The sequence below is a fragment of the Psychrobacter vallis genome, from assembly GCF_904846715.1.
GTDB lineage: Bacteria > Pseudomonadota > Gammaproteobacteria > Pseudomonadales > Moraxellaceae > Psychrobacter > Psychrobacter vallis.
Window position 1 is genome coordinate 173,015 of the sequence record NZ_CAJHBU010000002.1, and the last position, 57,671, is coordinate 230,685.

A 57,671-nucleotide genomic window follows, 5' to 3' on the forward strand; every position below is an offset into this window, starting at 1 on the left:
GATGTAACAATTCTACTTTTTCATCCAATCTGCGCTGCCCTTCTGCAATCACGCTCGCATTGGATAACGCATTAAAATAGAGTTCATTGACAATCGCCAGCACAAAGACCTCAAAAAACATGGCCTGAATCATCGGGCCTTCAATATCGACGAACAGACGGCCTTGACCATCGGTACTGACGGTAATAAAACGGCGCTTCAGTTTAAACAACTCAAGATAATCCACAAAATCTGAGCGCATAAAACGCAGCCCGCGCAAATACTCCAGCTCATCTTCTAAAAAACGCAATTCACATAAACTGTCCAGTTGTTGCTCTAGTTGTTCTTTGATGTCAGACAGTGGATAGATAGCATCTTTGTTATTGCGACAACGGAAACGGTAAACGCCGTGCGTCTGCGGAAACTGATGCAGCATCGCTTGTAGCATCGTAAATTTGTACAAATCATTGTCAAGTAATGAGGTAATGATAGGTGCATCGGTAACGGTCATACTATGGCCTTAAAAAAGCTAAAATAAGAAATAAGCGTCACCCAATACTCAAAGCGACATCATAATGTGGACAATGGACTAAAGAACGCATAAATGCCCAATGAACCGCTAAGTATAACGAAGTTTTCGGTTGATTTCAGAGTTCACGATTGCTTGCAGCAAAACTACTACGATTGTGCGCAGTCTTTACAAAAATATGGCCAGAATCTACGCCAAAAAAAGACGCTAAGAAAATGCTTAACGTCTTTTTTATAGATAACATCACTTTATAAATGACATCACAACTTTAGCATAATTACGCTTTAACCAATTTGACCAATGGCGCATAGCCTGACTGCGGCATCACATCGACTGGGATAAACTGCAAAGCGCCACCGTTGATACAATAACGCAAGCCGCCACGATCTTTTGGACCATCAGGGAATACGTGACCGAGATGCGAATCAGCGACCCGTGAGCGAATCTCGGTACGCACCATGTTAAAGGCTTTATCTTCATGCTGAGTAATCACTTGCATATCGATAGGCTTGGTGAAGCTTGGCCAGCCGCAACCTGACTGGTATTTATCGGTTGATAAAAACAATGGCTCACCGCTGACGACATCGACATAAATACCGGGAGCAAACAAATTATCATATTCGTGACTGAATGCCCGCTCAGTGCCTGCATCTTGAGTGATATTGTACTGCGCTTTGGTCAGAGTATTCTTCAAAGCTCCTTTATCAAACCCAGCATAACGCTTAGGATCTAATGTCTCAGCGACCGTGTTGACAGGCGCAAGTTTGATCCGTGCCATGCCTTCAGGCTTGTCATCGGCAAGGCTCAAATCCACATGACAATAACCATTTGGATTTTTTGTCAAATAATCTTGGTGATACATTTCAGCCAAATAAAAATTGTCTAAAGCCTCGTTTTCGACGACGACTTTTTGCTCATATTGACTTTGCACCCGTTTAAGCGCGGCATCAATCACCGCTTTGTCTTCCTTATCAGTGTAGTAGACACCTGAGCGATACTGCACCCCGCGATCATTGCCTTGCTTGTTTAGGCTGGTTGGATCAATCACGCGGAAATAATATTTTAAGAGGGTATCCAGATCAGTTTTATCAGCATCGTAAGTGACTTTGACAGCTTCAGCATGTCCTGAACCACGAATCACTTGCTCATAGCTTGGATTGGCCATATCACCATTGGCGTAGCCTGATAACGCATCTACGACGCCATCGACCCGCTCCATATAAGCTTCTACGCCCCAAAAACAGCCGCCAGCAAGATAAATTGAGCGCGTATTAATCGCTTTGCCTTTGTCATTATAATAAACCCCATCTTTTTGCTTGATGGTCTCAATCTTGCTGTTGCTGTCTAAGGTTTGTGCGTTTGCAGGTTTGGCATTGCCCGCTTTTAGCTCAGCAAAATCGTTGTTGGCATTTTCGGCAAGCGCATAGGCTTGCTCTGCCGATATATTGCCTTTGACTAAATGTACTAAATTGCCGTTTTTATCAAGTATCGCCCAGCTTGGATACACCTGCACACCAAGCTTGTTGATTAACTCGCCTGACGCATCAGACAGGACAGGCAGTTGTGGATAATCTGCTTGAACACCAGCATACCAAGTGCCAAACTCGCCATCCGCTTTTTCATTCAAATGACCAGGACTGACCACGGTCACGACATTCAAATCAGCAAATTTTGGATCGGTGCGCCATTTCTCCGTTTCCTCAAGCGTTCCCAAACAAAGCGGACACCAGCTTGCCCAAAATTTGACCAAAGTTGGTTTGTTAGGATCTATCACTGCCGCGCCTGTATCGCCCAAGCCTTTGGTCAATTGTGGCAATGCTTGCATTTGTCCGATCATATCAGATGGCAACATATCACGTGAACTGTTGACGCCGCTGTTTTGCTTGCCTACTTTGGTGCTACTGCTCGCATCATTTTCCGCGCTGCTCATTTGTCCGCAGGCCACCAATATACCCGCACTCAATACTGTCGTTACACCAAATGCACTGACGTTTTTGAACCAACGAGAAGTAGTACATGAATCTGTGACCAATTTGCTGGCATTGCTGCGGTCTTTGTTGTCTATTTTTTTGTGTGACATGATATGTCCTTTTTACGAAGTCTTGCGATCATATACTTGATGATGGTTGGCTAAACGAGTTTGACGCAGCTAATCGTACTTTTTGGGTTTGATATTAGATATACTTAACAGTATACCTCTATGGTCGAGCCTACATTAATAGTAAGTTGCGTGTTGCTACACTTTCTGAACAACACAGCAAAAATAGCGATATAGAGAAATAGCTGACATGATGATTCCTGCTTGAGTATGTGTTTATAGAGATAATGTGAAAAAACTGTGAGGGAAACAATGCAATTAAGCCATCCTATCAACCCCTAAGTTTTGGCACTCATAAATTGCGCCACATAGTCATCAGCAGGATTGTAGCGTAAGTCACTTGGCGTACCAGTCTGTACCAAACGTCCACCATTTAAGATACTAATGCGTTGACCTACTTTGACGGCCTCATCGATATCATGGGTAATAAAAACAATGGTTTTATGCAAGCGCTCTTGTAGCTCTAGCAGTTGGTCTTGCAATTGAGCACGAATAAGGGGATCAAGCGCAGAAAACGCTTCATCCATTAGCAGAATTGGATTGTCTGTGGCCAAAGCCCGCGCCAACCCGACACGCTGCTGCATACCACCTGATAACTCGTCAGGATAGCTGTGTTCTAAATTTGATAGCCCAACTTCATTGAGCCAATACCGAGCAGTGTCATGACGTTCCTTAACACTCATCTTACGTACACGTAAACCATAAGCGACGTTTTGTATGACGGTCATATGCGGTACTAGACCAAAATGCTGAAACACCATACTGACCGTTTGTTGCCGATAATGCTGCAACTCTTTGTCATTAAAATCCAATACATTGATAGCGTCAGGCGATTTTTCTGTTTCGGCTACGTTTATCGTTTCTGCTGACGTTTTATTCATACTTGTAGCATGAACATCATCTTTAGAGTTTTCTACTTTCATATTTGCATTGATAGAAGTATCAACCCATATCTGGCCGCTGGTTGGGTCAATCAATCGATTGATATGACGTATCAATGTCGATTTGCCAGAGCCTGAGAGTCCCATAATACAATGCAGCTCGCCCGCCTTGACCGCCAAATTAATATCATAAAGGCCGACCGAATAGCCTGTTTTTTGCTTTACTTGATTACTGTCCATGCCCTCTGCCAATAACGCCAATGCAGCCTGTGCTTGCGAGCTACTGGCATTATAGATTTTACTGATATTCTCTAAGCGGATATGATTCATCGTGGTTCTCGCTAGTGACGCGTTCTTATAGACACGTTTTTATTGGCATCGCTTTCGTTATCGTTATATTGGTCATTAACTCTACCATTTGCTCATGATAAGCAAATGATTAACCAATCCGGCGTCTGCCAGCATCGATAGTTTTTTGACGAGCGCGTTTGCCTTGACCAAAGGCTTGAGTAATACGGTCAATGATAATTGCCACAATGACAATTGCGGTACCTGCTTGTAAACCCTGCCCAATATTGAGCGTCTGTATAGATTGCAATACATCTTCGCCCAAACCTGGCGCTCCAATCATAGACGCCAACACCACCATAGAGAGCGACATCATCACTGCTTGGTTGACACCTGCCATGATACTGGGTAGCGCTTGCGGCAATTTAATCCAAATGAGCAACTGCAAATGGGTACTACCGAATGAACGTCCTGCTTCTACCATTTCATGATTTACTTGCGTGATGCCCAACGTTGTCAGCCGAATAAGGGGCGGCAGTGCATATATGATAGTCGCAAATAGCGCAGGCACTTTACCAATACCAAATAGCATCAACACTGGTATCAGATAAACAAAGCTGGGCATGGTCTGCATCACATCCAGTATGGGAGTCACAATCTTGCGAAGCAGTTTGCTACCTGACATGGCAATACCGATAGGAATACCAATGACTACCGTGACCAATACTGAGACGATGAGCAGCGCCAAAGTATCAACCAATGCGCCCCATAATCCAAATGCGCCAATGAGAAATAACCCTGCCCCGCATGCCAGCGCAAACCAAACCTTGCGTACACCGAACCAAGCCAATACAGTAACCAGCGCAATAATCAACCATGGAGGGATAACGGTTAATAGACGCTCAATCGGTAGCAATAAATATGTTAGTGCCACCGTGCTGATAGTACGAAACACGTCACCATAATTTTGGACGACGTTTGCTAAGGTATTATTCAGTAGTGTCTCAAGTGACCATGAAGGAAATATAGAGGTTAGCGCTGTTTGATTGATACTAGATGCTGCTGTATCAGCAGTGATGTCGGCGCCAGTTAAGCCAATACCTAATTTGGTAGTAAGGTTGGTCGCCGCTTCTTCAGACACCCATTTTTGCCAAACACTTGGGTTTTCACGTAGAAACACTAAGGCTTGCGCATCTCCGCTACGTTTATTTTCACTCATCTCCAAGATAGCGCCATTCAGCTCATCAGAGGTAAATTGTACTTTTTTGAAGACCTCTACCAGCTCAGGATTGGTGTCGATAAATGGCGTTGATACTGCGATACCTAACGGGGATACCGGAAATCCGGAGACGCAATCAGCTGTGCCGTCCGCTCGTAACAAATCCTGCCAACAAGCATCGTCATGGGCAGGAAACACTAATGGCGCAAAGTCATATTTTGCCATCAAGCCTGTGGGCTGCCAATAATAAAACAAGAGGGGTTTGTGCTGCTCAAAAGCCGAAGCAATCTCGGCATCGAGTGCCGCCCCAGTTCCCGGCTGAGCATTATTAAAAACGCTGTCCAAACCGGTATTTTTGAGTAAACGTGTATTAAAAATCTCACACGTCCAGCCAGAAGGACAGTTCATAAAACGGGATTTGCTCGGATCTTCTGGATCGTTAAACAGATTTGCGTATTTCGGTAGATCTTGATAACTGCGAAGACCGGGGTTTTCTTCTAGTACATAGCTCGGTACATACCAACCTTGAGTCGCACCGCCTTTGAGTGTATCGCCAATGACTGCTACCTTATTCTGCTCGATGGCTTGCTCCATGATGGGAGAGCGTCCAACCCATTGCTCCCCAATAATTTGGATATCATTTTGTGACAGTGCTGTCTCAAGTGCTGGACCCGCTCCAGGTACCTCTTCAATGATACAGCCATAGCCATCTTCTGCGATATATTTAAGCACACCCGAGATGAACTGACCGCTCTCCCATGTCAGCGCACCAAATTTTATTGGTGAGGCGCAAGCGGCGGACGCCGATATCGGCAGCAATAGTGCACTCATACACAGTAAACTTAACGCAATCCATTGGCGCATGGTCTGTCCTATTCAACACGGTTACTTTAAAATAATTACTTTAAAACAATTACTTAAAGTGGTTATTGCAAAATGGCTATTGCAAAACATTTATTCTCGAAACGTTTATTTTAAAACCACTACTTTAAAACCACTACTTTAAAAACAGTGCCATGGCCTTTTTGAACAGCCCACCGTAAGGGGGCAGCAGTAGGTTCATGCCATTGAGCTTGGTTTGCACAAAGACAGGCTTCATATGGCTTAGACGCTCAAACCCTGCTTTACCATGATACGCACCCGTACCAGAGTCCCCAACCCCGCCAAACGGTAAATCATGCTGTGCGACATGCATAATCACTTCATTAATACATAGACCACCAGAGACTGTATTATTACGTACCTTTTCTATGCCTCTGTGGCTATCACCAAAGACATATAGCGCCAATGGCCGTGGACGTGAATTCACAAACTGAATCGCATCATCAAGCGTCTCATAATGCATCAGTGGCAAAATCGGGGCAAAAATCTCGTCCTGCATCACCTCACTGTCAGGAGCGGGTTCACGCACAATGACTGGCGGCATGAGGCGCGTTTCTATATTGGATTTGACATCGGTAAGCTCATGTATCTCATCACCTGATAGCGCATCCAAATAGCCTTGCACGCGCTTAAATTGCGCACCATTGATGATGCGTGAATAGTCTGGATTTTTCTCAATATTAGGATAGTGCTTTACCATCCACTCTCTAGCAAGATCGATAAATTGCTCATGATAGTAACGCTGAATCAACACGTAGTCAGGAGCGATACAGGTTTGACCCGCATTCAAGGTTTTGCCCATCATCACGCGATTGACCACAGACTCTAAATTGGCATCATCTAAGACGATCACTGGTGACTTACCACCAAGCTCGAGGGTCACTGGCGTTAAATTCGATGCCGCAGCGGCCATCACTTTTTTGCCCACGGCAGTGGAGCCAGTATAAAGCAGATGATCAAAAGGCAGCTCGCTAAAGCCCGCAGCGATATCAACTTCGCCCAGCACCACACAGATCATATCGGCTGAAAAATAGCGAGCAATCGCATCAGCGAATGTCTGAGCAAATTGCGGTGCGGCCTCACTCATTTTAATCATGATTCGATTGCCTGCTGTAATCGCGTCAATCATAGGCCCTATCGCCAAAAACAACGGATAATTCCAAGGCACCATGATACCGACCACGCCCAGCGGCTGTGGCTGGATTTCATTATGAGCAGGCCTATACAGCGCTGAAATAGAAACACGCTGAGATTTCATCCATTTTTTGCCATGTTTTTTGGCATGACTGATACCAGTGAAACTAGGAAACAGCTCAGCAAACTGAGTCTCTGATTCGCTACGATAGCCAAAATCTGCGCTGATTGCTTTCGCAAAACTGTCTTGATTGTCGCTCAGCATGATCTCTAGATTGTCTAATTGGGTTTCGCGAGTGACCCAATCATTGATCGGTTGCGTACGGCTCAGTATCTGTAAACGCAAAAACTGCGCTTGCATATCATCAATCGTATTGACTGTACTCAAGACTTTGGGCGCTTGTCGCTGCACAAGATCAGTCACGTTTGAAGTTGGCTCATTGGGGGTTTGATTATTGTCTGTCATTGATCTTCCTTGTCATATGCGTTGGTGTTCACAGGCTACATTGGGGAAAAGACTGCGTACTTCTAGTCAGATGCTCACTTTGCTAGCCTGCCCTGACCATAAAGTTCATCAGATTCCGTTCATTATACTTTAATGTAGCGCATCGATTGTTCAATGAAAAGCAGATTACGTTAACTACTGCGTCTGTATGAAACAAGGAAGTGTGAGCAGATGTTTTTGACCTTTTCTTCATTATGCGTATTTCTGGAGGTGAGGTAATGATAAGATATAGTTTTGTGCGACTGTCTTTCAAACAACCACGCATTCCATCAATAATCGGTTTTTAAACGCAACAATAATAAGATTACTACTCTCATGCAAAATACCACGCAACCGCTTAACGATACACTTATCCGTAAATCTCTGTCAGCGGCTGACTATGTGCCGACTCTCGATGCGATGTTAGCGCGTACGCTCGCACGTATTGACTTAAAAAAACAACAAGGGCTACGAACGCCTGACGAGCTATGGATTGTCGATCATAATGACGTCTATACGCTTGGGCAGGCAGGCAAAGAAGAGCACATATTACAACGTACTGATACCCCGATTATCAAGACCGATCGCGGCGGTCAGGTGACATGGCACGGTCATGGGCAGTTGGTTATCTACTGGTTGTTTGATTTAGACAGCCTTAAATGGAGTGTGCGTAATCTAGTTTCTCACGCTGAACAAGCGATTGAAGACGTCATTAATGACTGTCTGCACAGCCCATCTTCACTCAATAGTGACAATATCAGTGCTCATGCCCGCCGTGATGCACCGGGAGTTTACTTATATTCTGATGTTTCTACAGCAGATAATCATGCCGATATGGGTACTAATCATACCTCCTCTAATAATACGATTATGCTCGGCAAGATGGCTTCCCTAGGCTTTAAGATTAAGCATGGCTTTAGTTACCATGGTATCGCGATTAACCTAAACTGTGATTTGTCAGCATTTAATGCCATCAACCCTTGCGGTTATGCAGGCATGCAAATGTTACGGCTGTCAGATTTTGTGACGATGAACGATGTCTCAAACAACCAAACAGATGACACTAAAAATAATGCTCAAGCAAATGACAAGTTAAGCTATGAACAAGTCACCCAAAAGCTCATCGATAATATTGCCAAACGGCATGCGGGACTGATTGAACTGCGAGCGATTGCGCCAAAGTAAATTCTTTGAGTCCGTTTTTGCATAATATCTTGCCTGCTTAGACTTAAGCATTAAGAGAAAATTCAGGCCAAACTTGTTATAATCGCATGCAGTACAAATCGGATGCCGCAATATTCTTGCGATATCCCTAGCTAGACCCTCTTATTCAAACACCTAAAACAAAAGCAAATTGGAGCACTTTATGGCAGATTTTAACAAAATTTTAGACGCAGGCGACGTAGATGGCGGCATCATCAACGTAGTAGTAGAAATCCCAGCTGGTAGCAGCCATAAAATTGAGTGGAATCGCGAATTGGCGGTGTTTGAACTTGATCGTATTGACCCACAGATTTTTGCTAAGCCTTGTAACTATGGTTTTATCCCGCAAACACTTGACGAAGATGGTGATGAGCTTGACGTATTGCTATTGACTGAACAGCCTTTACCAACGGGCATTTTCTTAAAAGCAAAAGTAATCGGCGTGATGAAGTTCGTTGATGATGGCGAAGTTGATGACAAAATCGTTGTCGTTCCTGCTGACGACCGTGATACCGGCAATGCTTATAACAGCTTAGCTGATCTACCAAAACAGTTGATCAACCAATTAGAGTTCCATTTCAGCCACTATAAAGACCTGAAAAAACCTGGCACGACTGTGGTCGAGTCTTGGGGTGATGTTGCGGAAGCAAAAGAAGTCATCAAAGAATCTATCCAGCGCTGGAAAGACTTATAATCTATTAACCATTGGCATAAATGCTGATAAAATATAGATAATGAAATACCGCTATCACATGGTGATCGCGGTATTTTTTTGCTCAAACGTTGCTGATATAAAATGGGTATAATGAACACTATTCATCATTTACATTCACACGCCGTAATAAGGACAGCCATGTTTAATCCTGATCCCAGCTCAAAGCCAAGTAATAAGAAGCTGCCAAAAGCGGTCATCATGATGATCGAAAAAAACAACTTGGTGATGGCCATCAAAACATTGGCGGCCGATGAAAACATCAGCATGGATGAAGCCAAGCTGCGCATTGATGCCTATGAAACCAAATTAAAGGTGGAGCAGCAGCAGAAACTCAATACTATCGCGAGCAAACAAGGCATCTCTAACCACGCTATTAGCTTTGATAGAGAGCAAGAGCCTGATGATGATCTCGACCCACTAATAAAAAACCGTGTCAAAACCACCAAACAAAGTCGAGTTTTCAAAAGCTTGCAAAAGGGCGTTGATAGTCAGCTTAACGACTTAGGCTACAAAAAACCGCTACTGCCTTATTGGCTAAAACGACTACTTGTCATTGCGGTCGTTATGTTAGGACTGTTTTGGATATTGTGGCGGGTGTTTGGTTAAATCAATAAGCCCTAAGTCGTTATATTTCAAACAGTAACCAATAACGCAAAATATTGAGTTCGACAAAGAAAATAAACTATTTACGCTTAGCAAAACTCTTGATGCTAAAGGCTCAAATACATATTATTTGAGCTTTAAAGCATCAATAACGGCTCTTAGTGCAGGTGATACATTATGATGCGGATAATATAAATGAAAGCCGCTAAAGGTATGACTGAACTCTCTCAATATATGAATAAGCTTACCATTTTTTAGCTCATTTTCAATCATATCGATGGGCACATAACCAATGCCCAGTCCTCGTTTTGCTGCATCAATCACTGAATAATCAGTCGAGAATACCCATTGTCCTTGCGTCTTTAATTTGTAAGGCTGCCCATCAATCATAAAGTCCCAGTGATACATGCCGCCACCCATGAATCGATAGCCCAAACAATTGTGATCGTTCAAATCCATTGGGGTTTTAGGAAGACCAAACTCATGGAAATAGTCTGGTGAACCGACCACAGCAATCTCCTCATCATAGTCGATACGCACCGATATCATACCTTCGGTGACCAAACTACCAAAGCGAACACCTGCATCAAATTGTGTGCTGATAATATCTGACAACGCAGTATCGCTTATCAACTCCAATTCAATATCAGGATATAGCTGTTTGAATTTGGCCAGCTTTGGTAACAGCACTTTATCAATAGCATACTGACCGGCACTGATGCGCACCAACCCCGCAGGCGTTTCGCGCAAATGTTTGAGTCTATCTAATTTCCTGTCTAATGAACCAAAACTTTGCTCAGCGGTCACAAATAATGCTTCACCTGCATGTGTCAAAGACAAGCTACGTGTGGTTCTCGTGAATAACTGTAGACCTAAGCGCTGCTCTAATAACTTAATAGAGCGGCTCAATGCGGATTGTGATATCCCAAGTTTGACAGCGGCTTTAGTAAAACTGCTCTCTTGAGCAACCAGTAAAAAAGCATGCAGCTCATTATAATTCTCTTGCTGTCGCATATTCAGAACCTGAGTGAATAAATAAAAGTTAAAAAATGGGTATTATCACTAGAATCGTAGAAGTATAAGATAATCTCATGACCTCACAGAATATATTATAAACAACTTTATCTTGTTTATAACACGGCTATTTTTACTCACACATTATAAATAATCACTAGGGCGTGTCATCAATTAGATTATGAGCATTAAAATGAGATAAATTGATGCTAAACAAGGAAAAATTCGTAGTAAATATGAACATATTGACAAGAGTTTTGACACTGTTTAGCGAAAATTTAGCCATTTTAAGGCCATAAATTGCATCAATGTGCTAATTGATGACACGCCCTAGTTAAGTGATTATTTACCATCACAAAGGACAACCAATGACTCTACCATCCATGATAAAAAAGCTTAGCTTGGGATTACTTGTCAGCTCAACCATCCTTGGTGCGAATCATATGGCACATGCAACCACACCCACCATCCCACTCGTACAAAAATGGGATAAAACCTTTGCTAAAAGTGACAGCGTCACACATCAAAAAGTAACTTTTAAGAACCGTTATGGCATTACCCTCGCCGCAGATCTTTATATACCAAAATCTTATAACAGTAAAAAGCTGGCAGCATTGGCTGTTGGTGGGCCTTTTGGCGCTGTTAAAGAACAATCATCAGGATTATATGCCCAAAAAATGGCAGAACAAGGGTTTGTCGCTATCGCTTTTGATCCTTCGTATACAGGCGAAAGTAGCGGTACGCCTAGAAATGTAGCATCACCAGATATCAACACGGAAGATTTTAGCGCAGCGATAGATTATTTAGGGTTACGTCCTGAGGTTGATAGAAATCGGATTGGCGCTATTGGTATCTGTGGTTGGGGCGGCATGGGACTCAACGCTGCTGCGATGGATACGCGAATCAAAGCAGTTGCCACGACCAGTATGTACGATATGAGCCGTGCGATGGGACATGGTATAGGCGACGGTGGTGATCGCTATGACGCGGATGATCGTCAAGCAGTATTGAAACATCTCAATCAACAACGCTGGGTAGACGCAGAAAAAGGCCAACCTGCGACAGCCAATCATGATCTCTATGTAGACGATAACGGCAAAGTGACCACGGCGGAGCGTATTTTGCCCAAAACCTTGGATAGTAATCCCAACCCTGTACAAAAAGAGTTTTTTGATTATTACCGGACGGCTCGTGGTTTTCATAAAAACGCAGTGAATTCGAGCGGCGCATGGACTGCTACCACGCCATTATCTTTTATGAACACACCACTGCTGAGCTATATTGACGAGATATCTCCGCGTCCCATTTTAATCATTGCTGGTGAGGACGCCCATTCGCTTTATTTTAGTAAAGATGCTTATCAAAAAGCCAAACAACCAAAAGAACTGGTCATTTTACCAAATACGAACCATGTCGATTTATACGACCGCATGGATAAAATTCCTTTCGATAAATTAACAGACTTTTTTAACAAAAATTTGAAATAAAAAAGCAAGATATTCAGTCATCAAAACAACCGGCTACGTGGTAGCCGGTTTTTGGTTTGGTCTAAAATCCGTTTTTTTAATAGCGTCTCAATACAATATCGAGAGTGTGTATATTAAGCACCAAAGAAATAGAAAAAAATGTAGAACAGCCTGCTTACTGGAGTGGGGTCTTTGCCATGACCTTGTGCGTTTTTGCATTAATTGCCTCAGAGTTCATGCCTGTGAGTCTACTCACGCCGATTGCAGCAGATCTCAAAATCAGTGAAGGGATGGTAGGTCAAGGTATTGCCATTTCAGGTGCTTTTGCAGTTATCACAAGTTTGACGATCTCTCGTGTAGCAGGCAGCATGAATCGTAAAACACTATTGTTGCTTTTAACCGCCATTATGGCTATTTCAGGAGCGATTGTTGCACTGGCGCAAAACTATACGGTTTACATGATTGGCCGCGCTTTGCTTGGGATGGTTATCGGCGGGTTTTGGTCAATGTCGGTAGCGATGGCAATAAGGTTAGTACCCAGCTCAGATGTGCCGCGAGCAATGGCTATTTTTAACAGTGGCAATGCCTTGGCAATGGTTATTGCTGCGCCTTTAGGCAGTTACCTTGGCTCGATTATTGGATGGCGCGGTGCCTTCTTCTGTCTGGTTCCTGTCGCCATCGCAACCTTTATTTGGCAATGGATCAGTTTACCTTCTATGCAAGTTACGAGGGGTAAGACAGACAAACATCCCACTATTTTAGGATTGCTTCGTAATCCTGTCGTGATGATTGGTATGTTGGCGGTCAGTTTGTTTTTTATGGGACAGTTTTCACTCTATACTTATATAAGACCTTTTCTAGAAACCATTACCCAAGTTGATATTTCTACCTTGTCACTGATTTTGCTTGGTATTGGCGTGATGGGCTTTATTGGCACGTGTATTATCAATATATTTTTAGATCGTCGTTTTTATGCGACGCTAATTATGAGTTCTATTTTAATGGCAGTTATTGCATTGACTTTGATATTTTTTGGTACATCGACCATAGTTGTAGCCATATTACTTGGAATTTGGGGTCTTTTAGGGACAGGGCTGCCTGTTGGTTGGTGGCGTTGGCTTGCCCACACACTGCCAGAAGATGCTGAAGCAGGTGGTGGTTTAATGGTCGCTGTGGTTCAGCTCGCCATTGCGTTGGGTTCGACACTGGGCGGTGTTTTATTTGACCATAGCGGCTATCAAGCAACGTTTATATTTAGTGCTATTATTTTAGTGATTTCTGCGTTCTTAACATCGCGTTTGGCCGCTAAATAACTACTTTAAGGGAGTTTGACAGATGAATGTGAATAATCGCATGATCATTATGATGGCTGTTGGTGTCATGTCAATATTTAGCGCTTGTGCTGACGATCAAAATGGCACGTCAAACTCACCTATTGTGCATGAAGGTTTGACAAAAAAAACAAGCCCTAATCATACAGAGCAACCGATATCAAAAAAGGAGCATATGAATATGTGGATGACAATTAATGGACATCGTTTTGAAGTGACGTTTGAGGACAATGCGACTGCAAATGCTTTTTCGGCACAATTACCCTTAACGTTAGATATGGAGGATTTGCACAGTAATGAAAAGCACGCTCAGTTGCCAAGTGCATTGCCAACAAAGGCTATTCGTGCGAATACCATTCATAATGGTGATATCATGTTGTATGGCTCATCAACGTTAGTGGTGTTTTATAAGGGTTTTTCTTCGTCATATTCCTATACGCGTATTGGTAGAGTAAGCCAGCCTGATCAGTTAGCCGATGTACTTGGGCAAGGTAACGTGCAAATTGAATTTAGTCGTGATTGATTTTAAATAGCCAAAAAATTGCTACTGCCTTATTGGTTAAAAAGACTGCTTGTTATTGCGGTAGTTATGCTAGGACTGTTTTGGATATTATGGCGGGTGTTTGGTTAAATACCAAATTACTGGATCATTATACTTCGGATAAAACAGTGTATCGATGAGAGCGGCTTTGAAAAATAAGTGCTCAGAGTCTTCGGCTATTCCTCCCAAGGCCTACCTTGCATTGACAAGTACGACTGGCCGCAAAAAAATAGAACCAATGCGATTGGTGCTCTATATTGTAAAACCCTGCTTGCCGTCGAGTCCTTTCGACATAATGTTAACTGGAAGGTCGTCAGATGGTAAATATTTCTGCTTTACCGTTTGCGCTACGATTTCTTTTGTCTTTTTTTACTCTACCAAAATAATTTTTCTGTTTATTACTATCGTCTTCTATGTTTTAAAAGCTCTACAGCATCGTTATAGAACTCTATATTGAGTAGTTCATTGGGACTTTTAGATAATGGCTTAGAAGAAGCTCCGTAATGAATAGTTCTCTGTCCTAAGTTATATTTTGGGCCATTAGCCGGTTCGTTACATTTGACACATTTATAAGTATCTCCTTTTTCTCCAGTAGGGATTGCTATATGGCCACAGCCACAATTGACAGCGTGTGCCTCTAAAAGTCTAGCGTTTATAAAGATTGGCGAACTGAAATCCTCAGTAACCATTCTCTTAGGTTGTCTACTAAAAATAGACTGTATTTTTTTAATCATTCGCATTAATTCCTAAAGTAATCTAAAATTTTTGGAATACTAAAAAATAGTGTATGCGTTACGTTTATTACCTAATATTAATCTGATTATTTAGGAATGAGTAGGTTAGCGGCGCACTACTATTGTATATCAATATGTAAATTTATGTATGTAATTGTTTATATATGAATTATTACTTTCTTCTTTTGGCGCAAAACTGTCATTTCTAATAATGACTAGGGATATCAATTTCAAGGTATCGATGAAAGCAATGCCTTTATTAATCGGCATGTTCGTGTGGCATTAACGGTATAGGCCAAGACGCAATCGCAACAGAAAATGAGCATCGAGTTGAAGGTGCAAATATCCCATTTCAAGCCAGCATACATATACCACCAAGTGTTTTTCTTTTAACTGTGAAGCTGCCTTTTATTAAAATAACAGACGTTATATTAAATAGTTATGAATAGATTTTGACTGTAATAAGCAGCTAAAAACAAAAAACTTAATAGCCTCGTATTCCTAACAATCAAATAGCCAAAAAACATGACTACCCTACTCATTTCACTTCTACGAGCATTAATACTTTTAAAGCACTAAAAAAGGATACCGTCGTATCCTTTTTTTGTTTTATCTCGCAGCCAATAAAAACCTTATTTTAATGATGCTCACCAGGAAGAATTTTGGCGAAGGCACGCTGTGCAAGGTTTGGTTTTTTATCGGTAGTCAGTCCAGCGCGGGTGCTTGGAAAAATACGATAACCCATCGACTGAATACCAACGTTGATCGCTGGTGCTAATGAATAAGTCGCTGAGGCGAATTTGCCCATGTTGCTGGCAATACTATTTGGCTTATGAACAATCGCTTTTGCTACCATCATCGCCGCTTCATCGGGCATAAGCGCAGGCATGTAACGATAAAGCTTGGTTGGCTCAATCATGGGCGTACGTACCAATGGCATAAAGATATTGGTGATTGTCACATTATCCCCTTTCACTTCAGCCGCCAAACAACGACTAAAGGCGTCAAGTGCCGACTTGGAAGCGACATATGCTGCAAAACGTGGACTGTTTGCCAAGACACCAATAGAGGAGATATTAACAATTTGTCCAGCTCGACGTTCAATCATCGTCGGCAAAAACCCAAGAACTATTTTAACAGCACCAAAATAATTGATATCCATGGTACGCTCAAAATCATGGAAACGATCAATAGATTCGTGCACTGAGCGTCGAATTGAGCGGCCAGCGTTGTTGACTAATACATCTACATATTTAAAATCTGCCAAAATCTGCTCGCTGACTTTTTCAATTTCATCCATATTGGTCAAATCACAAGGGTAATAGGTGGCCTTGCCACCAAGCGCTTCGATGTTTTCTTTGACCATCTTTAACTTTTCTTCGGTACGTGCCAACAAAATAACATGAGCACCGCACTCACTAAGCAAAAAAGCGGTGCGCTCACCGATACCGCTTGAGGCACCGGTGATGATGATATGTTTATCTTTAACGGTTTTGGTTATAGTTTTCTTCGAGGGATTAGCCATAAAAAGTCCTTTTCACTTGTTCTATTTTAATTGATATTTATTTATAGAATAGCAAAAAACAGAATGTAAAGTGAACAAAACATCAGACGCGGATGGTTAATTTGAAGATTTTGGAGGTTTGTAGACATATAATAGCGACAGTACTTGTTATTGTACTTTTTGCTGACTGATAACGAGGAGCATCTGCTTTGATAGAAACCTTAACCCAATATATTGACTCTATTGCCAAAATCATCGAATTTGTTGGAGTGATGATTATGGTTTTAGGCTTGGTCTATGCCTTTTATAAAACCATTTCATCGCTTGGTCACTTTACTGATGAAACGTATGTGAGTATCAGACAAGCGGTTGGTAAATCTATCTTGCTGGGGCTTGAGGTGCTAATTGCCGCTGACATCATGGCAACAGTGGTCACTGAGCCGACACTAAAAGATGTGCTGGTACTTGGCTTTATTGTATTAATACGTACCTTTTTGAGTCTATCGCTGCAAGTGGAGCTTGAAGGTCGTTTTCCATGGCAAAGCAAAAAATCTGCATCTGAAAAAAGGTTAAACACACCGCAGGCTGATAAAATATGACGCTCCTAAGCCATTGACACATATCAATTGGATAAAGCCCTACTACTCATGCTCGTGTAAAAAAGCCTCAACTACCCGAAACTGTCCAGCCGTACTTTCCTCACCATACATCGCCTGCCTAAAAGCATTGGAATTGCGGATGCCAGTGGTATACCACGCAATATGCTTGCGGGCTATACGGCAGCCAGAATATTCGCCATAAAAATCATACAGCTCTTGTAAATGCGCCAGTACAATATCTTTTATCTCACTAACACTAGGGGCATCCAGACTTTCGCCCGTACGTAAAAAATGTCCGATATCTCGGAATAACCACGGCTGTCCTTGTGCCGCCCGTCCAATCATCACCGCATCACAGCCCGTCAACTCATAAACGCGCTGGGCTTTTTGCGCACTATCAATATCACCATTGGCGATGACTGGGATGCTAATACTTTCTTTAACTTCTCGTATTAGCTCGTAGCGCGCTTCACCTGTGTACATGTCCTCGCGCGTACGTCCATGAATGGCAATCGCGGCAATACCTGCTTGCTCTGCTCGCTTTGCGACGCGTAAAATATTCTCTCGACCATTTTCAAAACCCAATCGTGTCTTTAATGTCACGGGAGCATTTACGCTATTTACCGCCGCATCTAACAAACGGGCAACCAAATCTTCGTCTTGCAATAATGCAGAGCCTGCCAGCCTACGACAGACTTTTTTGGCAGGACAGCCCATATTGATATCGATAATTTGCGCGCCATTATCGATCTGGTAACGAGCAGCTTCCGCCAGCTTATCTGGCTCAGCGCCTGCTATTTGTGCAGAAATAGGCGCAATCTCATTATCAAAATTGGCGCGATAAAGTGATTTTTTGCGGGCATACAATGCCGTATCAGCGATGATCATTTCGCTGACCGCATGACCTGCGCCAAACGACTTACACAATCGGCGAAAAGGATTGTCCGTCACGCCTGCCATAGGTGCAACCATAAGACGGTTTTCGATCGTTAGACCACCGATGTTTAATGGTTGTAGCAATGGATGATCGGCGACAGGTGAAGACGAGGATACAACGGGAGAGTTATTAGGCATAAAAAAACGGCTTGTATCACGAGAGGGACAAGCCGTTATTCTAAGGAATCGTACATATAATGCAAGCTATTCACATTAATAACTTGCACTGATAGACACTAACTTTTAAACATTAAGTCTTTATTTGTCAAACACACTGCCCTGTTCCAACGTGATATCTTCATCATGCTCTTGCATACGCCACGGCAGACTATCGGGTGCCATATTTAAGAAATGTAGATATTTTTCGAACTGGTCGATGATGTCATTAATGATAGATTCTGATTGATAACCATACAAATCGTAAGTTTGACCCCCTCGGCGCAGATAAACCTCAGCACGATAATGATGCTCTTGTGGCACGCTACCTGCCTTATCATCCATATAGTAATTAGGCACATCGTGCTCTGATAAACGAACCTCATACCAGAATTCAACATTATCGCCACGTCTTAATTCCAGTACAGCACGATTATTGACTTCATCATAATTGACATCAGGTAGCCAGCCTGTTTCTGCAAACTTCTCTGCCACTTCATTCATCGAGGTTACGATTGTCCCTTTGATATAACTCAGCACTTTCTCGCGCGTTGGCTGATTGGTCATATAATCGATACGATCGCGCCATGCGTCGAGTTTAAGTAAATGAGGCGGCAGATGATTGTCATTGGCCAAACTTTGATTGCGATGCCCTTCAATCCGTAGCGCGCGCCACATACCAAATGTCGAGATCAATATAATAATCGCAAACGGTAACGCACTAACAATCGCTGCTGTCTGTAGAGCGCTTAAACCACCCGCTATTAGTAAAACCGCAGCAACGGCGCCTTCAGTGATCACCCAAAATGAACGTTGCCACCATGGTGTGTCACTACGTCCACCTGCCGCCAGCGAATCAATAACTAATGACCCTGAATCCGATGACGTTACAAAGAAGGTAATAATTAACAGAACTGTCAACGAAGATACGATCTGAGTAAATGGCAGATTTTCTAATAATTTGAACAAAGCGATTGCTTGGTTGTTTTGCACTTCGCTAATAAGCGAGTCATAACCATCGACCATAATCATATGGAGAGCGGTATCACCAAAGACTGCAAACCAGAAGAAAGTAAAGAACGTTGGCACCAGCATCACACCAAGCACAAACTCACGAATGGTACGGCCACGGCTAATTTTGGCAATAAATAGACCCACAAAAGGCGCCCACGCAATCGTCCATGCAAAGATAAACAATGTCCAACTACCGATCCAATCACTGGATTGATAGGCTTGCAAGCTAAAGGTACGCTCAACGATATTGCCCAAGTAGCTTCCCGTATTTTCCATGAAAGCATTCAGAATAAATATCGATGGACCCACGATAAATACAAACAACATCAGTGCCGTTGCCAATAGCATGTTTAAGATGGACAACCGTTTTACGCCCTTATCCATACCGGCTAACACAGATACCAAGGCCGCTGCTGTCACTAATGCAATGATGATGACCTGTACCGTCGTACTCACTGGCACCATAGTTGGTAGCAAATAATTTAGGCCAGCGTTAATTTGTGCTACTGACAGTCCTAAACTGGTGGCGATACCGAACATCGTACCCACAATCGCAAATACATCGACCGTATGTCCGATAGGGCCATAAATTTTATCACCAATGAGCGGATATAGCGTTGAACGTACGGACAACGGCAGTCCATGACGAAAAGAGAAATATGCCAGCGACAAACCGACTACGCCATAAATCGCCCAAATATGAAAGCCCCAATGAAAATAGGCAATTTGCATGGCTTCTTTTGCAGCTTCAATCGTTTGCGGTGTAGATATCGGCGGACTGGCAAAATGTAATACCGGCTCTGCCACCCCATAAAATAGTAATGCTATGCCGTAACCTGCAGAAAACAACATAGCAAACCATTCAAGAAATTTATACTCAGCTTCGGCATGGTCAGGGCCAAGCTTGATACTGCCATAAGGTGAAAACGCTAAGGCAATAATAAACATCAAAAATATAGCAACTGCCAACATATAAAACCAACCGAAAGTATCGGTGGTAAACGCCAGTACAGTACTAAATAACTCGCCAGCCGCTTCTGGATTGATAGCGGTGCCAATCACTAGCAACAGCATAATAGCAGCTGCGGGTACGAAGACTGGCAGCAAAATGGTGGAGCGAGGTAATTTACTCATAAAAAATAATTTCCTCAAAAGAGTAACAATAAAAGATAATATTATGGGTGAGTTTATTCAAGTCGCTCTAATATTTATCACACTCTTTCCCAAAACCCCAGACAAGCCTTATATTTGTAACATTACTTTAACGAACATTACATCAATATTACTAAACAATAAAAAAGGCAGCTAGTAAGCTGCCTTCTGATTCATTATAAGAAAAATTTACATTTCTATTAGGGCATGTCCTAGCGATACGCTTTAACGGAATTAATTTTCGATAGCAGTAGCAAGCTGTTTAGCCATGTCAGCAAGTTTATCGGAGTCTGCTTGGGTTACCGCATGACGACCCAGCTCATGAATACTCGATGGTATCAGATGCACATGATAATGAAAAACCGTCTGCCCAGCTTGTGCGCCATTTAGCTGCATTTGAGTGATGCCTTCACGCTCAAATACTTGACGCTGTGCTTGCATGACTTTTTTGCAAGTCATTAAAACAGCCGCAGCATATTTAGCCTCAAGATCTGCCAAATCAACCGCTTTTTGTTTGGGTATGACCAGTACGTGGCCTTCTGCTTGCGGCATGATATCCATAAAGGCGAGGGTTTTATCATCTTCATAGACTTTATGATAAGGAATGTCGCCGTTTAGCATTTTGGCAAAAATGTTGTTGTCATCGTAAGCAGTCTGTTGGGTAATATCAGTCATTATTTTTTCCTTTAATTGTTTAATTATTGAATGCTTAATAGTTTTAGAATGATTTAGACAGCTTGTCATATATAGCGGCCGAAATGTCACTTAAGCACAAGATAGCATAGCGTGAATCATAAAAACCACAAATTGTATGCGTGTGGTATAGCTCACTAATTTATTGGCGAGTCAGGCGCTTAAAATGTTATATTAGTGCCCTACTTTGATGAAACACTCTAATTATGGATTTGCCTACTTTGCCGACCAATACATTAGATAGCCTAGATAATACTGACACTTATGTAGCACCTAATAATAAAGCATTTTTAGCGGATAGCGATGTGCCTAATACCTCTGTGCTTAATAATGCTGAACTGGCGCAATCAACAGCTGAAAACAGCTCTCAGAAAATTGATCCTAACGCCATTATCTTAGCGGAAGCACTGACTGATAAAGCCATCAGTTGGCAAATACACAATTGTAAAATCATCAAAAAGACGGTCACTCAAGACTTACCCCTGCCCTTCTTGTATCACTACGACAGCTTAGATGACGCTGTTAAAAAAACCCATCCGTTGACACCTACGCTATTAACTCAATTTAATACCTCTATGACAGCCAGTCAAGCCGCCAAACTGATTGGCATTGAAGAAGCATTATTATCCAGGCCGTGGCATGTAAAGGTGATAGGATCTTTGGTGGTATTTAGCGAAGCATTACAATTGGCGGTACGTTTGCACTGGACCAATACTGGCAAAGAAACGCAGCAGATTTATACCAAAAACGAGGCGGATGCTATTACCATCGCTTTTAAAGACTGGCAGTTTTTTGGCCGTGTCGATGTCCTCTATAAAAACGACAAACAGACGTTAATCAGTATCGATGAACAAAGCCGCAGCACTGAAGAACCGCTGACTGAATCCCTGCTAACTATTGATGCCAGTAGCGATTATCAGCAGTTACTGAATACTCATGCGTTGGCAGTGATTGTGAGGTTAGAAGCGGACAAAGCTGAGCTGCCTTGGTTTGATAAAGCCATACTAGAACGCATTGAATAAGATGCTGCTTGCTTATTTTATTCTGCTCAACCCACCGTTATCTCCATTATTTTAGTTACTCATATCTAATGGTATGGTTATCAATTAGTATAATTCACTAGTCCTCAAACCATATAAAAAGCACACTATCAATATCACAGCTGAGGATGTATATTTTTACCAACCTCGCCTATTTGTAAGGAATATCACATGGATTATCGTTCAAAAACCTCCACTGGCGGTCGTAATATGGCAGGTGCTCGTGCCTTATGGCGCGCCACTGGTATGACTGATGGCGACTTTGGCAAACCAATTATTGCCATTGCCAACTCTTTCACTCAGTTTGTACCGGGTCACGTACACCTAAAAGACCTTGGACAACTAGTCGCACGCGAGATTGAACAAGCAGGCGGCGTGGCCAAAGAGTTTAATACCATTGCGGTCGATGATGGCATTGCCATGGGGCATAGTGGCATGTTGTACTCATTACCAAGTCGTGACCTAATTGCTGATTCTGTCGAATATATGGTCAATGCTCACTGCGCCGATGCGCTCGTTTGTATCTCGAACTGCGATAAAATCACACCGGGTATGCTAATGGCCGCGATGCGTCTTAACATTCCAGTGGTATTTATTTCAGGCGGCCCAATGGAAGCGGGCAAAATTTTAGCCAGTACCGTTGGTAAGAGCCACAATACCGATAGTAGTGACAGCAGTGCCGTTCGTAAACTTGACCTCGTCGATGCGATGATGGATGCTGCTGATGACAGCATTAGTGATGAAGATGTGGCCGCGATTGAAGCTTCAGCTTGTCCAACTTGTGGTTCGTGCTCTGGTATGTTCACTGCCAACTCAATGAACTGCCTAACCGAAGCGTTAGGATTGGCCTTGCCAGGTAACGGCTCACTACTCGCTACCCATTCGCTGCGCCGCGAGCTGTTTTTAGAAGCGGGTCGTACCATTGTCTCGCTTGCCAAACGTCGCTATGAGCAAGATGATGACTCAGTATTGCCGCGCTCAATCGCTAGCAAAGCGGCTTTTGAAAATGCGATGACATTAGATATCGCGATGGGCGGCTCAACCAATACTATTCTGCATTTATTAGCAGCAGCTAACGAAGCAGAAGTCGATTTTAAAATGTCAGATATCGATCGTCTAAGTCGCGGTGTGCCTTGCCTAGCAAAAGTCGCTCCTGCCTCACAAAAATACCATATGGAAGATGTGCATCGTGCTGGTGGTGTCTTTGCATTATTGGCCGAGCTTGATCGTGCAGGATTACTGAAGACTGACGTGCCGACTATTCATAGTCCGACGATGAAAGCTGCGATTGATAAATGGGATATCATGAACCCTGATAATCAAGAGGCACGCGCGCGCTTCCTTGCAGCACCTGGTGGCGTACGCACCACTGAGGCATTTTCACAATCAAAAGAATGGTCAAACCTCGACGTCAACCGTGAGTCAGGTTGCATCCGCAGTGCCAAACACGCCTATTCTACAGATGGTGGATTGGCAGTATTATATGGCAATATCGCAGAGCGTGGTTGCGTGGTCAAAACTGCAGGCGTCGACGAGAGTATCTTAACCTTTACCGGTCGCGCGCGCCTGTTTGAATCACAAGATGATGCTGTAGCCGCAGTATTGGCTGACAATATCGTTGCAGGTGATGTGGTCATCATCCGCTATGAAGGCCCCAAAGGTGGCCCTGGTATGCAGGAAATGCTTTATCCAACGACTTATCTTAAGTCAAAAGGTTTGGGTAAAGAATGCGCGCTACTCACGGATGGTCGTTTCTCTGGTGGAACATCAGGCCTCTCAATTGGTCATGCCAGCCCTGAAGCAGCTGAAGGCGGTGCCATTGGTCTGGTTGAAGAAGGTGATACCATCCATATCGACATCCCTAATCGTACTATTAACATGCAAGTCAGTGATGCCGATTTGGCTACTCGCCGAGAAGCAATGGAAGCTCGTGGCCGCGATGCGTGGAAGCCAGTCAGTCGTGAGCGTTATGTCACCCCTGCTCTACGTGCCTATGCTGCCATGACCACCAGCGCTGATACTGGCGCGGTACGTGACGTCAGTCAGGTCGAACGCTAAGGCCAAAATTTCAATCATGATTTTGTAGCATATATTTATAAAATAATATAAAGCCTGCGCTATGCAGGCTTTTTTTCACCCAAAAACAACACAGCTGCTGTTTTGATAACGATTTTTTGCAGTAATAGAATTTTCTTTGCGTCATGATAAGGTTTTTTGATAACTATTATTTTTATTTCAAGAAATATATTCGATAATAAATAAAATGGATACACGACATTATGACGTAGGTTGATACAAATTTTTCTTGCTTGTTGTGTCTTTGCAGACAGAGGCTACAAAAATTTGTATCGGTCCTGCTGACTCTATTTTATATTGACCTAACTATAGCTATTAAATAGCACAAAACAGCCTTCCACCAATATAGCGGCATGCATAAAACTTATGATTGAAAACTACAATTTATTCTTATTGATCTGCGGCATCGCTTTTTTATTTGGCGCGCTATTTCCTATTCTATTTAAACGAACTCCCATCTCTTTGCCCATGCTACAAGTGACTTTGGGGGCTATAGTAGGCTATTTTTGGATTACGCTGACTTTTTTAGATCCCATTGATAATGGCGTGGTCATCGAAAAGCTTACTGAGTTTGTGGTGATAGTCTCACTGGTTGGCGCCGGTATTAAAATTGATACGCCGCTATCTTGGCGATTATGGCGGCCTACGGCACGCCTTTTGCTGATTACTATGCCGATTGGTATCTTTTCGATGGCAGTATTGGGTTATTATGCCTTTGGGTTGAGTCTCGCAGCAGCAATTTTGCTGGGTGCTGCATTGGCACCAACGGATCCAGTATTGGCGTCCAGCATTCAGGTAGGCCCGCCCAATACTGGCCGTGAAGACACACCTCGCTTCACCTTAACCTCAGAAGCAGGATTGAATGATGGATTGGCTTTTCCATTCGTGTATTTAGCCATAAAAATGGCAGAAGCTTTTAGCGAAGGCAATGATTTTACTACTGAGATGCTTTGGTCATGGTTTACCCACGATGTCTTGTGGAAAATTGGCGCAGGTTTTGTGGTTGGTATTATCGTCGGTAAACTCATGGCCAAGCTGGTATTTTCAAAATATAGCGGAGATACTGCTATTTCTCAAGGTTATGTGGTCATTGCTCTCACATTGGTCGCTTATGGGCTAGCAGAATTTGTACACAGTTATGGCTTTATCGCGGTATTTATCGCAGCATTTGCCTTTCGTCGTTCAGAGCATGAACATTCTTATCATCAAAAACTACACGACTTCGCAGAGCAATCAGAAGGCTTGCTGATGTCATTAGTATTGGTCAGTTTTGGTATATTTATCGGTCAAGGCTTACAATCTGGGGTTGAGCTTACGTGGCGCGTCTATATCGTCAGCTTTGCTTTTTTGTTATTCATCCGTCCAATCGGTGGCTTCATTGCGCTATCAGGACTAAAAATGCCGCACACCGAAAAGTACGCGATATCAGCACTAGGCATCCGCGGTATTGGCACGTTGTATTACTTATCTTATGCTCTCAATCAAGGCTTTTTCGGCGAAGAAGATGCGCTCAAATTGTGGGTCGTTTGTTCCATTGTTATTTTGATCTCAATATTTATGCATGGCCTCAGCGCGACAAGGCTGCTTAAAATGACACCAAAAGAATCCTGATAACCATTCTATAGTTCCTGTTCAACAGTCTCTGTTTATGACGCGAGCCTAGGACAAGTTTTTCTTGCTTACTATGTCTTTGCAGACAGAGGCTACAAAAATTTATCCCAGTCTCTCTTTTATATTGATCTGACTATATGTCATCGATAAGACTCAATACCGTTTCTGTTAGCGCAAACTGACGAATATCATGGAGCATCGTGGTATCAAAATTGTGAATAAAAGCAAATGACAACTGACGTTTGGGATCACACCAAGCAACCGAACCGTTATAGCCCATATGTCCAAAACTTGACCATTCAGAGTCCATGGTATTAGCCTTTTCATCAGAGCATAGGTGAAACATTCTGTGATAACCCAAGCGCCAGTACATTTTTGCTGGCATGACGGCATCTAAACCTGTGACAGGCGAGACAGACAATTGCTGAACGGTTTCGTTATCAATGAGCGTTTGTCCTTTCCAAGTGCCGCCATTGGCCAACATCGCATAAATGGTTGCCAATGCCTGCGCTGAAGCAACACCATTGGCCGCTGGAATGACCGCTTGTAACGTCGCACGATTGTGATAGTCGAGCGTATTTTTATTATCGGGAATAAGCGCCGCTTTATAGTTCTTCAGATTGAGGTGACTCTTGTCAAAATATAAGCCGTTAATTCGCATGGTATCGAGCATAGGCGGTTTATCATCAGCAGAAAGCTTGATTTTGTCACTTTTATGGTTATGGTGAGCTGCCGCTTGGTTTTCTAACGTATGCTGCTGCCAACACGAGTGGCTGGGCAAATTTGCATAAGTGTTTAGAATATGTTGAGAGTCTACTTTTAAGGTAGGCTTATGGCGCTTATTACGTAACGTTAGTGGCGCAGGATTGTCATCACTTGAGACGCCAAAGTCTCTAGCCAATGTCGCTACTTTCGCGATTTTGCTATCAGGTACACCAAAATAGCAACTGTCAGCGATACCTAAAGGTGTGGTTAGATAATGACTTAATGCTTCAGCCAACGACATATCAGTCACTACCTCTACTAGCCCGCCTAATATCCAGCCATATATCAACGCACTATAAGCACTATCGTACGCTTCGGCATTGTCAGGTGGCGTCATTGGCATGGCAGCAACTTTGTTTAGCATGGTATGCCAATCAAGTATGATTTCATTATCGACATCAATACTCTGAATTGAAAATAAATTGGCTTGATGTGACATGACGCTACGCAAAGTGATGGTTTCTTTATCTCCAGCTGCAAATGCAGGCCAATAGTTGGCAATAGGCACATCATAATTGAGCATCTGCTGGGAGACCAGTACATGAATCAGCGTTGCCAATATGCCTTTACCTGTTGAAAAATTAATCGCCAACGTATCAGGTTGCCACGACATCTCAGCACGCGCCATACCGATACTAGCTTCAGCAATACACTTGCCTGCTTGATAAACAACCACGGCACCACCTGCTGGCCCATCCTCTAACTGTAAATCCATTAATAATTGCTGTAAGCGTTGCTGAAGCTCTACATTGATTTGCTTATCGTGATTCTGATTGTTTTTTTTATTACTATCAATCATGACTGTACCGCTCCCTCTTTATAAAAGAATATCAATAAAATATAGTCGGTGAAAAGTAATATCGATGCAACACGTACTGCTGGTGCAAATTTTTCTTGCTTGCTGTGCCTTCGCAGACAGAGGCTACAAAAAATTTGCACCAGCAGTACTGTAGCGACTGTGAAGTATTTCCACTATACTTGCTCATAAAAAAGGCCACCTATAGGTCGCCTTTTTTTACTCAGTAATGATGATGCTTTAGCGTGGTACTTTTTAACGTGGTACTAGCAAACGCTTATAAACCTCGTCTTCAAGCTTGGTCAAACCATGACTGCGACCACGCTCCATAGCCGTGTCCATCTTACGCCCACGTAGCCAGCCTGCTCGTAGTGCAATCGCTGCGCCCACTCTATTACCTGATCCACAGTGCACGGCTATTTTTTTGCCGTAATGTTGACGCAATATGTTATCAAACGCCAATATTTTGAGCTGCTTTAAGTCTGCAGCGCCATTGATAGGCAGATGCTCATACTGCATCCCTGCGCGCTCAACCGCTGCTGATTCATCAAAGCTCAACTCGTCATCAGGCTGTAAATTAATTACCAGCTCAATTCCCGCCTTCGCTAAAGCGAGAACCTTTGTGTCGTCAAGTGCACCGCACACTATGGTGTTGGCATCAGGGCGAAAATAAGGGTCAATAACAGCAGCGAGATCCACACCATTATCAAGGGTGCTATTGTTAGTAGCATTGTTGTTGGCACCATTATCATTGGCAGCAGCAGTATCAGTCATTACTGAGCTATCAGATAGCTTTAAACTTGTTGCGTCTTTATGTGAAGTCATAATAATAAGTTTGTTCGTTAAATATGGCTATTAAGATAAAAGTTTTCTCATACTATTTGCTGTCGCTCTGTAATCTAACAACGCCAGCCAGATGCGGCTTGTCATTTTTTGAGCTATACAAACCAAATGCACACGTGTCTGCTGCGTTCTCAAGCTGCGCCACCGGATCAGCGATAAGTTCTACCTCAGCTGGTAAAAAGATAGGCAGCTTAAAGGATACCTCAACGGTACAAGCATCTGGCAAGTCATCCATCATAGCAAGACACTTGGCCTTTGACCACATACCGTGAGCAATCGCTTTAGGAAAACCAAATGCGCGTGCCGATAATGGATGCAAATGGATAAGGTTAAAATCGCCTGAAACAAAGGCATAACGACGGCCGATATCTTCTGGTACTTCAAAGATACTATGCACCCCTTTCTCGTTAACCAACGGCTTGACTGTTACTGGGCGCGGTGTACTTTTTTTGTCCTGACTGCTGCTAGGTTTTTTGCTACGAGATAGATAGGTGGATGTCCCTTCCCATACCACTTTATCCTCTGATTTGACCGTCGTCACAAAGTCAAACTGTTGCCCTTGAGCGTGGTCACGTAAATTGTCAAAAGTAACTGACATGGCGACTGTTTCGCGCTCACCGATAGGACGGTATTGAGTGACGCTATTTTCAACATGCACCAAACCCAACATAGCAAACGGGAATGGCTCTTTGACCATCATATTCATTTGCAGCGCTTGCGACAGTACAGAAAAATAAGTGATGGGCACTTTGCCATTATCCGCAAAACCACAAATCTTGCGATAATCGTTTAAATTATCCTGCTCGATATGCAAATCATCCACATAATAAGTTGCTTGTGGCAATTGATCTCTACTAATTTTGCCACTATTACCGATCGGTAGTAAACTTTTTACGATATTGGCATAAGTAGTATGCGCTTTTGGCAACGCATCATAATGTTTATCTGACATAAATAAATCCTAAGTGGGGCTTGAACAAATTTTCTGCGTGCATGTAGAGGCGCTATGAATACGTGGATTAAGCTCTAGCAATAAGCAATGTCGTAAGTACTATGTTTAATTCATTGTACTTACGACTATATAGTTGGGTGCTAAATAAAAGTGCTATACGATATTATAACGCAGGACTGATACAAATTTTGCTTGCTGTGCTTACGCATATAGAGTTTATGACAAATTTGCACCAATTCTGCTGACTCTTATATTGACCTAACTATAACAGCAGAAAACGATCTGGCGTATGGTTTCTGTGTTTTTATCATAAAAAAGCCACCCTTGGGCAGCTTTATTACAATTTATCAGCAATTTTTTCGTAAGCATATGTTAGGTAAATTAAAAATAATTCGCTATATCATATATTTATCGAAAGTACGATTAACATTTACCTCTACTAAACGATAAATAATATGTATTTAATGAATGCTATGCACCCAGTAAGCTTTGACCACAAACACGTACAGTATTGCCATTTAAGCCGCCAGAAGCAGGTGATGCCAACCATGCGATGGTTTCAGCCACATCTACTGGTAAACCGCCTTGACTCATTGAGTTCATACGGCGACCCGCTTCACGAATAGCGAATGGAATGGCTTCTGTCATTTGCGTTTCGATAAATCCTGGAGCGACTGCGTTGATTGTCATGCCTTTTGCGTTGTCTTCTAGTTGCTTTGCCGTAGCATCAACCAAGCCAATAACACCCGCTTTAGAAGTCGCATAGTTGGTTTGACCCATGTTACCGGCGATACCTGAAATTGAAGATACGCAGACGATACGGGCATTTTCTTTGAGGACATCATTATCTAATAAGTAACGGTTCAGCTTAGCGATACTGCCTAAATTAATATCGATTACCATATCCCACTTTTTTTCGTCCATGTTTGCCAGCGTTTTATCACGTGTTACGCCCGCATTATGAATAACTGAGTCCAGACCACCACGTTTTTGTGCCGCATCTGCGATTTGAGCGCCTGCGTCGTCACTGGTGATATCGACAGTTAAAGCCGAGCCACTGATTTCGCTAGCGACTTTTTGTAGGTCAGATTGTTGCTGCGGTACATCAAGACAGATAACGTGTGCGCCTTCGCGCGCCAATACACGAGCAATGGCTTCACCGATACCGCGACTTGCGCCAGTAACCAGCATAGTTTTGCCGCCTAGCGGTTGATTCCAATCAACATCCACCGAATCTCCTTTGCTCACACGAACCACTTGACCTGAGACATAAGATGAACGGGCTGACGTGAAAAATCGCAACGTCGAATCTAGATTTTGTTCAGCACCTTTTGCGACATAGATAAGTTGGGCAGTTACGCCGCGCTTAAACTCTTTACCAACTGATTTTACAAAACCTTCAAGCGCACGCTGAGCCAAGGCAGCATCGATATCCGTGATATCCTCTGGTGGGCGACCAACGATGATGACTCGGCCTGATTTGTCTACGCGGCGCGCCACACTGTGAAAGAATTCATATACTTCTTTGAGCTGAGCTGCATTACTGATATTGCTGGCATCAAACAATAAAACTTTAAATTTATCATCGCCACCCGTATTGGCTTTTGCTTCTACGCCTGCATCCGCAAGAGCGTCTTTGATATCATCACTACTATTCACAAACACTTCAGCATGGACATCTGACAGTATACGCGCTAATGACTCGCTGACGCTTTTATCTTCACCATCAGCACGACCAACCAACACACTACCACGTACCAAACGCTCACCACTCTCGAAACGATCAAGAGTGACTGGCAAAGGCAAGCCTAAATTTTTTGCAACTTTTTTGCCAATAGAAGACTGAACAAAATCACCATAACGGTCTGACATAATATAATCCTATAGCTGATGGTTAAATAAGAGTAAACAGTGAATAAAATGCACCTATTATATAGGTGTACCAACATCATAATTATCGATATAAAGTAAATAAGGCTAAAACTGCCTTAACTATACACTTTCATCATAAACAAGTCCAAAAACCACTAATGTCTATAACAATCTGTAAACAAGCTAGTATACAAGAGGGCAACTTTTTCTAGCGTCTAAAAATATCATATTGTGCTAATATTAAACGTATAAGTTATGGGGGACGTAATTATTGATAACAATATATTATCAAATATGCGGTTATGCAATATCATTATTCAAGACCAATTAGTTTAATAAGGTGGGATCTGTGGGTTGCAGTCCTGTTCTTGACCGTTTATAAGCGTCACATAATTTGCCAAAGATATACATTAAGACAGTAAAAACCGTTCTATCTTAAACAGTTATGCAGCACAATAAATGCTAGCATTTGTTTATTATCTTTTGATGACCTAGCAATCATTTTTAATATTGCCTTTTTTTTATCTACTTCTATTTAAATTTTTAAGGATAACACTATGAGTAACAAAAACAATCATCCTGATAGCCCTGTTGTTGAAAGCACTGTCGTAAAAAGCGATGATGCAAAAGATAAAGACACCGTAAATAAAGACACAGCAACGACTGATACCACTACTAGCTCGAATGCCCCTACCAGCTCAAAGTCTGCTGACGTGACGTCTACTAATAAATCAGAAAACACCAAAAAAGACGCAGCCGAAGATAAAGCAACAACAGTAGCAAGCAAAAATCCCGCCACCACGGCTAAAAAATCCAGCAAGACCAAAGCCGTCTCAGGTCAAAACCGTGTGGCTGTCTTAGGTGGCAACCGCATCCCATTTGCTCGCTCAAACGGCTCATACGCTGACGTCAGCAATACAGACATGCTAACAGCCGCTCTCGATGGTCTGATTGAACGCTATAACCTACAAGGCGAAGTCGTAGGCGAAGTTGTGGCTGGTGCAGTCATGAAACTAAGCCGCGACATCAACCTGACTCGTGAAGCCACGCTAAACACAGCACTCAATCCACATACACCAACTTATGATATCTCACAAGCCTGTGGTACTGGCTTGCAAGCGACCTTTGCCTCTGCCAATAAGATTGCACTTGGTCTTATCGATTCAGCCATTACTGGCGGTGTCGACACCACCTCTGACGCTCCTATCGCGGTTGGCGATGGCCTGCGTAAAGTCCTTATCAAGCTCGGTGCGGCAAAAGACAACAAACAGCGTCTAAAAGCCCTCATGGGTCTGAATCCAAAAGACTTGATTGATTCACCGCAAAACGGTGAGCCACGTACAGGTCTATCGATGGGCGACCATCAAGCGATCACCACGCTTGAGTGGAATATTAGCCGTGAAGCACAAGATGAGCTTGCCTTTAACAGTCATCAAAACCTTGCACGCGCCTATGACGAAGGTTTCTTTGACGACTTAATCACCCCATACAAAGGTCTGACTCGCGATAACAACTTGCGCCCAGATACCACACTAGAAAAACTAGGCAAATTAAAGCCCGTGTTTGGCAAAAAGAACGCCAATCCAACAATGACAGCAGCCAACTCTACGCCCCTCACAGATGGTGCTTCTTGTGTACTACTGGGTACGGATGAGTGGGCAAAAGAACATGGTCTAAAACCACTGGCTTATATCGTTCATCAAGAAACAGCAGCCGTTGACTTCATTGGCAAGTCTGGTACGACAGAAGGTCTACTAATGGCACCAGCCTATGCCGTACCACGCATGCTTGAGCGCGCTGGTCTGACATTGCAAGATTTTGATTTTTATGAAATCCATGAAGCGTTTGCCTCACAAGTGTTATCAACGCTAGCGGCTTGGGAAGATGAGAAATTTTGTGAAGAGCGTCTAGGTCTTGATGCGCCACTCGGATCGATCGATCGTAGCAAACTGAATGTGAATGGTTCATCATTGGCTGCTGGCCATCCATTTGCAGCCACTGGCGGCCGTATCTTAGCAACTGCTGCTAAATTACTGGATCAAAAAGGCTCAGGTCGGGCGCTAATCTCAATCTGTGCAGCGGGTGGTCAAGGCGTGACTTGCATTCTAGAAAAGTAGTTTTTTAGCCGCCAAATAAATAGCTTTAGAATTTCAAACCACCCTCTAGTCTATAGACTAGGGGGTATTTTTTTATCAAATCAATATTAGCCTTAACACGCAACTTACTGTATCTATGATAGATTTAAATTAAAATAAATACTTTATTCGATAAAGCAACCATCGAATGTAGCTAGTCTATAGGCCTTACTGATAGATGTGCTAAAGTAAGGATAATAACCAATAAAAAACTATAGTCAATTCACTATAAAATAAATCTAGTGCTGCTAGCATAAATGAGATCACAACTAATTTGGAGCTTTTTATGGGTAAAATACCGTCAGCCGTTGACCCAAAATCCTTGACACCGCAAGAGCTTAAGGAGCTAAGCTCACTTGAACAAAACAGTTTTATCGCGCGCATGGATAAAGAAGTATTCGATGATGAACTTCGCCGTAAAATGCATAAAGACTTAATCGACGCTTATGATGAAGAACTTGAAAATGAAGTCGATGACTATATACGTGATTTTCGTTTTGACGGCTGCGAGATGAGTGAACAAGAGAGGCTCGATCGTCGTATGTATTTTCAAGAATTGGTGCGGCTACAGCGAGAGCTTATAAAGTTACAAGATTGGGTGGTCGATCGCGGTGAGCGCATTGTGGTGATATTTGAAGGGCGTGACTCTGCTGGTAAAGGCGGCGCGATTAAACGTATAACTCAACGGCTAAACCCACGCGTTTGTAGAGTGGCCGCCCTACCTGCGCCTACTGAACGTGAACAAACACAATGGTATTTTCAGCGTTATGTGGCGCAACTACCAGCTGCTGGTGAGATTGTGTTATTTGATCGTAGCTGGTATAACCGCGGCGGCGTTGAGCGAGTCATGGGATTTTGCACCGATGCTCAGTATGAGGAATTTTTTCAATCCGTACCTGAGTTTGAACGTATGCTAGTAAGGTCGGGTATTCGTTTGGTCAAGTATTGGTTTTCGATTACCGATGATGAGCAACATTCGCGCTTTATGAGCCGTATTCATGATCCCCTCAAACAATGGAAGCTCTCGCCAATGGACTTACAATCGCGTCGGCGCTGGGAGGATTACACCAAAGCAAAAGAGACCATGTTTGAGCGATCTCATATTCCTGAAGCACCGTGGTGGGTCGTTGAAGGGAATAATAAGAAACGCGCCAGACTAAACTGTATTGCACATCTACTCGAACAGATTCCTTATAAAGAGGTGCCTCGTGAAGAGGTCGAACTACCTGACCGTAAACGTGATGATGAATACTACCGCGAACCCATTCCAGACGATATGTATGTGCCACCGCGTTACTAGGGTGCGCTGATATCTACTCAACCTTATCTCACTTATAAAAAAAGCAACCTTATAAAATATAGGGTTGCTTTTTTATAGCACTACTTATGTAAAATCATATCAGAGGCTACATGGTATAAGTAGATTGCAAGCCATCTACTTTACCAGCCAATAAACGCTCGACCTCGTTTTTAATTTTTTGACCAGCGATATCAGTACCAATTTGCACAGCAAAACCTGCTGGACGACCGCTCTGAGCTTTAGCATTTATCCATACGACCTTGCCATTCATAGGTAGACGCTCGCTAGAATTGGGCAAAGTAATGGCAATAAATATTTCGTTGCCTAATTGCTGAGGTTGGTCAGAGGGTACAAATATTGCCCCATTACTGACAAAGGACAAATAGCTGGCATATAGCGTTTCGATGTTTTCAATGTGGCAGGTTAAAATTCCGCCGCGTCCTGGCATTGCCATAGTCAGCTTCCTTGAGTGGTTAAATTTAATATGTTTTTATGGATCATCAACGGTCTGTAAAGCAATGCGTTTACGAAACGCCAAACGGCAAATATGAAACGGTAAGCAAACAACCATATACAAACGTGTCATGCTGTTCTATAAGTATGCCAATTCCTGCATCAGCTTATCATAAGCAAATTTCTCTTGCACATTTTGTTGTAGAGCCGTTTTGGTCTGCTGTAAGCTACTGGCGAATAACTCCAATCCATTATCAGCAGGTTGCTGGGTGTCTAGTATGGCTGATAGATTGATGTCGTTTTGTAGTTCGCTAAGCCCTAAGCAGACACGGCGCATATCAAGAAGCATCATCTCAGACAGCTGAATGAACGCTGCGATATCCAACTGGTTTTGCCAATAGTCGCTGGCGGCCACACTGCTGCGTTTACCACTACGTAACGCCTGCCACGTCGTTAGCCATAAAGCACGCTTACTGTACCATGGTGCTTGCGCCATCGCTATCGCTGCTAGTGGTGCGCCATTAGCCAGTTGAATCAGCTGTTCAATCGCAGCTGAACCGACTACCTTACGATTGACAGTACCGCCTAATGCAGTCGTCACATAGTCTATAGCCACTGTCGTATCAATCGTTTGCAATGCCAGCTGCTGAACACGGCTTTTGATGGTTGGCAGTAGTTGCGCTGGCGCGTCACTGATTAAAAACAAATGAACTTGTGCTTGCGGTTCTTCAAGGGTTTTAAGTAACGCATTGGCTGCGGCAACGGTCATTTGCTCAGCATAATCTAACACACAAATACGCATCCCTTGCCCGCCTTGATAGATAAAGGGTTGCAAGGCACGGATGTCATCTACTTTGATTTTAAGTACACTATTACTGGTTGATTTGGTCGTTTTTTTGTCTTTTGCGGTGCTGCTCGATTTTTCTGTATCATTGACATGGTCTGTGCTGATTGGCAGTCGAGCAATTGGCAACACTTGCAAGCTTGGATGCGTACCTGATCTTAACCATTGACAGCTTTCACACGCTGCACACGCACCCATTGGATGGTTTTCACGCTCACGGCATAACAACCAAGCGACCAGCCGCCATACAAAAGCACGTTTACCCATACCCTGCATACCTGCCGCGAGCAGTGCATGAGGCAAGGACTGCTGTGACAGCACCCGTGTCGTCAGTTGCGACCACAACGCTTGCTGCCATGGCAATAATGGCGCAAAGTACATGCTATCTGCAACGCTGATGTTTTCTACTGTGTCATTCATGGCTACTGCCCTGCTCTATAACATTGCTTAGTTGCTCGATTGCTTAGTATGCGGATGTACAGGATTTTGAAAATCCACCACGCTCATCGCGTTTAAGCGCACCAAGTCCTCCGCTGTATCAACACCAGCTGGTAACTGACAGGCAGCTGTAGCGATTGCGATATGTCCGCCATTCTCTAAAACACGTAGTTGCTCTAAGCTCTCAAGCACTTCAAGCGGTGTTTGCGGCCAATGGACGAACTGCTGCAATAGACTGACGCGGTAAGCATATAACCCTAAATGTCGATAAGCGTTTTTTGGCGGTTGCTTAAGGCTTTTATTGGCCAATACAACATCGCGCTCACAAGGAATGGGTGCACGGCTAAAGTACAGCGCCCGTTGCCTATCTTTGGCATATTGGCTGACCACCTTTACCACAGACGGACGCTGAAAAGTGTCATAATCATCTATAGATTCACATAGAGTAGCCATGACGCTGTCACTGTCTGCCTCGAGAAGTGCTTTCACTTGCTCCAACAATAACGGCGGCACAAGGGGTTCGTCGCCCTGCATATTGACCACAATATCATGGTCAAGCCAGCCTTTGATCGCTGCAACCTCTGCCAAACGATCAGTGCCAGATGCATGATTTGCACTGGTCATCACCACGTCAAAACCTGCATCCGTACATACCTTGGCAATACGATCATCGTCAGTGGCAATACACATATCATCAGCGAAGTGCGCCGCCTGTGCCTTTTCCGCGACCCAAAGAATCATTGGTTTACCATGGATAGTGAGTAATGGCTTGCCCGGTAGACGTTCGCTTTTAAAGCGCGCAGGAATGACGATATGAGTTCTGGCGGGCGTGACAACTGATGACATGGTTTGTTCCTAATTTATGGTGATATTTAGCTTATTCATTTCGACCACTTTTTATATCGATACCCACGTTATCTAACTGCTGCTGTAAATGATGGTAGCAACTATCAGATAGTACCGCAGTTACTGGTAATACCCACAATTTGCTCACAAGCGTCTTATAAGCATCGGGCAGTGCTTGCTCGGCGGTATACTCTAACAGTAATGCTCTTATTTTTACTGCGTCTTTGGTAGTGACAATGATTGGATGATCGCCATACTGTAACAGTTCAGCCAAGCTAAAATCATAATGATCAGGATAAGGGTGTCCGATGACATCGAAACCAAGCAAGTCTAGAGTATCAAAAAAACGCTGTGGATAACCAATACCGCTCACGGCATGTACTCTGCTACCCTTTTCAGGCGCTTCCTCTCTTATTTGACTGTTAAAGGGTATGGGTTGCCATAAGCGCTGTATGTCATCGGCTTCGAGATGCATGGTCAGACGATTTGCGGGTTGCTGATTACCATTGTTGTTGGTTGATATGGTCTTTGAACGTTCATGATAGATGACGCTTGCACCTTTTAGCCGTGACATTGGCTCACGTAAGAACCCAGTGGGTAATAATTGCTCATTACCAAAACCCCGTGCCGCATCTACTACAATCCATTCGATATCACGTTGCAGTGCATAATGCTGCAAGCCATCATCCGCAATAATCAATTGCAAATCAGGATACGCTGCCAACAAGGTAGTAATGGCTTGCTCGCGATTGGGGCATACTGCCATTGCTACCCCTGTCATATTGACGATCAAACATGGCTCGTCCCCTACCACATTGGGTAAGCTGTTGGCACTGACCAGCGTTGGCATCTGGCTGGTATCGCCACCATAACCGCGACTAATCACCCCGACTACGATCCTTTGCTTTTGCAAATGATTAACCAACGCAATAATCAACGGCGTCTTACCACTGCCCCCAACGCTAATATTGCCAATCACCATGACAGGAACGGGCGCACGATAGCTAGATAACATGCCAGTCTTATAAGCATGACGACGGATCATCGTAATGAGTCCATATAACCAGCTAATAGGCAGCAACAGCCATAACCAAGCGGCTTGACGTTGCCATGCACGCGTCACTGTCGTCTCAATGCTCATTCGTATTGGTCACTTACCTGATTGGTTTGGCACGGCTTAAGCGTTAAAATTATTCCAAGACACTATTCAATAGTCTTATTTACATCAATAACTCTATTCAAAATCTCGGGCATACATTTGCGCATAATGACCTTGTCGCTGTATCAGTTCATCATGTGTACCCAGCTCAACGATTTGACCGCCATCTAATACAGCGATACGGTCGGCAGACTCAATAGTTGTCAAACGGTGCGCGATGACCAATGTCGTACGGTCCTTCATAACGTTATCGAGCGCTTGCTGAATATAGTACTCTGATTCATTATCAAGTGCGCTGGTGGCTTCGTCTAAAATCAAAATTGGCGAGTCTTTTAGCAATGCTCGAGCAATCGATAAGCGCTGACGCTGACCACCAGACAACTGCAAACCTTCAGCACCGATTTCACTTTGATAGCCATTTGGCATTTTCATAATAAAATCATGTGCGAAGGCATCTTTTGCTGCTCTTTCAACTTCGGCTTGCGTTCTATTGGCCAAACTACCATAAGCGATATTGTTAAATACCGTGGTATTAAACAGAACCACTTGCTGGTTTACCATCGCAATTTGAGAACGCAGAGATTCGAGAGTAATGTCCTCAATCGCTATACCGTCTAAGGTAATCTGCCCTGAAGTGGTCGATAAAGTACGGGTTAATAAATTAACCAAAGAGGATTTGCCAGCGCCACTGCGCCCTACCAATGCTACCGTTTCACCAGCTCGTACATCTAGCGTAAAATCACGCAGGGCGACGGTAGAATCCGGATAAACCAAACTGACATTGTCCAAATAAATCTCGCCTGACAACGTGGGACTAAGCACCCCTGTATTTTTTTCTTCGGGCTCATCTAATAAGGCAAATATCGACTCACCTGCTGCAATGCCTTTTTGCAGCTTTTGATTGACGTCAGTCAGTGAGCGCACCGGCTTACTGAGCAAACCAGCCGCCGCGATATATGAAATAAACGCACCCGCCGAGATATCGTCTATCACTGATGGACGTAGGGCAAGCCATACCACAACTGACATTGCGATAGCCATGAGCAACTGCACTGCTGGTGTATTGATACTGTTGGTAACGACTACCTTCATACCTTGGCGTAAATTCTTTTTTGAGGTTTTATCAAAACGCTTGGCTTCGTATGCTTGTCCACCATAATTTTTGACTACTTGATAGCCACCGATCACTTCATTGGTAATATGGCTGACATCACCCATCGTCTCTTGGATACCTTTCGAGAGTTTAAGGTATCGCTTAGAAGCCACACGAATTAACCACAATATAGGCGGCAGCACGACAAATAAAATCAAGGTCAAGCGCCAATTGCTATAAAGTAAAAAACCTATCAATGCCACGACTGTCAAACCATCGCGTAGTAAGGTTTTCATAGAATCAGTGCTGGCAGCTGTTACTTGCTCAACATCAAATATCAATTTGGACGAGATCGTGCCCGCTGGATTGGCCAAATAAAACGAGCTTGGTAAGCGTAGCAGTTTATTAAAAACTTCTACGCGCAGCTCATAAACCAAGTGACGTGATACCAGCGCCGAATAATAATTACCCAAAAAGCTACCCACACCACGCACAAAAAACAGGGCAATAATCAATAGTGGAAATAAGGCCTGTTTACTTTGATCGTTTTGGTTGATGGCATCAGTAATGTATTGCAATAATTTAGCAATCCAAATTTCTGTCCCCGCATTAATAGCAAACCCGACAACCGTCAGCATTAATGCCCACCAATAGGGTTTGAGGTAACTTAGTAAGCGTAGCAGTGTCTTACGCTTAGGTATATTATAGGGCAACGCTGACCGTTTTTTGACAGGATTTTTTGTAGAGTCAGGTAAATGTGCTTGGCTCATAAAAGCCTCAATGTGGATATCATAATATGAATGAGCTGTGACTATTGCACAGTTTTATAAGAGTATCTATAGCACAAATCGCTATAGATTATTGCGGCAATGGTTGGCCAAGTGGCACAACCGTACTAATATTTAGGTTTAAAAATCCTAGTTTACCAGCGACATCCATTACTCGCACCACTGATTGATGCGTGGCGTTGGCATCTGCGGCAATAACAAACAGCATATCACGGTTACTGCCTGCCTCTTGCTGTAGCATACTGATCAACTCAGCCTCATTGCTGCTGGCCAGAGTAATACCATTGACCAAATAACTGCCATCTTCTTGTACCGCCACTTCGATGCTGTTTTTTTGTTCGGTCAGTGCGACACCTTCAGCTTCAGGAAGAATGATATTTAAGCGACTAAAATGATTGAATGACGTTGCCAGTAGCAAAAATACGATCAAAAATAGTAAGCAGTCAATCATTGGGGTCAAGTTAATTTCGAGTGGCTCAACAGTCGGTTTTCTAAAGCGCATATTACTCTCTTTAATTCACTTACTACTAATTCTGCTCAATCGATTATTCACATAACCACCAATACTAAGAAGTCACTGTCGTCACTTTATCTTAACCTGCTGTCAATCAACTATAAGCTTACTGCGAGCTCATGACTGGAATGTCCCTCGAAGCGCTATCAGGCTCAGGCTTATGAGCACTAGAGACAGAGATGTTTTCAAGCAGCTTATAGTCATACAACTCTTGAATCATAAGCCCTGCTTGGGTTTCAAACTGAGCATTGATATCAATGATACGGCGCTGAAAATAACGATAAGCCACAAGTGCTGGAATCGCAACAATCATACCGGCTGCCGTAGTAATCAATGCTTGTGACACGCCCGCGGCCAGCATCGTGGGATCTTGCATCGCCCCATCAGTAATCGCTAAAAATGAAGAAATAATACCCAATACCGTACCCAATAAACCAAGCAGCGGTGCTATGGCTCCTATAGTACCTAGCATATTGATGTTTTTTTCTAACTGATGAACTTGCACACTTGCGCGATTCTGCATATGCATCGTCATCGACTCTAAGCCATACTGACGATAGAGCAAACCTGTCGCCAAAATATCACCCAGTGCCGTTTTTTCTTTGACATTCATCAATTGCGTACGGCCAATATCGCCGTTTTCACGTAAACGGGTGATCAGTTGTTCACGCAATCGGCTCGGTGCAATTTTGTTAAACTGTAAGGTATGGCTACGCTCGATGATGATGACCAACGCCAATATTGAGCACACCACAATAGGCGTCATCAACCACCCACCCGCCTTGACCAACTCCCACATATTAGCTCTCTTCTATATTTTTACAAAAACAATTATTACCAAGATATTTGAATGGTTGTCGCAAATGCATTCAAATATCTTAAACTTGTGCTTCTATGTGCTTAATCAACGCTGCTAACTGGTCTTGGCTGTGAAAGAATATCTCAACGCTGCCCTGCCCATCTTTTTTATGCTTGAGTTTTACTTCAGCCCCTAGCATGTCGGTCAATCTTCGAGTCAATTGTTCAGCATCGCGAGAGTGCGCTTGTTCAGTTCGAGTGGCTTTAGGCGTAGGCTGCAAAATTGATTTGACCAGCTTTTCAGCTTCACGCACCGTCATGCCACCATCAATGATTTTTTGTGCGATGATAGGCTGCTGCTCAGACGATAACGCCAACAGCGTACGGGCATGACCCATATCTAGAGCGCTGTTGGCTAAATGGTCTTTTACGGTGTCATGCAATTGATTTAGGCGCAGTAGATTCGATACCGTTGTACGTGCCTTTCCAACGACCTCAGCGATCATGGCATGACTCATCCCAAACTCGGTATGAAAGCGCTGTAATGCGGCCGCTTGCTCAATCACTGATAGGTCTTCACGCTGGATATTCTCAATCAATGCCAGTGCAATCGCCAATTCATCAGACAAAGCCCGTTCAATCGCTGGAATAACCGACTTCCCTGCCATTTTTGCGGCACGCCAACGACGCTCACCAGCAATGATTTCATGAGTGACAAATGCTGCACTCTTATCTTCATTCGCGAGCAATGGACGGATAACGATAGGCTGCATCACGCCATGCTGTTCAATAGAAGACGCCAACTCTGCCAGTGCCGTTTCGCTCATATCGCGACGTGGTTGATATTTACCAGCTTGCAGACGTGTCACATCGATTTGCACTAAACTGATTTGGTCTTCTGCTACGCTTACCTCTGATCCATTACCACGTACTTTATTGACAGGGGTTTTAATCATCGTGCGCGGCACACGAGTCTTACGATTACTGTTTTCAGGCATGTCGGCAGCTACTGAATCTGTCGTCGACTTTTCATTGGCTTCTGTATGGTCTGTTTTAGCAATTACATTTATGCTTGGGCTATCAGTTGACAAAGCAGGGTCACGCACAGCCGTATCATCTTGCAAGGCAGAGGCGGTAATTTGCTTTTCTTTTTTGATTGACCCTAATAAGGCATCCAAGCCTCTATTGGCAGCCAATCCTCTTTTCTTCGCCATGATTACCTATCCTCTAACGCTAAAATAAAAGCCAAATAACTGCTAATGTAGCTTACTAAAAATATGATATTAAGTGTTTTACTACCTAACTGAATGTGCTCTTTTCTGACTGGTTGGTTTATCTTATAGCCAGTTATGCTTATTCATGAGTAGTATCACGATCAACTTTGCTTTATCACTTCTGCTGCGAGTTTTTGATACGCGCGCGCGCCTTTTGACCATCTTTCATAGGCAATGACAGGTAAGCCATGAGCTGGTGCTTCTGCCAAACGGATGTTTCTTGGAATATGAGTTTTATACATAATGTCGCCAAAGTGCGCTTCTAGTTCCGCAGATACATCGCGAGCCAGTGTGTTACGCGCATCAAATAACGTTCTTACAACACCGCGAATATATAATTTAGGATTTAGTTCCGTTAAACGCTCAATCGTCTGCGACAAATCAGCCAAACCTTCTAAGGCATAATATTCACATTGCATAGGAATAATAACGCTGTCAGTCGCAACCAAGGCATTAATGGTCAACAAGTTCAAACTGGGCGCACAATCTATAATGACATAATCATAAGCAGGTTTTTGCAAAGCAACTTGGCTATCGACAAGATCTGCCATCGCTGTTTTAAACAACTCATGACTGTCGGTCTTGCTCATCAAAGTGATGTCCATACCTGCCAAGTCACGATTGGCACCAATCACATCAAACCCTGCTGGACTGGTGACAATGGCGTCAGACAGCGACACACCATCTAATAAAACGTCCGCTATGGTAAGCGCTAACTCGTTTTTGTCTACTCCAGTCCCACTGGTCGCATTGCCCTGTGGGTCTAAGTCAATCAGTAGTACATGCTTGCGCTTAGCCGCCAAGCTGGCGGTCAAATTTACCGCCGTCGTGGTTTTACCCACGCCGCCTTTTTGATTCGCAACTGCTATGATTTCCATACACTCACTCAATTTAATGGGGGGTCTTTTACTAGGGCGTGTTTGATAATTCAACCATAGCACTGACAGAGACTGTTTTTTAGGCGATTCGCAGGTAAAAATAGTGAGTATAGTTATTCTATACGGCTATTTTTAACAATGAAGCGGCAAAAAAGAGTCCTGTCCCCTGTTTTTATTATTGGGGCTGATGCTAAAACTGCCCCATACTGTGTTACAAGTCTTGCTAAGGTATTAACATTATCGTCGACTTGCGCCTTGTCTGGAACATTTTAGCGATCAGCAGTGCCTATCTGTGAATATCAAACACGCCCTAGTATTTTCTTTAAAATTCAACTCATACTAAACACAAAAAACTCATTGCTGTTTGACAATCAAAAACATGCTCATAGCTTAGACATTTTTATAAGACAATTCAATTAAATGACGACTGTCATGCAATTGTGGCACGTTTAGCTTAATTGTCTTGATTTGCCAAGCACTCTCAAGCGCTTGTAACTCTTCATCGCTAGGCGATTTGCCTTTCATAGCACACAAATAGCCACCATCCGCCAATCTCGGCTGCGCCACTTCGACAAAGTCTATCAGGCTGGCAAACGCTCTAGATGTGACTACATCATAACTCGCCTCATGCGCTTCAATACGAGACGCAATCGGTTGCATGTTGGTCAAGCCCAGCTCACTACTGATCTGCTTAATAAAGCGAATTTTTTTCTGATTGCTATCAAGTGCGGTACACTGACGCTCAGGCTGACAAATCGCGATAATAACGGCAGGCAAACCAGCGCCAGTACCGATATCAAGCAAAGATCCTGATGGCAAATGCGTTATAATAGCCAAGCAATCAATCACATGTTTGATCAGCGCTTCTTTTGGCTCGGTAATTGCGGTCAGATTATACGCTTTATTCCATAACAAAAGCTGGTCTAAGTACAATAATAACGTGCGCTGCTGCGTGTCGCTCAAGGGCAGACTTAGCTTGTCGATCGCTTGCGACAAGGTATTGGCGAGCGCTGGCAATTGTGATCCAAGCTTTACAAAACCAGTCGGATCAATAGGGATATTGCCCGTTTTGGCAGATGATGAAAAGGTTTTAGCGGAAGCTGACATACAACGAGTTATCCAGTTTTGACATGTGAACCGTCTATTTTATCATGCAGTCTGCCCATTGAATAGTTGCAGATTGCCTCAATGTGAGACATCTTATACTATCTGCGCCTATATTGAGCTGTTATTCTTCTTTAATAGCCGCAAACTTGCTATTCATTGACCACTTTTTTATACATCATATAGTCAGATTAATGTAAAAAGTAATCAGAGAGACTGGGATAAATTTTATGTAGCCTCTGTCTGTAACGGCACAGCAAGCAAGAAAAATTTGTACCAGTCCCGCTGTATAGTGTCATGTAGCGCTTTTATTTAATATCAACCGTACATTGCAACCACGCTAATAATGATACAAAACTGCGTCTAATGACTTATCTAAAGCACGGTTATATCTTGTAAGATGCTCTTATTAGCTATTCACATTTAACATAAAAAGCCAAACACAGAAATCTGCGAAAAGTGCATTAAAAATTAATAACCCCTTACCTATTTTAAGATGATATACCATACACTTATGACTGAACAGCCAAACACTCTTATCTCTCAAGTATCAAAAGACACTAATCATATGGCAATACCCACTTCTGAGTCGAAAAACACTAAGCCGACCGTACCTCATCCTATTTTTATAGAAGTCAAACAACGCTGTCTTATCACCGCTGAACAACTCAAACGTTATAGCGAGCCAGATGAGCTGCCGACCGACACCCGTACTGCACCTGATTTGGATGTTGGCTTTGGTCAACAGCGCGCACTCAAAGCCTTACACACTGCTATAGACATCAAAGCCAGTGGCTATCATGTATTTGCCGCTGGTGAAAACGGCTTAGGAAAACGCACCGTTATCAGTCGCTTGCTCCATCGTATCGCCGCCGATGCAGCGACACCTGACGATTGGGTCTATGTGCATAATTTTACCGACCCACGCACTCCAGTAGCTTTACGCGTGTCTGCCGGTCAAGCGACGCTATTGCAACAACAAGTCAATCACTTGTGGCAACAAGCAAAAAAACGACTGAGCCAACGCTTTCGTAGCGATCAGTATCAAAGCAAAATCGAAGCCATTAAAAACAACACCCATCAAAAAGAAAGCCATGCTTATGAAGCGCTCAATGCCGAAGGCAAGCAATATGATTTAGCACTGACATTTCGCTCTTTTGATAATAAAGCGGTATTTGTACATCCAAGTCAGTTACCGACAGACGGTGACGACAATGAGGATAGCAGCACGCCACTCTCTGCCAAACATAAAAATAAATCACCATTAAATGATAGCAAAAAAACAAATGCGGTAAATGCAGACGACGAAGTGAGTGCCTATGATAATAGCGAATACGAAGCTGAATTGAATAACTTTGCACAAAAAAACCATATGCAAAAACGGCTAAGTCAGCTGACTATTGCTTTGGAACAGATAGAAGACAAAGCCAATGATGCTATAGAAACGCTGCATCGCAGTATTGCAAAGCGAGCACTAGAGCCTTTGTTTGCGCCTGTTTATGAGCAGTTCGTCACTCATCCTCTGGTCATTGAGTATCTCAAAGCAGTGTTTGACGACATGGTTACCCATGTAGAGCGCATCGTCAACGGCGATGATGAAGAGTTTGTCACGGCAGTGCTGGCCACGACACCGAGCCGTTATGCGGTCAATGTCATTATCAGTCACATGCCTGACAGCGGCGCACCTGTTGTCTTTGAAGATTTGCCAACTCACTTAAATTTATTGGGACATGTTGAGCAAATCACACAATTAGGCACGGTGACCACTGATGTCAGTATGATTCGGGCGGGCGCTTTACATCGTGCCAATGGCGGCTACCTGTTATTAGAGGCTAGCCACTTACTGGAGCACCCTTATGCTTGGCAAGGCCTCAAGCGCGCACTACAATCACGCAAGATTAAGCTATCTAGTCTTGAGCAAATGATGACCTTGACAGGTAGCTTATCGTTATCGCCTGCGCCCATTGATCTTGATGTTAAGGTGATTTTATTGGGCGAAGCAGATTTATATTATGAATTGTTGGAACTTGAGCCTGAGTTTGATGCGGTATTCAAAGTGCGCGCCGATTTTCACGATGACGTGATTCGCACCAGCGATCATGAATTGGCACTAGTCGCAAAAATGGCTGACATCATCGATTATGCAAACCTTTACCCATTTAATCGGTATGCACAAGCCGCGCTTCTTGAGCACTTAAGCTTACAAGCAGAAGACCAAGATCGCCTCAGTCTGCACAGTGACTTACTGATTAAACTCCTTCACGAATCCAATCGCCATGCACGCTTAAGCGGTGAAACGATAGTCGATGCCCATCATGTCACACAGGCCATCGATGATATGGATGAGCGCTCAGGATACTTACGCGACCTGTATTGGGATGAGCTCAAAAACGGCCAGCAACTTATCCAAACTCAAGGTAATGCGGTCGGCCAAGTGAATGCCCTAACGGTGGTGAGCTATGCAGATAGTGAGTTTGGTATGCCAGCCCGTCTGACCGCCGTTATTCAGCCAAATATTGGCGCTGGCGAGATTCTAGATATCGAGCGCGATGTCGATTTGGGAGGTAGCTTACACGCCAAGGGTATGCTGATTATGACCAGCTATTTGCGGGCGTTATTTAGTCAGCACCATGCCCTAAACTTTAGCGCCTCGCTCGCTTTTGAGCAAAGCTATGCGCATATAGATGGTGATAGTGCCACCGTCAGCGAAGGCTGCGCGCTATTGTCCGCCTTAGCAAACGTGCCAATTGATCAGTCTTTTGCTATTACTGGCTCCATGAACCAGCTGGGCGAAGTGCAGGCCGTCGGCGGTATCAACGCAAAAATTGCCGGATTTTTTGATGCCTGCCGCGAGCAAGAGCTGACTGGGCAACAAGGCGTAGTCATTCCAATGGCCAATGTCAAACAACTCATGCTGCGTGACGATATAATTGACGCTGTTAGTGCTGGTAGCTTTCATATTTATGGCGTTTATACGCTCAGTGAAGCGCTGACGTTGATGACTGGCCTGCCCATCGATACGATGAATAAAAAAAGCCGCTATCGCAAAGACACCTTATTTGGCAAAGTTTTGAGCCGTTTGATGTTGTGGGATGACAATCAGGCCAATGATGATGACATTGACGACAAAAAGTCAAAGAAAGCTAAAAAAAAGCAGAAAGCCAAACGTCAAAAGAAAGAAGACAACAAAAAAGAAAAACGCAAAGACAATCGTGAAGTGACTGTTGATAGTGAATATGACATCCAATACGATAGCGAAGACAATAATGAACAAAGTATTGATGACCATGATTCTATATAGTCAGGTCAATATAAAAGGGATACCGCAGGACGGGTATAGAGTTTTTTCAGCCTCTGTCTGCGCAGGCACAGCAAGCAAGAAAAATTTGTACCAGTTCCGCGTCATAATGTCGTGTATCCGTTTTATTTAGTATTGACTATAGTGAACTGAATATAGGAAGAATTTAACGAAGCATAAACAACGACGGACGTCCCTAGACGTTACGATGCTTTTCTGCGATGATAACGTGTTCATAGCACACCAAAACGTATAAAAACTGACTGTGACTTCATAAAGGCTATCTCTTAATGACTGTACTTCCTACTGATGCCAACCTTCTCCAAACTCAGGCAGACTCTGGTGAGCAAACGGCTGCGCCAGCGACTGCGGACAGTCATATCGTAGCAGACACCAGCGATAGTCGTCACGGCGCAGCGACAACCGCTCGGCAATGGCAAGTGCTATCCCAATTACAGCGCAATCGCTGGGTGGGCACGACCCACGTGTTTGAGCAACTCATGATGGCAGGCTTTGATATCAGTCTACGCACGGTACAGCGTGACTTGAATGCGCTGGCCAAACGCTTCCCCATTGAGAAAAACAACGCCAATCCGCAAGGTTGGCGCTGGAAAGAAGACGCCCCATTACAAAGCTTACCGCACATGAATCTATCGCAAGCCGTTGCTTTTAATATGGTTGAAGCCAATCTAACCCAACTATTACCGCCTGTGATTTTAGATGAGTTATTTCCTTGGTTTGATTTGGCACGGCGACAGCTTAAAAACAGTAAAGTGACGCATTCATGGATAGATAGAGTGCGTATCGAACCTGCCACTCAGCCTTTAATTGCGCCGCATATTCATTTGGACAGTAAAGACAATATTTACCATGCCTTATTTTATCAATTGCAAATTAACGCCCGCTACACTCGCAGCAACAAATCACAAGCCAGTGAATATACCTTAAACCCCATCGCTATTATTCAGCGTGGCGTTATTATATACCTTGTGGCCACCCGTACCGACGATCCTGAAGCCATTATCCGCACCTTTGCTTTGCATCGATTTGCCAGCGTTGAGATTCTTGATAGTGCCGCAAAGACCCCTGAAGGCTTTCAACTTGATACCTATTTGGACGCCGGCGGTATGGGCTTTAGCCATCCATTGTTCGGTGAGTTGCCAAGCCATGGCAAAAACACAACTATTGAGCTACAATTTACCAAACAAGCGGGCAAGAGCCTGACCGAAAGCAAGCTCAATGACGACCAAATTGTCACGTTGAATGACGATGACACGCTGACCATTCAAGCAACGGTTAATTTGACCTCACAACTGGTTTGGTGGCTGCGCGGTTTTGGTAGTGGACTATTGAATGCCAAGCCAGAGTTGCTATATCAAGCCGTGTTGGACAAGTCTATAAATGATGAATAGTGACAATGCTAAGGGTGCTGAGAGTGCTAGCGCTTAGCTTAACGCAAACCACTACGACCATTTATAAAATTAAGAATAAAAAAGGAATGTTATGCCAACCACTGCCCCATCATCATTACTGTCAGACAGTTTAAGAGGACTTGGCTTAGACGCGGGCACTTTATTTTTTGCGCTCAATTATGAATTTACTAAGATTGAACCAAAAGGCCTATTTAAGCGCTTTAAAAAGCATCAAGGCGCGATTGATATCGACTTGGCGTGTGTGCTGTATGACGACAATTGCACCATCAGCGATATCGTCTGGTTCAAACAATTGCGTGACAAAGCAGAATCTGTAAAACATCAAGGCGACAGTTTGAATGGCAAAGATCGTGGCGAACAAGCGATGTACTTAGCGCCACTTGATCAAGAGCAAATCAGGCTGTATTTGGATAAAATCCCAGCCCATATCACCCACATCGCTATGATGGCAAACTCCTACCATAACCATCCATTTTCTCGAGTCAAAAAGGGCGAGATTCATCTGAGTGACGATGAAGGCAACCGTTGTTTTGAGGTCAACCTAAAACAGCTACCACGTGACTGTACGACGCTTTGGGTTGCTGATTTGCGCCGAGAAATTGATGACTGGCATTTGACCTTACATAACTTACCGCTTGCTGCCGAAGATTTAGCAGGTGCCGCACAAGAGGTAGCGCATGAATTGGCACGGGTGCTCCCGCTTCCACAAGGAATGTAGCACTCACACCAAGCCCAAAAAATACGCTTGGCTGAGTCAAACTCATTTAACCTACCATCAGCAGTAGTTACCGCGTTTTCTTTGCTACTCTAATTTTTGGAATTAGGCTATATTGAGTAGTTACAATTGCTCGCCGCAATTTGGACAAAAGTTCTTCTGTCTCACCTCCACTTCTCTTTCGCGGCGCTCAAGCTCTTGTTCTCGCAATACCTGTAAGACGATATTTTGTGCCTGCTCCTTGTCCAATCCAAGCTCGCGGCGGATTTTGTCTATCATTATTTGATTTTGCACCAAATCAAAATCACTCTCGATGAGCTGCTCCCGAAAGTGCTGTTCAAGCTCTTCACGGCGCTGGGCCAGCTCATTTGCTAAGCCCGTAGCCAAAATACCAGCAGGCAATGCAGCTAAACCTACCCCCAATATCGTAATCACAGCACCCAATATTTTACCTGCGGTAGTAATGGGTATAACATCACCATAACCCACCGTTGTCAGCGTCACCACTGCCCACCACATGGCCTTGGGTATCGACTCAAACTCTTGGGGCTGAGCATGGTTTTCAACCAAATAAATCCCGCTAGAAGCTGTCACGATCATAATGATTAAGATAAAAATAACGGCTTGGAAAGAACCTCTTTCCTTACTAATGACCACCAGCAAGATACGCAGGGAGGCAAAATAGCGCGTCAATTTAAGGATACGGAACAAACGTAGAATACGTAAGAAGCGCAAATCAATAGAGACAAAGAAGTTTAAGAACGCAGGTACAATAGCGATTAGATCAATCAATGCTGAGGGGCTTCTTATCCAATCCCAACGCTGACGCCACGTTGTATGAGTGGGCTTGGCTTCAGCAACACTCCACACACGTAACAAATACTCGATAGAAAATATCACAATAGAGAAGTTTTCAAACCAAGTAAAATACTCTTGATAAGGGTAATACCACTGATCGACAGATTCAGCAATGACGGCAGCCACATTGGTCATGATCAAAAATATTAAAAAATAATCAACATAACGGCTAAATAGCGTGTCATGCTCATCATTTTGCAAGATGTTATAGACAAAAAGACGCAAGCGCCGTATAGATTGGAATACCATGCCGTCCCTATGCGGTGAAACACCGGTCTTATATGAATAGAATAAAGCAGCCACCATGCAATGCATCACCAGTGTTGGGGTAAAAACAGGTTGTGTCAATCAGTCAGTGATTAGCATGTCGTTTAGAGATACTCGCTGTTCTCAGGCCAGCTTATTGAGTATGAATCATGAGAAGTGATTATACAAAATTTAAATAATAAATATAGACAGACACCAATAACATAAACACAATCGCTAACACAGAAAGTCGTAAGAACTGTTCATCAGCATGTAGTTGTTGGCTGCCATCTCGAGCAGGCAGTAAAAATAAATTGCACTTTGGACAACAGGAATCCATTTGATTCAGTATCTTGGCAGAACGGGCATTTTTACAGCGTAGAGGAGAGTTACTACAATAGCCAAGCATAATGTATGACACCTCTTTTATATCATCGTTATTGATGCAAAAACATAATCTATTTTAAAATTTGATCGTTAACAGCCATCAAATTACTTAAGAAATAAAATGTTGTAATAAACAATTAAAACCTTACAGAAAGCATGGTTTTGTATTATAATAGATTTATAATGTTACAGGTTAATAAATAATCATAACATTGTGTATCGGTAACTAATGTCATCCCTCATTAGGTATTTACCAATAATCATCTATTATGTTGAGGAATCAAATGATGAAACTACAATCCCTAGTTTTAGCTGCAGCCACCGCACTTACCATGACCACTGCTTTTGCTGTCCCTGCTGGCACTTGGTCTGTTGCTGCTGGTGCTCACTATGTTGATCCTAAAAGTGACAATGGTAGCCTTGCAAATGGCGCACTAAATGTTGATGTTGATGGCGATGTTCGTCCAACGATCAGCGGTGAATATTTTATTGCCAATAATGTTGGTGTTGAATTACTAGCAGCCATTCCATTTCATCACGATATCACTCTAACAGATACTAATGGTAAAGAAATCGATGCAAAAACTCAGCATCTTCCACCTACGCTTTCTGTGCAATATCATTTTGACTATGACAATATGCCAATGAACATCAAGCCATTCGTTGGTGTTGGTGTGAACTATACGACATTCTTTAAAGAAAGAATCTCTACTGGTGGAAATTTGAAGCTTGATGACAGCGTTGGTGTCGCCGGTCATGTCGGTCTTGACATACCTTTTGCCCCAACCGAAGCTTTCCGTATTGATGCACGCTATATGGATATCAAAACCGACGCTAGCCTAGATGGTATTGATATCGGCGAAGTAGATATCAGCCCTTGGGTATATGGTGTGGCTTTTGTAAAACAGTTTTAATATTATACCGATAAAAAAGCCAGCGTAATTGCTGGTTTTTTTGTGCCTAAAATTTAAGCAATAATTATCGTAAATCAAAACTATTTTATTAAAACATTTGACCACTAAAAAGGTCGATAGACATAATACTCATTATCATGAAATTTTGAGCATAAAAAAAGACCATCCTTAGACAGTCTTATTCTTGTAAATGTTTTTAGTTCAAATAATTTTTTATAACAAAATACGACGCGGATCCGCCAGTAATGTTGCAACATAACGGGTAAATACCGCAGCATCTGCCCCATTAATCACACGGTGGTCATAAGACAATGATAATGGCAACATCAAGCGTGGCTCAAACGTCTGCTTAGCAGCGTTCCAAACAGGCTGCATGGTGGCTTCTGACGCCCCCAATATGCCTACTTGTGGCCAGTTTACTAGCGGCGTGAAGGCAGTGCCACCTAAGATACCTTGGCTTGATATGGTGAAACTCGCACCTTGTAAATCTTTGGTACTGAGTTTTTTATCACGAGCTTTAACGGCAAGCTCGCCAATCTCAATAGCAATTTGCTTCAGACCTTTGTCTTGCACATTTTTAATGACGGGTACGATGAGACCATCATCCGTTGCCACAGCAATGCCCATATTGACACTTTTTCGCAAGATAACTTGAGTATTATCATCGCTCAAATGACTGTTAAAACGTGGATGCTGTGTCAAGGCATAGCCAGTCGCTTTGACTATAAATGCCAAGATCGTGAAGCCAATACCTTCTGCTTTCATACTACCTTTTAGCTCACTACGCAGCTTTTCCGTTTCCGTGATGTCTGATAAATCAAACTGCGTCACTTGCGGCAACAACGTATTATAGTTGAGCTGTGGTATCGAGACTTTCTGTAGACGGCTGAGGTCTTGTGTTTCAGTCTCACCCCAAATCTCAGCATTACTCATATCAGGCAAGCTTGGTAGACTTGAGCTGGCGACATTACCACTGACAGGGGCCGCTTTTTGCGTGGTCAGACTTTCCTTAACATGGGCAAATAAGTCTTCTTTTAGAATACGGTCATTTAAGGCCGAACCACTTACTTGCGTGATATCTACACCCAACTGACGCGCCAGCTTACGCACGGCAGGGCCTGCATACACATTGACCAGTTTTTCATTCACTTGTGCTTCTGTCAGCTTGCTTACTGGCTTACTGGCTGGCGCATCAGTGTTTTTCGGTTTGGCTGCTTGTTTTGGTTCACCCGTTGTTTGCTGATCGGCTTTGCCCTTTACTTCATCTTGAGTTGAATCTTTTGCTTCAGTAGTAGCTGGCTTAGAGTCACTGGCTTCAGTTGCATCATCTGAGCCACTACCAACGATGACAATGAAATCTTGACCATTGGCAACCATGTCACCCGCTTCGACCAATATTTTTTCAATCTTGCCTGCGACTGGTGCAGGCACTTCAACCGACGCTTTGTCAGACTCAATCAGCAGAATCGATTGATCAGCAGTAACGGTATCGCCAACACTAACCATGATTTCAGAAACTTGTGCTTCATCAACGCCTAAATCAGGCAATGCATGAGTGGTTGCCGCACCTGAGCTTTTCTTAGGTGCAGAAGATTCAGTATCACTAGCATAATCAGAAGAGGCTTGCGGCTTTTCTGATTCTTGCTTTTGATTTTCATTGTTGTCTACGCTATCAGTATTGTCGTCATCAGCATTGTCATCGCTGCCACTGTCATCGCTTTCAAGCTCAATCAGTACCATACCTTCACTGACTTGGTCGCCAACAGCAACACTGATTTTGGTGACTTTACCAGCAGCGGAGCTTGGTACTTCGACCGAGGCTTTGTCAGACTCTAGCAAAACGATGTTGTCATCTTTTGCGATGACATCACCAATTTCTACCATAATTTCGCTAACTTCGGCGCTGTCCACACCCAAATCGGGGGCTTTAATGTCCATAATTTATCTCCTTGTCTTATGATTATTATTCTTTGACATCGCCGTCATTGAGTAAAGTCGCATCCGCTTGATCTTCAGCACGGCCTTCGTTGCTGATTTCTTCATCGTCTTCAGCAACAAACTCAGGCACAGGAACTGGATTGACATTACCTGGTGCTGGTGCATCTGGGAAATGATCATAATGAGGCTGCTGCTGCCAAGCAGGTGGCTGATCCGCTTCGATACCAAAACTGGAGATAGCATCTTTTACCAAACGCATTTCTACTTCACCTTCATCCGCCAGACGTTTAAGCGTGGCGACAACAATGTGCGCTGCATCTACATGGAAGAAACTGCGCAGTTTTTCGCGTGAGTCAGAACGACCATAACCATCCGTTCCTAGCGTCGTATAAGGACGATTGTCTGGTAACCAAGCACGAATCTGCTCTGAGTAGTTACGCATATAATCGGTCGCTGCTACCACGATGCCTTCATGCGGTGCTAATTGCTCAGTCACCCAAGACACTTTTTCTTCTTCCATTGGGTGCAAGCGATTGTAATCATCACAAGCCATACCATCACGGGTTAGCTCGTTGAAGCTGGTTACACTCCAAACGTTAGAGGTGATATTGAACTCGTCTTTTAGAATCTTAGATGCTTTTTGTACTTCGCGTAAGATCACACCAGAACCCAATAGCTGTACTTGTGCTGAGCCGTTGTCTTCTAGCAAGTACATACCACGCTTGATACCTTCTTCCGCTCCTTCTGGCATAGCAGGCTGGTCGTAGTTTTCGTTCATCAAGGTCAAGTAGTAATAGACGCGCTCGCCTTCTCCGTACATACGGCGCAAACCATCATGCACGACAACCGCCAGCTCATAACCAAAGCAAGGATCATAAGTAACACAGTTTGGTACGACGTTAAATAAAATCTGTGAATGACCATCTTGATGCTGTAAACCTTCGCCATTCAATGTCGTACGACCAGCAGTGGCACCCAATAAGAAGCCTTGTGCCTGACAGTCACCTGCCGCCCAAGCCAAATCACCAATACGCTGGAAACCGAACATTGAGTAATAGATATACATTGGAATCATCGGCAACGCGTTCACAGAATAGCTGGTCGCTAACGCAATCCAAGTACTCATCGCGCCCGCTTCGTTGATACCTTCTTCTAACATATGACCATCGATGGCTTCTTTATAGCCCATCAGTGCTTCGCTATCTTCTGGTGTGTATTTTTGTCCAACCGCAGAGTAGATACCCAATTGACGGAACATACCTTCTAAACCGAAAGTACGCGCCTCATCTGGTACGATAGGTACAACGCGATCTTGGATGTCTTTGTTTTTCAGCATCGCTGATAACAAACGCACAAATACCATTGTCGTCGATTGCTCTTTACCATTGCTGCCTTTTAATACACGATCAAACATTGACAGTTCAGGGATGTTCAATGGAATATGGCCACTACGACGATTTGGCAGATGACCGCCCAACGCTTCACGGCGACCTTTTAGATACTTCATCTCAGCCGACCCTTCTTCAGGACGGTAGAATGGTAGCGTCTCTAACTGCTCATCGGTAAATGGCAAGTCAAAACGATCACGGAAGTAGACCAAAGCGTCTTGATCAAGCTTTTTAATTTGATGCGATTTATTGACCGCTTGTGTTGTGCTGGACAAACCATAGCCTTTCACCGTTTTGACCAAGATAACGGTCGGCTGGCCTTTGGTTTTCATCGCTTCGCTAAACGCAGCATAAACTTTTTGCGGATCATGACCGCCACGGTTTAGACGTGAAATGTCTTCATCAGTAAGCGCGTCAGCCATCTCTTCTAGCTCAGGATATTTACCGAAGAACTCTTTGCGAGTGAATTCAGGCATACGGGCTTCATATAGCTGGTACTCACCATCGACCACTTCTTCCATACGATGTTTTAGGACACCTGTATCATCATTGGCAAGAAGACTGTCCCATTTACCACCCCAAATGACTTTAATCACGCGCCAGCCAGCGCCGCGGAATACTGATTCTAGCTCTTGGATAATTTTGCCATTACCACGTACTGGACCATCAAGACGCTGCAAGTTACAGTTAACCACCCAAATCAGGTTGTCTAGTTTTTCACGACCAGCCAGAGAAATTGCACCCAAGCTTTCTGGCTCATCCGTCTCACCATCACCTAAGAACGCCCAAATTTTGCGGCCTTCTTTCTCTAACAGTTTACGGTTTTCCATATAACGATGTACATGGGCATGATAGATTGACATGATTGGACCCAAACCCATTGAAACGGTTGGGAACTGCCAATAATCAGGCATTAGGTATGGATGCGGATAACTTGATAAGCCTTTACCGCCCACTTCACGACGGAAGTTATCGAGCTGGTCTTCAGTCAAACGACCTTCTAAATAAGAACGTGCATAGATACCTGGTGCTGAGTGACCTTGGTAATAAATCATGTCGCCACCGAAATGGTCACTTGCTGCTCGGAAAAAATGGTTGAAACCCGTTTCATAAAGCGTGGCACTAGACGCAAATGATGCTAAATGGCCACCCAAGTCATCATCGTTTTTATTGGCACGCATCACCATTGCTAAAGCATTATAGCGAATCAAGGCACGGATCTTACGCTCCATGCCTAGATCGCCTGGGTACATCGGCTCATCTTCGACAGCGATACTATTGATATAAGCAGTATCTAATCGATTGAACGGCAGCCCTTCTTGGACCGCCATATTGTACAAAGCTTTTAGTAGAAACTGAGCGCGATCCTTATCGGCATGTTTGAGAACAGACTCAAAGGCTTCCAGCCACTCTTGGGTTTCGGTGCTATCAGCATCCTTATAATAATTCATCATCATTGTCCTTTGTTGTCAGTCAGTCCTGCTTAAAGCAGGAAGTTGTTAAATCGATAGTGTTAAATCAAAGTATTATTTCAATACTGTGTGACGTGAATGGTTCGCTCAATGACTTCCTTGTTAACTTTAAGAAGTTGTATATTAGTATGGTGCGTTAATATAGCCATGTACGACCGCTGCACAATAAGTAGTAGACGCCGCACGTAGCTGTAGGAAAAATGGCATTATTATCTATCGTTTGAATATGCACTGAGTAGGTAGATAATAAGGTAATATTCCAAATCAATATTTAGAGTCAATTACCGA

The 57,671-nt window shown here is 43.4% G+C and carries 43 protein-coding genes (1 of these 43 cut by a window edge); 16 read left to right on the forward strand and 27 right to left on the reverse strand.

The annotated features are described in order from the left end of the window. From pncB to JMY02_RS02110, 5 genes are all read right to left on the reverse strand, one after another. Positions 1-490, reverse strand: the start of a protein-coding gene (gene pncB, locus JMY02_RS02090; RefSeq protein ID WP_201594704.1) for a nicotinate phosphoribosyltransferase. It extends 737 nt beyond the left edge of the window; 490 of the gene's 1,227 nt are visible here — the first part of the coding sequence; its start codon is at positions 488-490; its stop codon lies beyond the left edge, outside the window. Positions 491-785: 295 nt separating this feature from the next. After that, positions 786-2,588, reverse strand: a complete 1,803-nt coding sequence (gene msrAB, locus JMY02_RS02095; RefSeq protein ID WP_201594706.1) for a bifunctional peptide-methionine (S)-S-oxide reductase MsrA/peptide-methionine (R)-S-oxide reductase MsrB — start codon at positions 2,586-2,588, stop codon at positions 786-788. A gap of 296 nt (positions 2,589-2,884) precedes the next feature. Continuing rightward, positions 2,885-3,817, reverse strand: coding sequence for an ATP-binding cassette domain-containing protein (locus JMY02_RS02100; protein ID WP_201594708.1), 933 nt, complete (start codon positions 3,815-3,817; stop codon positions 2,885-2,887). Between the two features lie 109 nt (positions 3,818-3,926). Continuing rightward, positions 3,927-5,858 (reverse strand): glycine betaine ABC transporter substrate-binding protein, encoded by a 1,932-nt coding sequence (locus JMY02_RS02105; protein ID WP_201594710.1) that lies wholly within the window; start codon positions 5,856-5,858, stop codon positions 3,927-3,929. A 133-nt stretch (positions 5,859-5,991) separates the two neighbouring features. Further along, positions 5,992-7,476 (reverse strand): coniferyl aldehyde dehydrogenase, encoded by a 1,485-nt coding sequence (locus JMY02_RS02110; protein ID WP_201594712.1) that lies wholly within the window; start codon positions 7,474-7,476, stop codon positions 5,992-5,994. A gap of 354 nt (positions 7,477-7,830) precedes the next feature. On the opposite strand from JMY02_RS02110, the gene lipB reads away from it, so the two are divergent. From lipB to JMY02_RS02125, 3 genes are all read left to right on the forward strand, one after another. Then, a complete protein-coding gene (lipB, locus tag JMY02_RS02115) occupies positions 7,831-8,679 on the forward strand; it encodes a lipoyl(octanoyl) transferase LipB (RefSeq protein ID WP_201594714.1) in 849 nt (282 codons plus the stop codon). 181 nt (positions 8,680-8,860) lie between these two features. Next, positions 8,861-9,391, forward strand: coding sequence for an inorganic diphosphatase (locus JMY02_RS02120; protein ID WP_010198287.1), 531 nt, complete (start codon positions 8,861-8,863; stop codon positions 9,389-9,391). 159 nt (positions 9,392-9,550) lie between these two features. Continuing rightward, on the forward strand, positions 9,551-10,018 hold the full coding sequence (locus JMY02_RS02125) for a hypothetical protein (protein ID WP_201594716.1): 468 nt from the start codon (positions 9,551-9,553) through the stop codon (positions 10,016-10,018). 123 nt (positions 10,019-10,141) lie between these two features. Here JMY02_RS02125 and JMY02_RS02130 read toward each other — a convergent pair whose 3' ends face one another. Next, a complete protein-coding gene (locus JMY02_RS02130) occupies positions 10,142-11,029 on the reverse strand; it encodes a LysR family transcriptional regulator (RefSeq protein ID WP_201594718.1) in 888 nt (295 codons plus the stop codon). 368 nt (positions 11,030-11,397) lie between these two features. Between JMY02_RS02130 and JMY02_RS02135 the strand changes: the two genes are divergently transcribed. The 3 genes from JMY02_RS02135 (at position 11,398) to JMY02_RS02145 (ending at position 14,349) form a co-directional block, all read left to right on the forward strand. Next, the gene (locus JMY02_RS02135; protein ID WP_201594720.1) at positions 11,398-12,516 is read left to right on the forward strand and encodes an alpha/beta hydrolase; all 1,119 of its coding nucleotides are present in this window, start codon (positions 11,398-11,400) and stop codon (positions 12,514-12,516) included. Positions 12,517-12,692: 176 nt separating this feature from the next. Beyond that, on the forward strand, positions 12,693-13,808 hold the full coding sequence (locus JMY02_RS02140) for an MFS transporter (RefSeq protein ID WP_406947707.1): 1,116 nt from the start codon (positions 12,693-12,695) through the stop codon (positions 13,806-13,808). Positions 13,809-13,830: 22 nt separating this feature from the next. Next, positions 13,831-14,349, forward strand: coding sequence for a cyclophilin-like fold protein (locus tag JMY02_RS02145; protein ID WP_201594722.1), 519 nt, complete (start codon positions 13,831-13,833; stop codon positions 14,347-14,349). A 1,389-nt stretch (positions 14,350-15,738) separates the two neighbouring features. On the opposite strand, the gene JMY02_RS02150 is transcribed toward JMY02_RS02145, so the two are convergent. Next, positions 15,739-16,626 (reverse strand): SDR family NAD(P)-dependent oxidoreductase, encoded by an 888-nt coding sequence (locus tag JMY02_RS02150; RefSeq protein ID WP_201594724.1) that lies wholly within the window; start codon positions 16,624-16,626, stop codon positions 15,739-15,741. A gap of 188 nt (positions 16,627-16,814) precedes the next feature. Between JMY02_RS02150 and JMY02_RS02155 the strand changes: the two genes are divergently transcribed. Beyond that, complete coding sequence (locus tag JMY02_RS02155; RefSeq protein ID WP_201594726.1) at positions 16,815-17,204, forward strand: DUF1622 domain-containing protein; 390 nt, start codon at positions 16,815-16,817, stop codon at positions 17,202-17,204. Between the two features lie 42 nt (positions 17,205-17,246). On the opposite strand, the gene dusB is transcribed toward JMY02_RS02155, so the two are convergent. From dusB to JMY02_RS02170, 3 genes are all read right to left on the reverse strand, one after another. Then, positions 17,247-18,278, reverse strand: coding sequence for a tRNA dihydrouridine synthase DusB (dusB, locus tag JMY02_RS02160; RefSeq protein WP_201594728.1), 1,032 nt, complete (start codon positions 18,276-18,278; stop codon positions 17,247-17,249). Between the two features lie 120 nt (positions 18,279-18,398). Further along, positions 18,399-20,444 carry a BCCT family transporter gene (locus JMY02_RS02165; RefSeq protein WP_201594730.1) on the reverse strand — a complete coding sequence of 682 codons (2,046 nt, stop codon included), beginning with the start codon at positions 20,442-20,444 and terminating at the stop codon, positions 18,399-18,401. Between the two features lie 252 nt (positions 20,445-20,696). Further along, positions 20,697-21,137: an HIT family protein gene (locus tag JMY02_RS02170; protein WP_201594731.1), complete on the reverse strand. Its 441-nt coding sequence runs from the start codon at positions 21,135-21,137 to the stop codon at positions 20,697-20,699. 224 nt (positions 21,138-21,361) lie between these two features. On the opposite strand from JMY02_RS02170, the gene JMY02_RS02175 reads away from it, so the two are divergent. From JMY02_RS02175 to JMY02_RS02185, 3 genes are all read left to right on the forward strand, one after another. After that, positions 21,362-22,177, forward strand: coding sequence for a hypothetical protein (locus JMY02_RS02175; protein WP_227678374.1), 816 nt, complete (start codon positions 21,362-21,364; stop codon positions 22,175-22,177). Between the two features lie 189 nt (positions 22,178-22,366). Further along, the gene (gene ilvD / locus JMY02_RS02180; protein WP_201594733.1) at positions 22,367-24,253 is read left to right on the forward strand and encodes a dihydroxy-acid dehydratase; all 1,887 of its coding nucleotides are present in this window, start codon (positions 22,367-22,369) and stop codon (positions 24,251-24,253) included. Between the two features lie 384 nt (positions 24,254-24,637). Then, positions 24,638-25,882 (forward strand): cation:proton antiporter, encoded by a 1,245-nt coding sequence (locus tag JMY02_RS02185; protein WP_201594736.1) that lies wholly within the window; start codon positions 24,638-24,640, stop codon positions 25,880-25,882. A 133-nt stretch (positions 25,883-26,015) separates the two neighbouring features. Here JMY02_RS02185 and JMY02_RS02190 read toward each other — a convergent pair whose 3' ends face one another. The 4 genes from JMY02_RS02190 to JMY02_RS02205 all read right to left on the reverse strand — a co-directional run bounded on the left by JMY02_RS02190 (position 26,016) and on the right by JMY02_RS02205 (position 31,110). Continuing rightward, complete coding sequence (locus JMY02_RS02190) at positions 26,016-27,446, reverse strand: serine hydrolase domain-containing protein (RefSeq protein ID WP_201594738.1); 1,431 nt, start codon at positions 27,444-27,446, stop codon at positions 26,016-26,018. Between the two features lie 252 nt (positions 27,447-27,698). Further along, a complete protein-coding gene (locus tag JMY02_RS02195) occupies positions 27,699-28,217 on the reverse strand; it encodes a serine/threonine protein phosphatase (RefSeq protein ID WP_406947715.1) in 519 nt (172 codons plus the stop codon). 103 nt (positions 28,218-28,320) lie between these two features. Then, on the reverse strand, positions 28,321-29,238 hold the full coding sequence (locus JMY02_RS02200; protein ID WP_201594742.1) for a MaoC family dehydratase: 918 nt from the start codon (positions 29,236-29,238) through the stop codon (positions 28,321-28,323). A 471-nt stretch (positions 29,239-29,709) separates the two neighbouring features. Next, on the reverse strand, positions 29,710-31,110 hold the full coding sequence (locus tag JMY02_RS02205; RefSeq protein WP_201594744.1) for a 3-oxoacyl-ACP reductase: 1,401 nt from the start codon (positions 31,108-31,110) through the stop codon (positions 29,710-29,712). A 557-nt stretch (positions 31,111-31,667) separates the two neighbouring features. On the opposite strand from JMY02_RS02205, the gene JMY02_RS02210 reads away from it, so the two are divergent. Beyond that, the gene (locus tag JMY02_RS02210) at positions 31,668-33,227 is read left to right on the forward strand and encodes an acetyl-CoA C-acetyltransferase (RefSeq protein ID WP_201594745.1); all 1,560 of its coding nucleotides are present in this window, start codon (positions 31,668-31,670) and stop codon (positions 33,225-33,227) included. Between the two features lie 304 nt (positions 33,228-33,531). After that, positions 33,532-34,545, forward strand: coding sequence for a polyphosphate kinase 2 (ppk2, locus tag JMY02_RS02215; protein ID WP_265087941.1), 1,014 nt, complete (start codon positions 33,532-33,534; stop codon positions 34,543-34,545). Between the two features lie 106 nt (positions 34,546-34,651). On the opposite strand, the gene JMY02_RS02220 is transcribed toward ppk2, so the two are convergent. The 10 genes from JMY02_RS02220 to rsmG form a co-directional block, all read right to left on the reverse strand. After that, positions 34,652-34,999 (reverse strand): PilZ domain-containing protein, encoded by a 348-nt coding sequence (locus tag JMY02_RS02220; RefSeq protein ID WP_201594747.1) that lies wholly within the window; start codon positions 34,997-34,999, stop codon positions 34,652-34,654. 138 nt (positions 35,000-35,137) lie between these two features. Next, a complete protein-coding gene (locus JMY02_RS02225) occupies positions 35,138-36,262 on the reverse strand; it encodes a DNA polymerase III subunit delta' (RefSeq protein ID WP_201594750.1) in 1,125 nt (374 codons plus the stop codon). 27 nt (positions 36,263-36,289) lie between these two features. Beyond that, complete coding sequence (gene kdsB, locus JMY02_RS02230) at positions 36,290-37,126, reverse strand: 3-deoxy-manno-octulosonate cytidylyltransferase (protein WP_201594752.1); 837 nt, start codon at positions 37,124-37,126, stop codon at positions 36,290-36,292. Between the two features lie 31 nt (positions 37,127-37,157). After that, a complete protein-coding gene (gene lpxK, locus JMY02_RS02235) occupies positions 37,158-38,267 on the reverse strand; it encodes a tetraacyldisaccharide 4'-kinase (RefSeq protein WP_201594754.1) in 1,110 nt (369 codons plus the stop codon). A gap of 93 nt (positions 38,268-38,360) precedes the next feature. Further along, the gene (gene msbA / locus JMY02_RS02240; protein WP_201594756.1) at positions 38,361-40,148 is read right to left on the reverse strand and encodes a lipid A export permease/ATP-binding protein MsbA; all 1,788 of its coding nucleotides are present in this window, start codon (positions 40,146-40,148) and stop codon (positions 38,361-38,363) included. An 88-nt stretch (positions 40,149-40,236) separates the two neighbouring features. Continuing rightward, complete coding sequence (locus JMY02_RS02245; protein ID WP_021814788.1) at positions 40,237-40,668, reverse strand: ExbD/TolR family protein; 432 nt, start codon at positions 40,666-40,668, stop codon at positions 40,237-40,239. A gap of 118 nt (positions 40,669-40,786) precedes the next feature. Next, complete coding sequence (locus tag JMY02_RS02250) at positions 40,787-41,479, reverse strand: MotA/TolQ/ExbB proton channel family protein (RefSeq protein ID WP_201594758.1); 693 nt, start codon at positions 41,477-41,479, stop codon at positions 40,787-40,789. A 79-nt stretch (positions 41,480-41,558) separates the two neighbouring features. Then, positions 41,559-42,692, reverse strand: a complete 1,134-nt coding sequence (locus tag JMY02_RS02255) for a ParB/RepB/Spo0J family partition protein (protein ID WP_201594759.1) — start codon at positions 42,690-42,692, stop codon at positions 41,559-41,561. A 161-nt stretch (positions 42,693-42,853) separates the two neighbouring features. Next, complete coding sequence (locus JMY02_RS02260; protein ID WP_201594762.1) at positions 42,854-43,630, reverse strand: ParA family protein; 777 nt, start codon at positions 43,628-43,630, stop codon at positions 42,854-42,856. 390 nt (positions 43,631-44,020) lie between these two features. Then, the gene (gene rsmG, locus JMY02_RS02265; protein WP_201594764.1) at positions 44,021-44,737 is read right to left on the reverse strand and encodes a 16S rRNA (guanine(527)-N(7))-methyltransferase RsmG; all 717 of its coding nucleotides are present in this window, start codon (positions 44,735-44,737) and stop codon (positions 44,021-44,023) included. 565 nt (positions 44,738-45,302) lie between these two features. On the opposite strand from rsmG, the gene JMY02_RS02270 reads away from it, so the two are divergent. The 3 genes from JMY02_RS02270 to JMY02_RS02280 all read left to right on the forward strand — a co-directional run bounded on the left by JMY02_RS02270 (position 45,303) and on the right by JMY02_RS02280 (position 50,183). After that, a complete protein-coding gene (locus tag JMY02_RS02270; RefSeq protein WP_406947708.1) occupies positions 45,303-48,035 on the forward strand; it encodes an AAA family ATPase in 2,733 nt (910 codons plus the stop codon). A 287-nt stretch (positions 48,036-48,322) separates the two neighbouring features. Further along, positions 48,323-49,444, forward strand: coding sequence for a helix-turn-helix transcriptional regulator (locus tag JMY02_RS02275; RefSeq protein WP_201594769.1), 1,122 nt, complete (start codon positions 48,323-48,325; stop codon positions 49,442-49,444). 91 nt (positions 49,445-49,535) lie between these two features. After that, positions 49,536-50,183 (forward strand): TerD family protein, encoded by a 648-nt coding sequence (locus JMY02_RS02280; RefSeq protein ID WP_201594771.1) that lies wholly within the window; start codon positions 49,536-49,538, stop codon positions 50,181-50,183. A gap of 120 nt (positions 50,184-50,303) precedes the next feature. Here JMY02_RS02280 and JMY02_RS02285 read toward each other — a convergent pair whose 3' ends face one another. Then, a complete protein-coding gene (locus JMY02_RS02285; RefSeq protein WP_201594773.1) occupies positions 50,304-51,287 on the reverse strand; it encodes an ion transporter in 984 nt (327 codons plus the stop codon). Between the two features lie 671 nt (positions 51,288-51,958). Between JMY02_RS02285 and JMY02_RS02290 the strand changes: the two genes are divergently transcribed. Continuing rightward, positions 51,959-52,585, forward strand: coding sequence for an OmpW/AlkL family protein (locus JMY02_RS02290; protein ID WP_201594882.1), 627 nt, complete (start codon positions 51,959-51,961; stop codon positions 52,583-52,585). A gap of 213 nt (positions 52,586-52,798) precedes the next feature. On the opposite strand, the gene JMY02_RS02295 is transcribed toward JMY02_RS02290, so the two are convergent. Together JMY02_RS02295 and aceE are read right to left on the reverse strand one after the other, a co-directional pair. After that, complete coding sequence (locus JMY02_RS02295; RefSeq protein WP_201594775.1) at positions 52,799-54,523, reverse strand: 2-oxo acid dehydrogenase subunit E2; 1,725 nt, start codon at positions 54,521-54,523, stop codon at positions 52,799-52,801. A 25-nt stretch (positions 54,524-54,548) separates the two neighbouring features. Then, positions 54,549-57,365 carry a pyruvate dehydrogenase (acetyl-transferring), homodimeric type gene (gene aceE / locus JMY02_RS02300; RefSeq protein WP_406947709.1) on the reverse strand — a complete coding sequence of 939 codons (2,817 nt, stop codon included), beginning with the start codon at positions 57,363-57,365 and terminating at the stop codon, positions 54,549-54,551. Positions 57,366-57,671: the final 306 nt, after the last annotated feature.

Excerpts from the sequence above, each read along its gene's own strand:
- msrAB (WP_201594706.1), bottom strand. The coding sequence starts at position 2,588 with ATGTCACACAAAAAAATAGACAACAAAGACCGCAGCAATGCCAGCAAA.
- JMY02_RS02100 (WP_201594708.1), bottom strand. The coding sequence starts at position 3,817 with ATGAATCATATCCGCTTAGAGAATATCAGTAAAATCTATAATGCCAGT.
- JMY02_RS02105 (WP_201594710.1), bottom strand. The coding sequence starts at position 5,858 with ATGCGCCAATGGATTGCGTTAAGTTTACTGTGTATGAGTGCACTATTG.
- JMY02_RS02110 (WP_201594712.1), bottom strand. The coding sequence starts at position 7,476 with ATGACAGACAATAATCAAACCCCCAATGAGCCAACTTCAAACGTGACT.
- lipB (WP_201594714.1), top strand. The coding sequence starts at position 7,831 with ATGCAAAATACCACGCAACCGCTTAACGATACACTTATCCGTAAATCT.
- JMY02_RS02120 (WP_010198287.1), top strand. The coding sequence starts at position 8,861 with ATGGCAGATTTTAACAAAATTTTAGACGCAGGCGACGTAGATGGCGGC.
- JMY02_RS02125 (WP_201594716.1), top strand. The coding sequence starts at position 9,551 with ATGTTTAATCCTGATCCCAGCTCAAAGCCAAGTAATAAGAAGCTGCCA.
- JMY02_RS02130 (WP_201594718.1), bottom strand. The coding sequence starts at position 11,029 with ATGCGACAGCAAGAGAATTATAATGAGCTGCATGCTTTTTTACTGGTT.
- JMY02_RS02135 (WP_201594720.1), top strand. The coding sequence starts at position 11,398 with ATGACTCTACCATCCATGATAAAAAAGCTTAGCTTGGGATTACTTGTC.
- JMY02_RS02140 (WP_406947707.1), top strand. The coding sequence starts at position 12,693 with ATGACCTTGTGCGTTTTTGCATTAATTGCCTCAGAGTTCATGCCTGTG.
- JMY02_RS02145 (WP_201594722.1), top strand. The coding sequence starts at position 13,831 with ATGAATGTGAATAATCGCATGATCATTATGATGGCTGTTGGTGTCATG.
- JMY02_RS02150 (WP_201594724.1), bottom strand. The coding sequence starts at position 16,626 with ATGGCTAATCCCTCGAAGAAAACTATAACCAAAACCGTTAAAGATAAA.
- dusB (WP_201594728.1), bottom strand. The coding sequence starts at position 18,278 with ATGCCTAATAACTCTCCCGTTGTATCCTCGTCTTCACCTGTCGCCGAT.
- JMY02_RS02165 (WP_201594730.1), bottom strand. The coding sequence starts at position 20,444 with ATGAGTAAATTACCTCGCTCCACCATTTTGCTGCCAGTCTTCGTACCC.
- JMY02_RS02170 (WP_201594731.1), bottom strand. The coding sequence starts at position 21,137 with ATGACTGATATTACCCAACAGACTGCTTACGATGACAACAACATTTTT.
- JMY02_RS02175 (WP_227678374.1), top strand. The coding sequence starts at position 21,362 with ATGGATTTGCCTACTTTGCCGACCAATACATTAGATAGCCTAGATAAT.
- ilvD (WP_201594733.1), top strand. The coding sequence starts at position 22,367 with ATGGATTATCGTTCAAAAACCTCCACTGGCGGTCGTAATATGGCAGGT.
- JMY02_RS02185 (WP_201594736.1), top strand. The coding sequence starts at position 24,638 with ATGATTGAAAACTACAATTTATTCTTATTGATCTGCGGCATCGCTTTT.
- JMY02_RS02190 (WP_201594738.1), bottom strand. The coding sequence starts at position 27,446 with ATGATTGATAGTAATAAAAAAAACAATCAGAATCACGATAAGCAAATC.
- JMY02_RS02195 (WP_406947715.1), bottom strand. The coding sequence starts at position 28,217 with ATGACTGATACTGCTGCTGCCAATGATAATGGTGCCAACAACAATGCT.
- JMY02_RS02200 (WP_201594742.1), bottom strand. The coding sequence starts at position 29,238 with ATGTCAGATAAACATTATGATGCGTTGCCAAAAGCGCATACTACTTAT.
- JMY02_RS02205 (WP_201594744.1), bottom strand. The coding sequence starts at position 31,110 with ATGTCAGACCGTTATGGTGATTTTGTTCAGTCTTCTATTGGCAAAAAA.
- JMY02_RS02210 (WP_201594745.1), top strand. The coding sequence starts at position 31,668 with ATGAGTAACAAAAACAATCATCCTGATAGCCCTGTTGTTGAAAGCACT.
- ppk2 (WP_265087941.1), top strand. The coding sequence starts at position 33,532 with ATGGGTAAAATACCGTCAGCCGTTGACCCAAAATCCTTGACACCGCAA.
- JMY02_RS02220 (WP_201594747.1), bottom strand. The coding sequence starts at position 34,999 with ATGGCAATGCCAGGACGCGGCGGAATTTTAACCTGCCACATTGAAAAC.
- JMY02_RS02225 (WP_201594750.1), bottom strand. The coding sequence starts at position 36,262 with ATGAATGACACAGTAGAAAACATCAGCGTTGCAGATAGCATGTACTTT.
- kdsB (WP_201594752.1), bottom strand. The coding sequence starts at position 37,126 with ATGTCATCAGTTGTCACGCCCGCCAGAACTCATATCGTCATTCCTGCG.
- lpxK (WP_201594754.1), bottom strand. The coding sequence starts at position 38,267 with ATGAGCATTGAGACGACAGTGACGCGTGCATGGCAACGTCAAGCCGCT.
- msbA (WP_201594756.1), bottom strand. The coding sequence starts at position 40,148 with ATGAGCCAAGCACATTTACCTGACTCTACAAAAAATCCTGTCAAAAAA.
- JMY02_RS02245 (WP_021814788.1), bottom strand. The coding sequence starts at position 40,668 with ATGCGCTTTAGAAAACCGACTGTTGAGCCACTCGAAATTAACTTGACC.
- JMY02_RS02250 (WP_201594758.1), bottom strand. The coding sequence starts at position 41,479 with ATGTGGGAGTTGGTCAAGGCGGGTGGGTGGTTGATGACGCCTATTGTG.
- JMY02_RS02255 (WP_201594759.1), bottom strand. The coding sequence starts at position 42,692 with ATGGCGAAGAAAAGAGGATTGGCTGCCAATAGAGGCTTGGATGCCTTA.
- JMY02_RS02260 (WP_201594762.1), bottom strand. The coding sequence starts at position 43,630 with ATGGAAATCATAGCAGTTGCGAATCAAAAAGGCGGCGTGGGTAAAACC.
- rsmG (WP_201594764.1), bottom strand. The coding sequence starts at position 44,737 with ATGTCAGCTTCCGCTAAAACCTTTTCATCATCTGCCAAAACGGGCAAT.
- JMY02_RS02270 (WP_406947708.1), top strand. The coding sequence starts at position 45,303 with ATGGCAATACCCACTTCTGAGTCGAAAAACACTAAGCCGACCGTACCT.
- JMY02_RS02275 (WP_201594769.1), top strand. The coding sequence starts at position 48,323 with ATGACTGTACTTCCTACTGATGCCAACCTTCTCCAAACTCAGGCAGAC.
- JMY02_RS02280 (WP_201594771.1), top strand. The coding sequence starts at position 49,536 with ATGCCAACCACTGCCCCATCATCATTACTGTCAGACAGTTTAAGAGGA.
- JMY02_RS02285 (WP_201594773.1), bottom strand. The coding sequence starts at position 51,287 with ATGGTATTCCAATCTATACGGCGCTTGCGTCTTTTTGTCTATAACATC.
- JMY02_RS02290 (WP_201594882.1), top strand. The coding sequence starts at position 51,959 with ATGAAACTACAATCCCTAGTTTTAGCTGCAGCCACCGCACTTACCATG.
- JMY02_RS02295 (WP_201594775.1), bottom strand. The coding sequence starts at position 54,523 with ATGGACATTAAAGCCCCCGATTTGGGTGTGGACAGCGCCGAAGTTAGC.
- aceE (WP_406947709.1), bottom strand. The coding sequence starts at position 57,365 with ATGATGAATTATTATAAGGATGCTGATAGCACCGAAACCCAAGAGTGG.